Genomic DNA, 52,931 nt, shown 5'->3' on the forward strand with positions numbered 1-52,931 from the left:
GTGCCCTTGGGCGCGCACGTGTGGCTTCTGACCTGGGCGGTGGGTGGGAACGCCCTGGCCTCGATCGGTCCGGCGGTGGGCGCCTACGCGCTGGCCTGGACCCTGGGTCTGCTGGTGGTGTTCGCCCCGGCCGGGCTCGGGGTGCGCGAGGTGGTGTTGGTGGTCGCGCTGGCCCCGGTGGTGGACGCGGGCGCGGCCCTGGTGGTGGCGGTGTTGTCCCGCCTGGTGATGACCGTGGCGGATGTGGGCTGGGCGGGTCTGTCGTTGTTGCTGTCCCGCTCCTCGATCCGACCAGCCGCGCACGACCCGGCCTGACCGGGTCGAGTCCCGTCACCGTCGCACACCCTCACCCTCCTTGTGCCAGTTAATGAAGTTCATGCTCTTGTGCCCCACTTACAGGTCGTCGCAGTCGAAGGCCGCTGGAGAAGTCGACCCGGTCGACTCAATGGCATGAGCAGGGCCCATGGCGAGGGGCGGGCCATCCACGTGCCGAGGATGAAGCAGCTGCTCCTTCCGTGCATCAGCGTTCGGGTCCGCAGGCCGGGTCCTCTGAGCCGATCTCGGCCTCCGTCCGGCCCGGTTCCCATGATCGGGGTAGTAGGACTCCACGTGGTTCTCCCTGGTCGATGGCTGCCCGAAGCGTGTCAGGGCAATCCCCTGACGCATCAAGAAAGATGACCTCCCCACCAACGAACTCAGCCCCGGTGAAGTCCACCTCCGCCTCGGTGAAGCGAGCCTGGAAGAAGGACACGTCCGCCCCGGTGAAGCGAGCCTGGAAGAAGCCCACCGCCCCGCCGGCGAACTCAGCAGTGCCGAAGTAGGCCTCCCCGTCGGCGAGTTCGGCTCCAGTGAAACCCACCTCCGCCCCGGTGAAGCGCGCCTGGAAGAAGTTCACCTCCCCGCCGGTGAAGCGAACCTCAGCGAAGTCCACCCGCCCGCCTGCAAGTTCGGCTCCAGCGAAGTCCACCTCCCCACTAGCGAACTCGGCTCCGGCGAAGTCCACCTCCCCACCAGCAAACTCGATGTCCGTGAAGTCCACGTTGCCACCGGTCAGGCGAGCCTGAGAGAAGACAACATGCCCGTCGGTGAAGCGAGCTTTGGTGAAGTCCACCCGCCCGCCGGCGAACTCGGCCTTGGTGAAGTCCACCTGCCCACCGGCAATCTCGGCCTTGGTGAAGTCCACCCGCCCGCCAGTGACGCGGGCCTGGGAGAAGTCCACATGCCCGCCGACGAAGCGAGCCTCGGGGAAGTCCAGACCACCATCGGCGATCTCGGTTTCGCTAAAAAGAACCTGGCTACCTGTGAACTCCGACTCGAAAAAGGACACCATCGTGCCCTTGAACACGCTGTCGAGGAAAAAGACCTTTCCGCCGGTGAATCGGGTCTTCCAGAAGAGCACCTCGCCCCCGGTGAAGTGGACATCCGTGAAGAGCGCATCCCCGCCGGTGAACTCGGCCTCGGTGAAGTCCACGAACCCGCCGGTGAAGTGGGCCCTACGCAGGTCGCAGCCGTCGAAGACGACACCGGTGAAGTCGTAGTCCTTACCGCGCCAGCGGGTGGGGCCGCGCAGTCGCTGGCCGATGATGCGGAGGATGGTGTGGCGCACCTCGCGCGAGGCGGCGAACTCCAGCTCACGCTCGCGGTGCTCCTCCCTCCGTGCCGTGGAGGCGTTCTTGGCCGGTGCCCGAGGGGCCGAGGTATAGGGCATGCGCAGGTAGGCGCACAACACGTCGATGACCATCTGCACCAGATCCTCACGCCCCTCGGGGGCCTCATCGGCCAGCCGGGCCAGGGCGTGCACGCCGGCCAGTCGCACTGCGGCGTGGTCACTGCCGAGCTTGTCGCTGGCGCTGTCGAAGGTGTCGGTGAACAGCTTCGCGACCTCACGTGCGGCTGCCTGTTCGGCGCGTTCGGCATCGGCTTCGGTCGTGCGCTGACGTCGGTAGTGGATCGCCAGCAGCGCGACACCGCCCAGGCCGGCAACGATGGCGAAGGACCGGGTCGCGATCGCGTCCAAGGCGCGCGGGGGCAGAACGGCGGGAACGTCGAGTCCAGGGGTGCCCAGGATGAGCCAGACAAGCAGCACCATCGCTGCCACTGCCCCGATGGCCACCGCCCATGCGGCGAGGATCAGCCACCACAGCCGGACCGAGGCCGACTGTTGGGGGCGGATGAGCACCGCGGCGATCCCCAGTGCGGCCACCAGGCCCGTACCAAGAAGGATGCTCCTGAGGGGCAGGCCTGGAGGAAACAGGCCCAGCAGGAAGGTGAACAGGGGCCAAGAGGTAGCGGCAAGGGCGGGCAGCGCCACGGCGGCCAAGGCGATGCCGACCCACTGTCGGGGGGTGGGTGAACGCATGGCGGTCACGGTAGACCGCCCGGCGCCGGGGCGAGCTCGGGTTGCCGATTCCGGCCAACATCGGGTGCCGACAACGAACGTGGCAACAGGCGCGAACCGCTCAGTGGGCGAAGGCGCCGGGCCTGGCGCGGTCTTGGTCGGACAGTTCCGACCAAGACCGCACTCTTTGACGGTTTGGGGGTGATGATCGGGGGCCGCTCAGGCCATGGCCGGAACGCGGGGGCTGCCGAGGTTCCGGGCCCAGGGCCGTATGGCGGGCCGGTCGGTGTGCGGCCACAGTTTCAGGAGGAGTTCGTCCACGTCGCGGGCTTCGACCAGGCCGGAGGGGGTGGCGATCCAGAACGACTGGGTGGCCTCACCGAAATAGATGAGCAGGTGGCGGTTTCGGGCTTGGGCCTGGGCGGCCTGGGCGTGTTCGCGGGAGAACTCGGAGCGGTGTCCACCCAGGCGGGGCAGGGTGCGGGCGCGCTGGGTCCGGCAGGTGCGATGGTCACAGGACGCACAGACCGGACCGGTGGTGGGGGCCGAACGCGGCGGGGCCGGGGTGAAGGTCGTGCCGCTGGTGTGGGTGGGGCGAGTGTCCACGGGGCGACGCGGCGCGGGGATAGGGTGGTTCATCAGATCCTCGTTTTCCTTACAAATGAACTGGTTTGGTTGTTCGGGGGTTCAGGGCCCGGAAGAGCGTTGGCGCGCTCTCCTGGGCCCGTCTCATGTCATCGACGTGACAGAGCGTGGAGTTCAGTTGAGGGCGGCGGTGTTCCATCCGCTGCGGGTCAGGTCGTAGGCCAGGTACAGCCACACGGTGCGGTACTCGGCGTTGCCGTTGTCGCCCCATGAGGTGGCCAAGGCGTCGATCATCGCCAAACCGCGCCCGGACTCGGCTCCCAGGTTCAGCCCGTCCGGGGCCGGGACGAGGCGGGTGTTGCGGGTGTGTAGTCCGCCCCGGTCGTGGCAGCTCAGGTGGAGTCCTTCCTTGTCGCGGTGCACCCGCAGGGTGTAGTTGCCACCCGGGAGTCCGGAGAGACTGTGCCGGAGCGCGTTATTGGCCAGCTCGCTGCCCAGCAGGGTGAACAGGTAGCGGTAGTCGCCCGTTTCGGTGGCCGCGCACGTGTCCAGGAACGCGCGGACCAGGGGCATCAGGGCGGGGACTCCAGCGAAGTCGTAGCTGCGCGCTCGGTAGTTGGGGCGCTCGGGCAGGCCGGAGAAGTAGTGGCGTTGGAAGGGCCGGATGAAGCTGGCCAACGGCACCGTGGCCTCGCCCTGAACCGGGACGGGGACAGGGCCAGGGGCGGGCGCGAAGGCGTTTTCGGGCATGACGAACACACTCCTTGACATGGGTCACCGGACTTCAAAGCGTCGGCTCTACGGACACGAAACCTCCGCACCATCCGCCCTGTGTTGCTCAGCGGACAACCGGCGCCTCAGACTCTTGAGAGTCATGATTGATTTTCAATATAGAATCTCAAACAGCTTCCCGCCAGCGATTCACCAACCTGGCCATCCAGGTTTCTCGAAGCTTCCACACCGGGCAGCCGACCCAACTAACGTTCGAACGGCTGACTTCAGACAGACAGGGTGGTGCAAATGGGATCAAGTCCGACAGTGTGGCGACGTTGGCTTGCCCACGAGCTAAAACGTCTCAGGGTGGAGGCCGGACTCAGCCGCAAAGACGTCGCCGCGGAGCTTCGCTGCACCCAAGGGAAGCTGCACTACATCGAGACCGCAATGGTCCCACCACGCGCCCGGGACCTGGAAGAAATCCTCTTCGACCTCTACCAGATTCCCGAGGAACGCCGTGATCACTACCTTCAAGCAGCTCGCAACGCGCGCAAACGAGGCTGGTGGGAGAAGCAGGACGACAGCGTCACCCTGCCGAAATGGTTCTCTTTGTACCTCGGTCTTGAGCAAGGTGCCTCAGAGATCTATACCTGGGAGACTCAGCTGATCCCGGGCCTACTTCAGACCAGGGAGTACGCATACACCGTTATCAACGGGGCGATCGCGGAACAGGGATCTGACGAAGTCGAGAAGTTGGTCGACGTGCGCATAGCCAGGCAGAACATCCTGTCTGGGGAAGAGGCCATCCGGCTCTGGGCTGTCATCGACGAGACAACTCTTCTCCGCGAGGTCGGAGGTCGATCAGTCATGCATGATCAGATTGACCACATCCTCAACCTGAGTTCCCATCCACGCATCACCATCCAGCTCTTGCCACAACCAAGTGGAACTCACGCTGGCATGCTGGGAAGCTTCTCCATCCTAGGGTTCCCAGCTTCCACGGATCCTGGTCTCATCTACCTCGAATACCGCACTGGAGCGATGTACCTTGAGCAACCCTCAGAGATCAAGAACCATCAGATAGCTTTCGAACACCTTCGGATGGCCGCGCTCAAACCTGAACCCTCACGTTCAAGGATGAAGGAGATCATGGAGAACCTGCGATGAATCAAGAATCGCTGGAGTTGAACTGGCATAAAAGCAGCTATAGCGGTGAGACAGGTGGAAACTGCGTGGAGGTAGCGCACATCCCCACCAGCTTCCGGAAGAGCAGCCACAGCGGTGCCGGCGAAGACTGCGTCGAGGTCGCCGAACTCCCCAGAGGCGCGGCCATCCGTGACTCGAAGCACCCCGATGCCGGACACTTCCCCTTCCCCGTCTCCGAGTGGACCGGCTTCCTCAGAAGCGCTCTCCGCTAACCGACCCCGGCCAGAACCCCGCCTGCGGTGGGCCCTCACCCACCGCAGGCGTCTCCCACACGACTGACTCTTGAGGACTTCCAACTCGGGCCCCGGGCCGCTGTCCGCTCCCGGGCTCCAACTGAGAGCGCCGAACGCGGGACGGGGAGGCAACGGCCTCCCCTCCGTGGTCAGGCTCCTAGGAGACGGTCGGTGTAGTCCTTCCAGAACGGGGCGGCCTCCACCGGGCGCACGCCCGCGCGCAGACGCTCGGGAACCCCCGGGCGGTAGAAGTCGGCCAAAGCCCGAGCCAGGTCGGTGACGTCGCCGGGTTCGCACAGCATCCCGTCCACCCCCTCGCGCACGTGGTCGGCGAGGGCGCCCGCACGGGTGGCGATCACCGGTAGACCGTGCTCGTGGGCCAGCCACACGTTCTGACTGGCGGTGGCGGAACGGTACGGCAACACCATGGCGTCGGCGGCGGCGAACAACTCGGGGAGTTCCTCGGCGGGCACGTAGCCCTCGCGGAAGCGCACCCGATCGGCCACCCCGAGACGACGGGCCAACGCGGTCAGGTCGGCGGATCCTCCCCAGAACTCTCCGGCCACGGTCAGGGTGACGTCGCCCGGCGCACCCTCGGCCAGCGCCCGCAGCAACACGTCCACGCCCTTGTAGGGGCGCACGATCCCGAGGAAGAGCAGGTGGCGCCGCTCCCCCGGCTCCGGCGCGGAACGCGCGCCGGTGTCGGGCAGGTGCGGGGGCATCGGCGCGACCACCGGCCGACGACGCTCGGAACCGAGCAGCCCTTCGGCCAGGCGGGCCTGTTCGGTCGAGTGGGTGAGCACCCCATCGGCGCGGCGCAGCAGGGCGCGGACCAGGGAGACGTCCACGGCCCGGCGTTCGTGCGGCAGGACGTTGTGGCACAGGACCACCACACGGGTTCGCTCGCGCCCTCGGCTCGGGCGCGACGACCGCAGTCCGGCCAGGATCCCCAGGTAGGCGGGGACCTGGACCGGTGAGAACAGGGTGAGCACCACCAGGTCCTCGGTGCGGGCCAGCCGCCGACCCGTCGCGAACCAACCGTCGGGCCGGTACCAGGCCAGGTCGTGCCGGGTGTCGGGGAAGGGCTCGCCCTCGGGGTCGGCGACGGTCTGTTCACCCGGGTACAGGGCGGCCGGATACTGGGCCAGCCAGGACTCGATCCGGACCCGGTGCCCTTGGGCGGCCAGGCGGTGGGCGAGTTCGGTGGTGTGCCGGGCGCCACCGCCCTTGTACGGGTGGGCGGGCCCCACGAGCGCGATCCGTCTCACGAGTGCTCCCTGGAGCGCACGATGAGGTCGGCCAGCAGCGCGATGGCCGTGAGGAGCAGCCCCGTCATGAGGATGAAGACCGTGTTGCTCGGCAGGTAGAACAGGTTCCGCACCTGGTCGAAGACCAGCTTGGCGGCGCCGATGCCGAGCAGCCACAGGGCGGGCGGCATCAGGACCTTGAGCGGGTTGAAGTACATGACCATGCGCAGCACCTGGAGGATGTACCGGTAGGCGTCGCTCACGAAGTGGAACTTGGAGGTTCCGGCGCGCTTGGCGTACTCGATGGGCACGTACCTGAGCTGGTGCTGGTTGGACAGGAACGCCAGCGTGATGGTGGTGACGCAGGAGAACCCGGGCGGCAGCAGACGCAGGTAGGGGCGGGCGACGTCCCGGCGGAACACCCGGAGCCCGGAGTTGAGGTCGGGGATGGGGGTGTTGGTGAGGCGTTCGGCGATCTTGCGGATCACCCACTTGGCGGGGACCCGCAGGGCCTTGTGGGTGCCCATCTCCTGGGTGCGCGCGCCGACGACCTGGTCGATCTCGGGGTCGGCTTCGAGCATGGCCACCAGTTCGGGGATGCGCTCGTTGGGGTAGCTCATGTCGGCGTCGGTCCACACCACGAACTCGCCGCGGGCCCGTTGGCTGCCGATCCGTCTGACGGTGCCGGCCCCTCCGTTGTGTCCGAAGGCCACCACCCGCATGTGCGGGAAGAGGTGTTCCACCTCGCGCAGGCGGTCCAGGGTGCCGTCGGCGGAGGCGTCGTCCACGGCGATCAGTTCGTACCCGTACCCGGAGGTGTCCATGGCCGAGCAGATCCGCTTGACCTCGTCGACGACGTGGTCCTCCTCGTTGAAACAGGGCAGGACGATGGTGACCCGGACGGGAGGTTCGTCGGCGCGCTCGCGCGGTTGTTCGGTGTCGGCGTGACTCATCGTGTTCTTCTCGACGGAGCGGGTTTGTCGGAAACGGCGGGCGACGGTTCGGAGCACCGCGGTGGGGGCCGGTCCCGCCTCATTCGGGGGGTTCTGGGACGACCGTCCAGACACTGCCGCGGAAATCCCAGGAACCGGTGGGGGGTTCCATGAGCGTACTCGGGTCCATGTCGGCGACGACGTAGAAGTCGCGTTCGGCCTCGTCGGCGTCGGTGACCTCGTCCAGTTGGTTCCACTCCGGCGCGGCGAGCACGGGGGTGCGGTCCCGTTCGTAGACGGCGCCCACCACCCGGTCCACCGATTCCTCGTCGGGCGCGTCCATGGCCGCGGTGGGCGCCCCGCACACGTTGCGGAGCAACGGCATGTAGGCGCCCGCCATCCCCGAGTCCACCACGATGACCGAGGCGTCCTCCGGTAGTGACGCGCACAGGCGTTCGGTCGCCGCGACCGTTCCGATGTCCTGCCGGTACCCCATGATCCCCGCCGCGGAGGTGACCAGGGTGGGACCGAGCATGGCGACGGCCGCCCCCGCGGCCACCACCGCCGGTAGCGAGCGGGCGAGCGGGCCGCCGCGGCCGTACCGGACGGACCGTTCGCAGTAGCGGGTGAGCCAGGCCAGGAACCACAGCGCGAACAGGATGAAGGCCGGGATGACCAGCACGATCAGTCGGCGGCTGGCCCAGGGGTGGTCCGGTGTGATGGCCGGCCGCAGCAGGGTCGTGGCGACCGTCCACACGAGCAGCATCGCGGGCAACAACCACTGTGTGTCGCGACGGAGCGTGAGTCGGCGCAGCACCAGGGCGACCCCGAGGGCCGCGAACATGACGGTGCCCAGCCCCACGTACCAACCCACCCAGTACAGGCTCATGTCGTAGTAGGTGCGACTGCCCTCGATCGGCAGCCCCTCCGTCTGCTGGACCGCGGCGACCCACTGGTCGGTGAAGTCACTGCCGTGGCCGTAGTCCGGCCACAGCAACGGGCGGATCGCGAAACCCACCATGACGAGGATCGCGAGCACGCCGACCGCGTTCGGCAGCCACCGGACCCGTTCGGTGTGCGGTAGTCCGTACCGCCAGAGCGCGGCGGTGAGGACGACGGTGATGAAGATGACGACCGCGCTGATGAGCAGCAGCGGGTTCATCGAATCCGACAGGTACTCCAGGTAGGGCAGCGAGTAGCCGTACCCCGCGACCAACCCGTAGACCACGCCCACGACGAGCCCGCCGAGCAGGGGCAGGGCCTGACCGCGCCGGGCCACCAGGAAGAGTCCGACGAATCCGATCACCGGCAACAGGTCGCGGATGGCGTCGATGCGCACCAACACCCCGAGACCGAGCACCACCCCGGCGATCGCGGCGAGCGTGTGGCCCGCTCCCCACCCGTCGGTGAGGGCGCGCCTTCGGCTCAGGGCGTCGAACGCGATGATCAGGCCGCCCAGAAGCAGGATCTGGGCGAGCGGCTCGCTGTAGGTGAACCTGCTGACCCACTGTTGGGGCAGGCAGACCGCCAGCACCAGCGCGGCCAGGGGCGCCCAACGCGCCCCGACCAGGCGGGCGGTGAGCCCGGCGAAGGTGAGGACCCCGAGCGCGCCGAGGATGGGGGTGGCGACGAGCATGCCGTCGAGCCCGCCCAGCCAGTAGCCGATCGACAGCACCAGGGGGGCGCCCGCCATGAACTGTGGCCAGATGACGTCGTCGCGCTCGTAATGGGCCAGGCTCCGGTAGTTGAGCGCCGGATCGTCACCGGCTATGAGTTCGCGCTGCTGCGGGATGGGCAGGAACCCGTTCTCCGCGATCCACGACGTGTACATGGCGTAGGAGGCGGGATCACGGCGAATGACCAACGCCTCGGCGTGGTAGGCGATCTGGACCACGGCGAAGGCGACCGTGATGAGCAGCACCGCCACCACCGGCCACCACGAGAGGTGGTCCTCGTCGAGGTCGGGGATCAGGCGGGGCGACAGCGCGCAGGCCACCAACACCGCGGGCGCCCCCAGAAGGAGCCCGAGCAGCGGAGTGAACCAGCCCGCGACCAGCAAGGGGAAGGCTACGAGGAGCCAGGCCGAGAGGGCGATCGCGGGGAGCGCGGTCACACGGGCGAGGAACCGTCCGGGAAGCAAGCGCATGGGGCAACTCTGGCACTTCCGGCACCGGTACGCACACCGGCACCGCCCGCACGCCCTCTTCCCGACGGGGCCGTGGCACCGGCCACGGTCGTCCTCCGCTCCCCCGGGGCTCCTACCATGAGGGCCATGTCCGATTCTCCCGCGCCGCTGTGGCGCGCTCTCGTCTCAGCCGATCCCGCCCGCCCGTTCGTGACCTCCTACGACGATCTCGGGGACCGGGTGGAACTGTCCCGGGCCACCCTGGACAACTGGGTCTCCAAGACCTCGAACATGCTGGTGGACGGCTTCGGCACCCAGCCCGGCGACCGGGTTGCGGTGGCTCTGCCGCCGCACTGGCAGTCGTTGGCGTGGCTGCTGTCCTGCTGGTCGGTGGGCGCGTCCGCGGTACTGGACGGTTCGGGTGACGTGGCCCCGAACACCGAGGTGTCGGTGGCCGGCCCCGACCGGCTGACGGCGGCTCAGGACAGCGGCGCGGAGGAGGTCGTGGGCACCTCCCTCGATTCCTTGGGGATGCCACTCAAGGAGGTGCCCGCGATGGTCACCGACTACACCGTGGAGGTCCGCGGGCACGGCGACCACTTCCAGCCCTATCCCGTCGACGCCGGCGAGACCGCGCTGGAGGTGGGCGAGCGCGCGCTGACCGGCGCCGAGGTGGTTGCCGCCGGCCGGGCCCGCGCCGAGGCCTGGGGGCTGGCCGAGGGCGACCGGCTGGCCGTGGTGGTCGCCTCCGACGCCCCGTTGACGGCCCTGGGCGAGGACCTGTCGGTGCTCACCGCCGCGATCGTCTCCGGTGTTCCGCTGGTGTTGACCCCCGCCCCGGCCGCCGGCGAGGAGGAGCGATTCCTCAAGCGGTTGGGGACCGAACGGGTGAGCGTGGTGTACGGATGGGTTCCCGAGGGCGACGCGCCCTTCCGACGGGTGGACTGAGCGGACGACTCCGAGGGTTCACACCACGAGGTCATGGTCGGGGTCTCGGCCCTTGGCGCGTTCGCGGTCGCCGCGTTCCTTGTCGGCACGGGCGGCCTCACGGGCCGCCCGTTCCTCGCGGGCGATCCGCTCCATCTCGGCGCGGTACTGATCGGCGGCCTGGGCGCTGTGGTCGGGGTGCATGGGGTTCTCCGGGGGTTCACCGGCCGGGGGCCGTTCCCCCGGCTGATCCCAGACTCGGTCTAAGGACCCCCGCGGCACATCGGAAGACCTCATCGAAGCGCGAGGCCGCGGCCCCCTTAGACGGGTCGGCCGCGGCCTCGCGGATGCCTCAGATCGCCCGTTCCCTCCTTAGACGAAGGAGCGCGCGGCGCGGGTGACGCCGGTGCTCAGGGCTCCCGGTAGTAGGGGTCCAGGGCGATGCCCTCGCGACGTTCCCGGTCGTAGGTGTACACCTGGCGACCGCTCACGAACACGCGCAGGGCACGGCTCATGATGTCGAGCGGGTCGCCGGACCAGACCACCACGTCGGCGTCCAGACCGGGCTTGAGGGAACCCACACGGTCGTCCAGGCCCATGATCTCGGCGGGGTTGATGGTCAGGGCGCGGATCGCGGAGTCTCGGTCCATCCCCTCCTTCACGCACAGGATCGCCTGGTAGACGAGGAACTCCACCGGGATGACCGGGGCGTCGGTGGTGAGGGCGACCTTGACGCCGGCGCGGTCCAGGATGCCGGGGTTGGCCAGGGTCCGGTTGCCGACCTCCACCTTGGAACGGGAGGTCATCAGCGGGCCGGTGATGACGGGGATGTCGCGCGCGGCGATCTCGTCGGCCAGCAGGTGGCCCTCGGTGCAGTGGTTGATGATGAGCCGGTAGCCGAACTCGTCCGCCAGACGCATCGCGGTGTGCATGTCGTCGGCGCGGTGCACGTGCTGGCACCAGGGCACCTCGCCGTCCAGCACCTGGACCAGGGTCTCCAACGTGTTGTCGCGGTCGAAGGGCTTGCCCTCCTCGTTGGCGTGGTCGCGCTTGGCCTTGTAGTCCTGGGCCTTGGTGAAGGCGTCGCGGATGACCGCGGCCACGCCCTGCCGGGTGGAGGGGAGTGAGTCCTTGTTGCCGTAGACGCGCTTGGGGTTCTCTCCCAGGGCGCTCTTGACGCTGGCGGGTTCCTTGAGCAGACGGTCCTCGACGCTGCGACCCCACATCTTGATGGCGACGGTGCGGCCGCCGATGGGGTTACCCGAGCCGGGCTTGATCACGGAGCTGGTGACACCGCCCGACAGCGCGTCGACGAACCCCTGGTCGGCGGGGTTGATGGCGTCGATGGCACGCATGCGGGCGCCGTTGGGGTCGGTCATCTCGTTGGTGTCGTCACCGGCCCAGCCGATGGTCTCCTCGTGGATGCCGACGTGCCCGTGCGCCTCGACGAAGCCGGGCAGGACCCACTGGCCCGCGGCGTCGACGACCTCGGCCCCCTCGGGGACGGCGATCTCGTCCGCCGTCCCCACCGCGGTGATGCGACCGTCGGAGATCAGGACCGTCCCGCCCTCGATGGGGTCCCCCGCGACGGGCACGACGTATCCGGAAGTGATAGCGATATCCATGGCCGGCAACCTAGCCCATGCCCGGGTACGCACCCAAGACCATTACCGCACCGATCATCCAACGACCCGCTCGTGGGATCATCCCTCGGGCCGGCGAGCGGTGAGCAGTTCGGAGTCGGGGGTGAGCTCGACGCTCGCCTCCTCGATGGAGTCGCGCACCTTCCGGCAGTGTCCGACGTCCTCACTGTCGCCGGTGAGATCACCGCCCTGGGTGGCGAAGGCGTAGACCATGCTGGGCCGGTCGGCGAACTCCATGATCCGGAACGCGCCACCCAGCCCCGGGTGGTACGGGGTGTCCTCGGGGATGGTCGCGAGGTCGACGATGCCCGCCTCGACCAGGTCGGCGAGGAAGTCGCGTTGACCGTTGAGGACCGCCGCCCCGCCCTGGGGCCGACGCAGCACCGATTCGTTGACGACCACCCGCAACGCCGGACCCTCGGGACCGGTCATCGCCGCGCGGTAGGCCATCTCCTCGTCCACCATGGCCTCGATGTCGTCCGGCTCCAGGTCGGAGTGCCGCGGGCCCAGCACCGCCCGCGAGTATTCACGGGTACGTAGGAACACCGGAACGGTCATGGGCTGGTGTTCCCACAACCGCGCGGCGTGGGTGCCGAGTTCCCTCATGTCGCCGAACTCGTTGGGGAAGGCCTCCGCCTGCAACGCGATGGCCCAGGCGTCGAGTAGTTGGTGCTCGGTGCCCAGGGCGGTGTCGACCCGTTCGACCAGGGAACGGGCCGGTCTGCAATGCGCGTCCTCCACCTCGCGGAGCTTGTCGTCGGTGACCCCGACGCTCCTGGCGAGCTCGCTGCGTGAAAGCCCTCGGGCGGAGCGGGCACGTAGGATCCGAGCCCCGAAGGGGAGCCACATCGCCGACGGCAACGTCGAATTCATGCCCATGACCTCTCCCGATTCTGCCGACACCTCTGGGGGCCTGGAGTGACGTACCCTCGTTGCGACGCCCCAGCCCCCGGGCTTCGACCTTCTCTTGCCCCCGGGTGGCCGGTCAAGCGACTCGACGGGTGCGGCCATCCGTGACAAGTCAACACAAAGTCCGCGATGTCGTTCTTCCCCTGTCGAGTGTTTCCCCCGATTGGAAGGTCTGTTGGTCTACCTCGCCCTCATCGCCACGGTCCTGTCACTGGTGTTCTGGGTCTACGTGCTCTTCGACGTCATCGGTTCCGAAGCGGAAAGGGTCCGCCTCCTGCCCAAGCCCGCTTGGGCGGTGATCGTCCTGTTACTGCCGAAGATCGGCGCCGCGGCGTGGTTCCTCCTGGGCCGCCCTCGCCGTGAACGAACGTCCGTCGAGGGTCCGGTGGGGCCGCCCTCGCCGTTCCCCGAGTACGACCACCCGAGCAGGGCACGCGCCTCCACCACCGAGGAGGACGAGGCGTTCCTGCGGCAGTGCCGCGAGCGGGCCGAGGAGCAGCGCGCTCGGGCCAGGGAGTCGCAGGCCCGCGAGGAACGCGAACGCCTCGAACGGCGGCGGGAGCAGCGGGAGGAAGGCCTTGAACAGGGCGAACGCGACGCCGACGAGGACCCGACGGAGTCCTCGCCCTGAGCGCCACGGGGGGTTCGGACGGATAGGTCCCGAACATCTGGGCCGTCCGAATTCGCAGTACGCTGAAGCCGCCCCGCCGCGAACCTGACCTTCCGGAAGTGAACCCGATGAACCGCTTGACTCTGCCGGTATCGATCCTCGCCTGCACCGCCTTGTTCGCCACCGCGGCCTGCCAGTCCGAGGAACCCGCACCGGAGACCGACTCCCCGTCCCCCGAAGCCTCGGAGGAATCCCCGCTGCCCGCCGAGGTGGACATCACCGGGGTGGAGGGCGCGACCCTGCACACCAGCGAGGGCGACATCGCACTGGAGCTGCTGCCCGACGACGCCCCCATCACCGTCGCCAACTTCGTCGGCCTGGCCGAGGGCGGTCTCGCTACCAACCCGGAGACGGGCGAGGAGCGGTTCTACGACGGGACGATCTTCCACCGGATCATTCCGGACTTCATGCTCCAGGGCGGAGACCCGGAGGGCACCGGCCGCGGCGGACCCGGCTACCAGTTCCCCGACGAGTTCGACTCCGGTCTGACCTTCGACGAACCGGGCATGCTGGCCATGGCCAACTCGGGGCCGGCCACCAACGGCTCCCAGTTCTTCATCACGGTCGAGCCGACCCCGCACCTGAACAACATGCACACGATCTTCGGCAAGGTCGCCGACGAGGAGTCGATGGAGATCGTGGACGCGATCTCCGCCGTGGAGACCGACGCCAACGACAAGCCGAACAGCGACGTCGTGCTGGAGTCGGTCACCATCGACCGCGCCGACGACTGACGCCGCGGCGAACACCCGGTGGCGTCGGACGAAGGTTCGACGAACGTCCAGGGGTGGTGGGACGGGGTCCCGCCACCCCTTTTCGTGTTTCGTGTGCGGCCCGCCTCGCGTATGCGGTCCGTCACGGTCGGGCCGTTCGGGGGTGGGTCAGCGGCGGCGCTTGGCGCGGGCGGCACGAGCGCGCTCGACCGCCGGGCCGATCTCCGCGACCAGCCGTGCCACGTCCTGCGTGGTGGAGGTCCGCCCCAGGGACAGGCGCAGGCTGCTCAGCGCCATCTCGGTGTCGGCCCCGGTGGCCAACAACACGTGACTGGGCTGGGCGACCCCCGCCGAACAGGCCGAACCCGTCGAGCAGGAGACGCCTCGGGCGTCGAGGAGCATCAACAGGGCGTCGCCCTCACAGCCGGGGAAGGACAGGTGGGCGATGCCGGGCAACCGCCGGTCGGTGTCGCCGTTGACCACCACGTCCGGGACGGCCGCGCGGACGCCGGCCTCCAGTTCGTCGCGCAGGGACGCCAGGTGTTTGGCGTGCTCCCTGCGCTCGGAGACCGCCAAGCCCACCGCGGTCGCCAGACCACGGGTGAGCGGTGCGGCCAGGGTGCCGGAACGGATGTCGCGTTCCTGACCGCCACCGTGCAGGACCGGGGTCGGGGTCAGGCCTCGTGCCAGGACCAGGGCACCGGCGCCCACCGGGCCACCGAGCTTGTGGCCGCTCAGGGTCAGCGCGCTCACCCCGCTGCCGGCGAAGTCCACGTCCTCCACGCCCACGGCCTGGACCGCGTCGGTGTGAAAGGGGACACCGAACTCGGCGGCGACCGCGGCCAGTTCCCGAACCGGCTGCAGGGTGCCGATCTCGTTGTTGGCCCACATCACCGACACCACGGCCACCGATCCGGGGTCGCGTTCGATGGCGGCGCGCAGCGTGCTCGGGCTCACCCGGCCGACCGCGTCCACCGGAAGTTCCTCGTACACGGCGCCCTGGTGGTCGGCCATCCACCGGGCCGGATCGAGGGCGGCGTGGTGTTCCACGGCGCTGACCAGGAGCCGGGTGCGTGCGGGGTCCTCGGCGTTACGGGCCCAATACAGGCCCTTGATGGCGATGTTGTTCGACTCGGTACCGCCGGCGGTGAAGACGACCTCGTGCGGGGTCGCGCCGACCGCCGCCGCGATCGACTCGCGCGCCTCCTCCACCGTTCGGCGGGCGGCACGGCCGTGTCCGTGCAGGGAGGACGGGTTACCGAGGGCACCGAGCTGCGCCGAGATCTCGGCGATCACCTCGGGGCGGACGTCGGTCGTGGCTGCGTGATCCAGATACACCATGGCGCGATCAAGGATACGTGGGACGTTCCGGCCTCCCGTCCGTGGTCGGCCCGCCGCCCCGGTCGTCCACAGGCCGGACGAGTGATCCTCCAGGTCGGGCCCCGGACCGATAACCTTGGACCATGCCTGATTCCGCGTCCACGCCGTCCCACCGGAACGACACCCCCATCGGGGAGCACTGGCCCGCGCCCACCGCGGGCGCCCCGCTGCACGCCCGGATCCGCCTGCCCGGATCCAAGTCCATCACCAACCGGGCCCTGGTCATCGCGGCCCTGTCGGAGGAGCCGTGCCTGGTGCGCGCCCCCCTGGTGAGCCGGGACAGCGAACTCATGGTGGGCGCGCTGCGGGCGCTGGGCGTCACCGTGACCGAGGTGCCCTCGAACGATCCGGCCACACCGGACCTGTCCATCACCCCCGCCCCGCTGCGCGGCCCGGCCACGGTGGACGTGGGCAACGCGGGCACGGTCATGCGCTTCGTGCCACCCCTGGCGGCCCTGGCCTCGGGGGACGTACGTTTCGACGGCGATCCACGGGCCCGTGAACGGCCGGTGGGCGAACTCCTCGGCGCCCTGCGCGCGCTGGGGGCCGACGTCGACGACGAGGGGCGCGGCGCGTTCCCGCTGACCATCCACGGCACCGGTTCCGTGCGTGGTGGCGAGGTCGTACTGGACGCCTCGGGTTCCTCCCAGTTCGTGTCCGCGCTGCTGCTCGGCGGCGCCCGCTTCACCGAGGGGATCCACCTGCGCCATCAGGGCCCGCCGATGCCCTCCCAGCCGCACGTGGACATGACGATCGAGATGCTGCGCGCCGCCGGGGCCGAGATCACCACCGGGAAGAACTCCTGGAAGGTGGCCCCCGGCCCGCTGCGCGCCACCGAGATCACCGTCGACCCGGACCTGTCCAACGCCGCTCCCTTCCTCGCCGCGGCCCTGGTCTCCAAGGGCGAGGTGACCGTCGACGGGTGGCCGGAGCACACCACCCAGGCCGGTGACGCCCTGCGCGGGTTGCTCACCAGGATGGGCGGCGAGGTCTCCCGTACCGCCGATGGCGGCTTGACCGTGCGCGGAACCGGGGCGATCCACGGCATCACCGCCGACCTGCACGACGTCGGTGAACTCAGCCCCACCATCGCCGTGCTGGCCGCCCTGGCCGACTCCCCGTCCCGACTGACCGGTATCGCCCACCTGCGCCGGCACGAGACCGACCGCATCGCGGCCCTGGCCACCGAGATCAACCGGCTCGGTGGGGACGCCGAGGAGCTGCCCGACGGGCTGGTGATCCGCCCACGTCCGTTGCACGGCGGGGTGTTCCACTCCTACGACGACCACCGGATGGCCACGTCCGGAGCGGTGATCGGGCTGGCGGTGCCCGGGGTGGAGGTGGAGAACATCGCCACCACCCGCAAGACCATCCCCGATTTCCCGGGACTGTGGTCCGAGGTCCTGTCTTGAGTCGCACACGAGGCGGAGGACGTCACCTCGACGAGGACGACATCCGGGTGCGCGCCCGGGGTGGGTCCAGACCCCGTACCAGCAAGCGGCCCAAGCACGAGAACGCCCGGGAGGGACTGGTCACCGCCGTGGACCGGGGCCGGTACCGCTGTCTGGTGGACCGGGTGCCCGTGGTGGCGATGAAGGCCCGCGAGTTGGGCCGGGGCTCCATCGTGGTCGGCGACAGGGTGGACCTGGTCGGCGACCTGTCCGGCAGGCCCGACACCCTGGCCCGGGTGGTCCGGGTTCGCGAACGTGAGTCCGTGCTCAGGCGCACCGCCGACGACACCGATCCGGTGGAGCGGGTGATCGTGGCCAACGCCGACCAGCTCGCCATCGTGTGCGCGCTGGCCGACCCCGCGCCGCAACCGCGCTTCGTGGACCGGTGCCTGGTGGCCGCCTACGACGCCGGGCTGGAACCCCTGCTGTGCCTGACCAAGGCCGACCTGGCCTCCCCCGACGAGATGCTCGGCGTCTACGAACCCCTCGGGCTGCCCTACGAGGTACTGGGCCCGGACCAGGATCCGAGCGGGCTCCGCGCACGCCTGGCCGGGCGGACCACCGTGTTCGTGGGTTCGTCCGGGGTGGGCAAGTCCACCCTGGTCAACCGGCTGGTCCCGAGCGCCGAACGGGCCGTCGGGCACGTCAACGCGGTCACCGGACGCGGTCGTCACACGTCCACTTCGGCCTCGGCCCTGGAGTTCGAGGGCGGCTGGCTGATCGACACCCCGGGGGTGCGCAGCTTCGGGTTGGCGCACATCGACCCGGACGACATCGTCGCGGGCTTCCACGACCTCGACGAGTTCGCCGTGGACTGCCCACCGGAGTGCACCCACCAAGAGGACGCGCCCGGCTGCGCCATCTCCGCGGCCCTGGAGCGGGGCGAGATCGACACGGACCGGGTGGCCTCGTTGCGTCGGCTGTTGAGCAGCCGCGAGGGCGAGGACGACACCGAACCCGCCGCCCCGGCCGATCCGCGCTCCTGATCGTCCGGCCCGGCCACACCGGTCGGCGCGAAGCGGGTCCGGGTGCCCTGGCCGCCCCTCCTCAGCGTTCCACCGAGAGCATGCCGTGGACGACCATCTCGACACGGCGCGCGGCGCGGTCGGGGTCGATGGGCTGCAGCGAGTAGGAGACGATCAGCCTCAGGGTGACGTCGGCCACCGCCTCGGTGACCGACGGCTCGGCGGTCGGGCAGCGCTCCCGCAGCGTCCGGAAGATCCGTTCCCCGAGGAGGTCCATGAGGGGCTCGGCCCGGGTGGTCAGCACGGGGAGCAGTTCGTCGTCGCCGGTGACCACGGACCGCAACAGCGGGTTGTCCCTGGCCGCCAGCAGGACCATGCGGGTGGTACGGCTGACGGCGTGCGCGGGGTCGTGCCCCTCGGCTTCCAGCACCCGGACGACCTCGTCCAGGAGTGTGTTCACCTCGCGCACCACCACCGTCTGGAGCAGTCCCTCCTTGCTGCCGAACACGTTGTAGAGGGTCTGTCTGGACACACCGGCGGCCGTGGCGATGTCGACCATCCGACGCTCACCCCAGTGGCCGGCGAGCACCTCGGCGTAGGCCGCGTCCAGCAGCCGTTCGCGCGCGCCGGTGCTCACCCCACCGCGTCTGTCTCCGCTCACGGTTTCCATGCCCCCATCCTCGCAGCCGCCCGGATACCGCTTCCGCGATAAGGGTGCTCTCTCCTCGACCCACGTCCCCTAACACTCTGATCACGTGCGGGTGCCGCTTTGGCCATGTTCGTGCCCGGGACGGTAGCGTTACCGGCCATGGTGTCCTTTGACGATGATCTGCGGCTGGCCCACGTGCTCGCCGACTCCGCCGACGACATCGCGATGAAGCATTTCCGCGCGCTGGATCTGGTCGTCGAGACCAAACCGGACCTCACTCCGGTCACCGAGGCCGACCGCACCGTCGAAGAGACACTGCGCAGTGTGCTCTCTCGTGCGCGCCCCCGGGACGCGGTGGTCGGCGAGGAGTACGGCAAGAGCGGGAACAGCAACCGGGTGTGGGTCATCGACCCCATCGACGGCACCAAGAACTACGTTCGGGGCGTCCCGGTGTGGGCGACCCTCATCGCCCTGTTGGAGGGCGACCGGCCGGTGGTCGGCCTGATCTCCGCACCGGCCCTGCACCGCCGTTGGTGGGCCTCCAAGGGAGGTGGCACCTGGTCCGGCCGCAGTCTGTCCAAGGCCTCGCGCTGTCAGGTCTCCAAGGTGAGCGAGCTGTCGGACGCCTCGTTCAGCTACTCGTCGCTGACCGGCTGGGAGGAACAGGGCCGTCTGGAGTCGTTCCTCGGTCTGACCCGTTCGGTCTGGCGGACCCGCGCCTACGGTGACTTCTGGTCGCACGTGATGGTCGCGGAGGGCACCGTGGACATCGCCGCCGAACCCGAACTGTCGCTGTGGGACGCCGCTCCGCTGCCGATCATCCTGGAGGAGGCCGGTGGGCGCGCCACCGACCTGCGCGGTGAGGGCTTCGTCGACGGCGGCCCCCTGGTGTGCAGCAACGGTGTGCTCCACGACCAGGCGCTGACCTGGCTCAACGGCGGACCCACCCCACTGCGCCACCACTGAGGACACGTTCCGCACACAAATGAACACGTTACGTAGTAGCGTGCGCTGTGTGCTGACCACGACAACCCATCCACGGCGCGCGATCGTGCTCTGCGGGGCGGTCCTCCTCCTGGCCACCGCCTGCGGCACCGACGGCCACGGTCACAGCCCCCGGCAGCTCAGCGAGATGATCGCCGAGAGCGTGCGCGACTCCGCCGACACCGGCCTGCCGGGGCTCGGTACGTCCGGTTCCCTCTACGACCCGGACGACTTCGCGTGCGCCCCCGCGGTGGACCCCCGGGTCGCTGGGGACTGGCGCAGCCAGGCCCCTCGCGTCGCCCTCGAAGCCGGAGAGCCCGCCGAGATCGGCCTGTCCGACGCCGCCGGCGGCCCCGCCCGGAGCGTCGTCGCGACCGTGACCACCCCCGACGGCGAGACCGCCTCCGCCGAGATCGACCTCGGTCGGGACGAGTGGGCCTCCCTGGTCTTCCCCAACGACTTCGACGCCGGCCCCACCACGAGCGGTGCGCACACCGTGCTGTGGACCGACGACGCCGGCGACCCCATTACGTGCGACGGTTTCGAGGTCGACTGAGACCCGCCCTCACTCTCGGTGGCCGGATCCGGCCGGCCGAAAAAGCTCTCGATGTGAACCGAGAACCCCCTTCCCCGCGATGAGTCTGTTGACGGCCCGCCCTCTCGGGCCGCCCCGGCGCCACCGATACCACCGCGCCGGGTCCTACATACACACGGGAAGGGGCTCCATGCTGCGTTCCCTCACCGCCGGGATCGTGCTGGCCTTCGCCGGTTCTCGGGCCAACGTCGCCCGAACCATCCTTTCCTGCGCGGGGATCGTCGTCGGTGTCGGCGCGTTGATCATGGTCGTCACCGCCGGCGACCTCGGTCAGCGTTACGCCACCGCCTTCAGCGAGGCCAACGCCGGACGCGCGGCCACCCTCGAAGCCATGGCCTACAACCCCATCAGCGACATGGCCGCCTACGAGGAGGACCTGGCCCGCGCCGGCGCCCAGGACGTCTCGCTGTACCAGGCTCCCCAGAACGAGACCCTCTTTCGTTCGGGCGACGGGGTCATCGAATCCGTGAGCGTCACCGGGGTGGACGCCACCCTCTCCGACATCAGACGGATCAACATCGCCCAGGGCCGCTGGTTCACCGAGGCCGACCAGGAGTCACGCGCCCCGGTCCTGGTGGTCAACCAGTCCCTCGCCGACACCCTCGGCGACGGGACCGAACTCCAGATGGGCACCGATCACTGGATCGACGTGCGGGTGGTCGGCGTCTCCGAGGGTTCCGCCCTGGACGGCGACTGGTACTCCGCTTACCTGTTGCGCTCCCCCGTTTCCGAGGAGATCATCTTCGGCCCCGCCTGGGACCCCGATATCGGGGGTTTCCAGGAGGGAGGTGAGGACCTGGGGATCACACACCTGGCCCGGCTGGATCCCTCCGACAGCGCGGCCGACCAGATGACCGGCGGTACCGAGTTCACCGAACGCATGGAGTCGGCGCGGTGGCGGTGGAGTACCGACGAACATTTCGAGTACTTCGCCTATCGCAGCGACTTCGCCGCGGAGACGGACATCGTCATCACCGCCATGTCGGTGGGGCTGCTCGTCGTCGCCGGCATCACCCTCACCACGGGGCTGCTCGGAGTGCTCAACGTCGGACTGGTCACCGTCCGAGAACGCCGCCGTGAACTGGCCACCTACCGTGCCCTGGGCGCGAGCCGGTTCACGTTGTTCGTGGCGGTGGTCATGGAGTCCGTCGTGGTCTCGGTGGTCGCCGGGATCATCGCCCTGCTGCTGTCGTTCGCCCTGGTCGCGGCGGCGGGGGCGATCATCGGGAACTTCGTCGCGCTGCCGCCGGACATCACCATGGCCGTACCCCCATCGGCTGTGCTGGTCGGTCTGACCAGCGCCGCCTTCGTCGGTCTCTTGGCCGGGATCATCCCCGCGATGCGGGCGCTGCGCGCGTCCGTCGTCGCCGGGCTGCGGGAATAGGAGAAACAGTGAAGAAGTGGATCATCGTCGGCGCGGTCGCGGCCCTGCTGCTGGGACTGGTCGGCTCGGGTTACCTCCTGCTGTCGCGCATGGGCTCGGCGCCCACGGACGAGGACGTCGTCGGCGCCGCCGCGGACGTGAGCGGGGAACCGGTGGAGGTCGCGCTGGGCACGGTCAGTTCGCAGCTGGTCCTGGACGCCACCGTCCAGCAGGAACCGGGTGAACCCGTCGAGGCGCGCCAGGGCGGTACCGTCACCCGCCTGTGGCTGGACGACGGAGCCACCGTGGAGGAGGGCGCCCCGGTCGTCAACGTCTCGCTGCCCGCCGAACCCGCCCCCGACGCCGAGGAAGGCGATTCTTCCTCCGGAACCCGCGAGGTCACCCTGTACGCGCCCGTGAGCGGCACCGTGTCGGGCCTGGAGGACGTCCGGGTGGACGACGTACTGGAGCCCGGCGCCAAGATCGCCTCGGTCACCACCGGGGAGTTCCACGCGGTCGCCCAGGTGCCCGCCAACGACCTGTACCGGTTCTACGAGGACCCCGGCGAGATCATGCTCCAGGTCGACAAGGGACCGCCCGCCGCCGAATGCGAGTTCATCGGGCTGGGAACCGCCGAACAGGAGGACTCCGGTGAGGAAGGCCCCGAGGGCGACGGGGGTGGCGGCGGCTCACAGCTGACCTGCCGGGTCCCCTCCGACCTGACGGTCTTCGACGGGGTCCAGGGCAAGCTCTCGGTGAGCACCGGGGAGGTCGAGAACGTGGTGGTCGTCCCGGTGACCGCGGTGCGCGGCAACGTCGAATCGGGCGAGGTCGTCGTGGTCGACGACGGTGGCTCCGAGGAGGTCCGCGAGGTCTCCCTGGGCATGTCCGATGGACGGTCGATCGAGGTCACCGAGGGGTTGAGCGTGGGCGAGCAGGTCCTCGACCCGGTTCCGCTGGATTCGCGGTTCGACGTGCCCGAGGCCCCGTTGGACGAAGAGCTCGACGACGAGTTCTACGACGAGGGCCTTGAGGAGGAGGGCTAGATGTCGCTCGACACTCCCCTGCCCGTGGCGGTCCGCGCCCCTGGGGCCACGACCCCGCTCCTGCGGATCGAGGGGCTGACCCGACACTTCGTGGTGTCGGGCACTCGCATCGACGTGCTGCGCGACTGCGCCTTCGATGTGGCCCGCGGCGAGGTCGTGGCGATCATCGGTCAGTCGGGCTCGGGCAAGTCCACGTTGCTGAACGTACTGGGGTTGCTCGACACGCCCAGTTCGGGTTCCTACACCTTCGACGGGATCGACACCACGTCCCTGCGCGAGGGTCGCAGATCACGGCTGCGCGGCGACGGGATCGGCTTCGTCTTCCAGCAGTTCCACTTGTTGGAGCGGAGATCGGCCCTGGCCAACGTGGGCGTGCCGTTGGTGCTGGCGGGTGTGCCGGCGCTGCGCCGTCGCGCCCGGGCCAAGGAGTTGTTGGAGTCGGTGGGACTGGGCCACCGACTGAACTCCCAGCCGCACCAGCTGTCCGGCGGTGAGCAGCAGCGTGTGGCCCTGGCTCGCGCGCTCAGCCGCGAACCCGCGTTGCTCCTCGCCGACGAGCCCACGGGCGCCCTGGACGCCGCCAGCAGCACCATGATCATGGACCAGCTCATCGAACAGGCCCGGGGACACGATTCCGCCGTGGTGGTCGTCACGCACGACCCGAAGGTCGCCGAACGGGCCGACCGCGTGGTGGAACTGGTGGAGGGCCGGACCCGCTGAGCCGGTCGACGGTCTCGGGCCCAAGGCCCGTCCCGTTCCGATCGCCCGCCTTCTCACCCGGGCGGTCGGAACGGCGTCGCTTCGCCGTCGAATAAGCCGTATACGAAAAAACACCGGGTGGATTTCTCCACCCGGTGTTTCCTTGGTAGCGGGGACAGGATTTGAACCTGCGACCTCTGGGTTATGAGCCCAGCGAGCTACCGAACTGCTCCACCCCGCGTTGTTGTGTCTCCTACTTTAGGGCCTTGACCCCCGGGTGGCAAATCCGTTCCGACTTCCGCCGAACCGGTGGAGAACCCACCCGACCAGGCCTACCAGCGACCCGGTTCTCATTCACTCTAGCAGGGCGCTGAAGTGGATGAACCCGATTATCAATCCATGGGATCGAAAATCGAGAAAAGTACCGGGCCCGGAATTTCTTCCGGGCCCGAACCTGGTAGCGGGGACAGGATTTGAACCTGCGACCTCTGGGTTATGAGCCCAGCGAGCTACCGAACTGCTCCACCCCGCGTTGTTGTGTCTTCAGATTAGCGTGCTTGTGGGGACAACACCAAATCGGCGCACGGAGACCCGGGACACCCTCCCCCGGAGAAGCCGACGGGGCGGGCCCCGAAGGTACCCGCCCCGCTCGTCAACGCCTCGTCGAGGCCTTACCGCCCTCGACTTCGCGGCTAATCACCCGCGGCGTCCTCAAGGGCCTCAAGGGCCTCACGCAGACGCTCGTTGGCCTCGTCGTTGTTCTCCTGGGCCTCTTCCCACGCGTCGACGGCCTCGTTGAGGGCCTCGGTGAGATCGGAGTCGCCCTCGGAACCGGTGTCGGAGTCGCCCTCGGCCGGATCCTCGTCCTCGGCGCCCTCCTCGTCCGGGTCCGGCAGCGGCCCCTCGCCGCCCTCGAACAGGTTGTTCAGGGCGTCCTGGAGGTTGCTGCCGATCGCGACCTCTTCACCGAAGCCGACCATGACCTGCTGGAGCAACGGGAAGGACGCCGCACCGCCACCACCGGCCTGCACGTAGAGGGGCTCCACGTAGAGCAGACCGCCGGCGAACGGCAGGGTCAACAGGTTGCCTCGCGTCACCTCGGCGTTGGACTGCTCCAGCGGAAGCAGGACCTCACGCACGTCGGCGTCGGAGTCGAACGCGTTCTGCACCTGACCGGGGCCGAAGATCACGGTGCTGCGGGGCAGCTCCAACAGCTTCAGTTGGCCGTAGTCATCGGACTCGGGGTTGCTGTCCACCGCCATGAACGCGGCCAGGTTCTCACGACCACGCGGCACGAACGTGCTGGTCAGCGAGAAGCTCGCCTCTTCCGAGCCGGGGAAGTTGATGGTCTGGCGGTAGGGCGGCTCGGAGACCTCCCCCTCCTGGGTCGGGTCGTTGGGGACCGACCAGAAGTCCTGACCACCGTAGTAGGACGCGGCGTCGGTGACGTGGTACTCGCGCATGATCTCGCGCTGCACCTTGAACAGGTCGTCCGGGTAGCGCAGGTGCTGGACGAGCTCGTCGCTCATCTCGTCCTTGTCGACGATCGTGCCCGGGAAGGCGCCCTCCCAGGTCTTCAGGACGGGGTCCTCCTCGTCCCAGCCGTACAGGGTGACGGTGCCGTCGTAGGCGTCGACGGTGGCCTTCACCGAGTTGCGGATGTAGTTGACCTCGTTACCGGGGAGCGCGCCGACCTGCTGCGCGGAACCATCGGTGAAGGTGTCGGTCACCGCCTGGGTGAAGTCGATCCGATTGGCGTAGGGGTAACCGTCGGAGGTGGTGTACCCGTCGACGATCCACTGGACCCTGCCGTCGACCACGGCCGGGTAGGGGCGGCTGTCCACGGTCAGGAACGGCGCGACCTTCTCGACTCGGTCCAGCGGGTCACGCTCGAACAGGATCCGAGAGTCGCCGGTGATCGCGCTGTTGAGCAGGATGCTCGTTTCCTGGTACTTGATCGCGAACAGGATGCGGTCGAAGAAGTTGTTCAGCGGCACGCCGCCGTCACCTTCGTAGCGGTTGTACTGCTGCGAATCGCCCTCCGACCCCTCCCCGGAGCCTTCCTCGGCGCCTTCCGCGTCCTCGGCCGGGGCCTCTTCCTCGCCACCCTCGTTCTCGGCGGGCGCACGCGCCTCGTCGGCACTCGGGCTCGGGCTGGACTCCACGGCGTCTTCGAGGGTGGGAACGTCCGGTTCCTCGTTCTCGGCATCGAGGGGGTGGTCGTACTCCTCCTCCGCCTGGACGATGACGTATTCGGCGCCCTCGCGTCCGTAGTAGATCCGCGGCTCGTACTCGCCCGTGACCTCGCTCAACTCACCGCGCGGCGGGATGTTGTACTCGGTGAAGACCGGGCGGCCCTCGTCGTCGATCAGGTTGCCGGCGGCGGCGACCATACCGAAGCCGTGCGTGTAGATCAGGTGCCGGTTCAGCCAGTTGTCCTGGTCGTCGGGCGGACCGTCCAGTTCACGGACGGCGACGATCGTGTCGATCAGGTTGCCCTCGGAGTCCGGGTAGCGGTCGACCTCCAACACGTCCGGGAACTGGTAGAAGCCACGGACCTGCTGCATCTGCTGGAAGGTCTGCGAGACCACGGCCGGGTCGGCCAGACGAACGCTGGGGATGGTGTCGGCCTCGGCCGCCAGCTCCTGCGGGGTGAGCTCCGTGGTGGCGTCGTAGTCGATCACCTCGGTGTCGGCGACACCGTACGCCTCACGCGTGCTCTCGATGTTGCGTTCGATGTAGGGGCTCTCCAGGCGCTGCTCGTTGGGGTCGACCTGGAAGCGCTGGACGATCTCCGGGTAGGCCGTGCCGACGACCACCGCCGAGAGGACCAGCAGGCCGAGGGAGGCCACCGGGATCATCGTGTTCTTGAAGGCGATGTTGGCGAAGAACAGGACCGCGCAGATCACCGAGATGACGGTGAGGATGGTGAGGGCCGTCTTGACGGCGTTGACGTCGGTGTAGGAGGCACCGAACGTGTAGCCGCGGTCGGAGAAGACCAGTCCGTAACGGTCCAGCCAGTAGGAACCGGCGCGCAGCAGCACGAAGATGCCGAGCAGCACCGAAAGGTGCACCCGGGCCGCGGGGGTGGCGCGCTGACCGGAGTCGTTCTGCAGACGGACGCCGCCGTACAGGTAGTGCACGATCACCGCGGCGATGAACGCCAGGATGACCGCCGCGTACATGTAGCCCAGCAGGATCCGCAGGAACGGGTAGGTGAACGCGAAGAACGCGATGTCGATGCCGAACTCGGGGTCGGCGACACCGAAGTCCACGCCGTTCACGAACTGCAGGTAGGAACGCCAGTCACCGCTCGCGGCGGCGCCGGACAACAGCGCCAGGGCGCCGATGGCGATCCAGAAGAAGAGCTTGCGGTGCGGGTCGATGGACTGCCGGTAGCGGTCCAGCCCCTGCTGTTCCAGGCTCATCGGCCGGATGCCCGGCCGGGCCCTGTAGGCGAAGAAGATGCTGAGGCCGACGATGACGGCCATCACGAGTGCCGCCACCGCGAACAGTAGGACCCGGGTCCACAGCTCGGTCAGGAAGACATTGGTGTAGCCGACTGAGCTGAACCACTTGAAGTCGGTCCAGAAGTTCGCGGCGAGCATCAGCCCCGCGATGATAACGACCACGGTCGCCGCGACTGGCGCGAGCAACCTTGATCGGCGAGGCATACGCGCAGGTGGTGCGCCGGGCGATCGGAAGCTCACGCCTCCCCCTCGTTCTGGCTTGGTAGGTGCGGTCGGTGCGCGTGTGGCGCTCTATGTTGAGAACTTATTCGGTGGCCGCCAGGTTCCCGAAATCGCCCCTCGGCGGGTGACAAGCCTGCATCGTTGGTGTATCGGAGTCGCAAACGGACGGCACCCCTGCGACCCTACTGGCCGTGAACGGGCGCGGCGAGGCTCCCACATCGGCCACCATGGAAACGTGTCGAACATTCGCGAAGCCGTCATGGACCTGGAACGCCACGCAGCCGAACAGGGTTGGGATCGCCCTCTGGGGCTGTACGCCCTGGTCCCGACCAGTGAGCTGCTGGCAGCGGAACCCGCTCTGGCGAGTCTGTTGGGGATCGACTCCCCCACCGACCCGAACGAGCTGACCCCGGTCGAGCAGGAGGAACTGCCTCCTGACGTCCCATTGGAGGAGGCTCTGGGCAGCATCCTGTGGCCCGAAGGAGTGGCCGGCTGTGCCCTGGTCATGGAACGGCTGGTGGTGAAGGGGTCGGACGAGACCCTGGCCGCCGATGAGGACCCCACCACCTCCGACAAGGAGACCGAGGAGATCCGCATGGTGGCGGGGGTGCTGCGCGACGGTTCCCGGCACTGCGCCATGCGCATGCGCGGGCACGACAGCGAGGACGAGGTGCTCAACGGCCCCGACCTGATCCCGGCGCTGACCTCGGCCCTCGCCCTCACCCTGGACCTCGACGAGAACTGAGGCCCGCGCCCTTTCCGGTCCTTCCCCTCGGTCCTCCTTCGGGACCGGCCGGGCGAATACGCGGGCCCCCGACACCATCCGGTGCCGGGGGCCCTTTCGCATCGTGCGGCCTCGCGCTAGTCGCAGCGGGGGAAATCGTCACCGCCCTCGCGGATGGTCTCCAGGGCGTCCATGGCGTCGGTGAGCGTCTCGACGCGCACCACGTCCAGTTCGCCGTAGGCCGCGGACTGGGCCACCTGGGAACAACTATCGGCGGCCACGAAGAAGTACTCGGCGCCGTCGCGCTGGGCGCTGACCATCTTCTGCGGGATACCGCTGATCCCACCGACCTGGCCGTCGGAGGTGATGGTGCCGGAGCCGGCCACCTGGGCGCCGCCGGTGATGCTCTCCTCGCTGAGGCGGTCGATGATCCCGAGCGAGAACATCATGCCCGCGCTGGGTCCGCCGATCTCTCCGACGCTGATGTCGATGTCGACGGGGAAGTCCATGTCGTCGGCGATGAGGATGCCGACGGCGGCGGAACCGCTCTCGCCCTCGACGGTCTCCAGCTCGACCTCGGTCTCCTCGCCGTCGCGCTCCAGGAGCAGTTCGACCGGCTCGCCCGGCTCACGGTCACCGACGTGTTCGACCACGAAGGCGCTGCCGACGAGCTGTTCCTTGTCGTCACCGGAGGTACTGGTGGGGACGGGCTCGCCGTCCACCGCCAGGACGCGGTCACCGGACTCCACGACGCCCTCCGCCGGCATGTCCTCGACGGCCTCGGCCACCAGCGGGATCGCCTCGTAGTCGATGTTGAGCTGGTTGAGGGCGGCGGCGGTCGCGTCGGTCTGGGAGTCGTTCATCTGAACGGTCTGCCGCTCGGTGACCTCCTCCTGGGAGCGTCCCGCGGGGAACAGCAGTTCCTCGGGCAGGACCGCCTGGCTGGGCGAGAGCCACGCCGTCACGAGGGTGAAGAGGTTGAGCCGGTGGTCGGGCCCGCCGGCGTACTGCACGGTCACCATGGACAGCGAGCCGTCGTGCTCGTAGTCGTCGGCGCCCTCGATGCCGATGATCGGCTCCCCGCCCTCCTGTTCCCCGAGCGTGTTCAGGGTGACGCCCGGCGCCGCGACCAGATAGGGCATGGGCAGCAGGAGACTCCCGTACCCGAGCCCGGCAAGCAGGACGAGTGCGGCGACAAGGGTCATGGCACGACGAAGCATGTGCATACCTTAGAGCCCCTCGGATACCTCCGGTGTTGGTGCCCTGGCGATTCGAGGGCGCCCGGGCACGAGCGTCCCGGAGACCCGAAAAGGGGCTCCGGAGGGGGTCAGGGGCCAGGGTTCAGGGTGAGCCGACCCATTCGGTCTCGCCGTCTTCGAAGGCCTGGTTCTTCCAGATGGGCACCTGTGCCTTGAGGTCGTCGATGAGTCGCCGGCAGGCCGCGAAGGCCTCTTCCCGGTGCTCGGCGGCGGCCGCGACGACGACGGCGAGGTCGCCGATCTCCAGGTCTCCGACCCGGTGGGTGGCGGCCATCCGTACGACGGGACGCCCGGGGACGCTGGTGTCGCTCAGCACCTTCTCCATCACCTCGCGCAGGCGGGCCTCGACGGTGGGGTGCGCGGAGTAGGAGAGGGCGGACACGTCACGACCGTGGTCGTGGTCGCGCACGGTCCCGATGAAGACGGCGGTGCCGCCCGCCCGGGGATGGGTCACCGCCGCGAGGACCTCGTCGACGGACAGGGGTGTTTCGCGAACTGCCGCGAGAGTGATCTCTTCCACAGGTGAACCGTATCAATCGGTGGGGCGCACGCGAGGTTCGCGCGTGCCGTGATCGGTGGAACCGTGGGTCAGCCCTTCCCGCGCTTGCGCAGGTGACGGATGGCGGCGACGGTTCCGATGGTCGCGGCGGCCGCGCCCGCCGCACCGGCGGCGGCGGTGATGGTGGCCTCCTTGCGACCGAGGGTGCGACCGGCGATGGCGTGCTTGCCGCTGTTGGACTCCAGTAGTACCCGCAGGGTCGACTCGCTGTCATGCGTCGGCTTCCAGCCGGCCTCGCGCAACGAGGCGCAGTCCACCACGCACGGGTAGACGAGGAACTTGATCTCACCGGCGGCGGCCGGGGTGATGCGGGCCTGGTGCAGGCGACGCACCGCACCGAAGGCGAGGTTGGCGGCGACCTCGAAGTGCTTCATCTCGGCGATCGCCTCGACCTCCCCCTGTGTCAGGGATCCCTCGGAGGCCACGGCGACCACGCCGTCGCGTCCCGTCACGCCGTTCAGGGCGCAAAAGGCCAGCGCGGAGACCAGGTCGTCCTCGTGGCAGAACTGCCAGTGCTGTTCGTGGCCCTTGACGGTGAGCAGCCGGGGCGCGGCGAAGTGTCTGCTCAGGAGCGTGTCGAGTTCCGGACCGACCAGTGGCGCGGGGCGCACGACGGTCACCGTCAGGCCCGGGTGCGCGCGGCGGGCGCGTTCGGCCAGTTCCTCGACCGCGGCGAAGTCGCCCATCAGGCCCTCGCTGTTGTCCGACACGCGACCGGAGTCCTCGGGCAGGGGGACGGGGTTGTCCGGCGCGGCTCCATAGACCATGCTGCTGGTGACGAGGACGACCCTGGGGACGCCTGAGGCGGCCGCGGCGGTCAATACGGTCTGAGCCGCCAGGATGTTGTGTTCGCGCCGGCGCGCCGGTCTGGTGTCCAGGGAACGGTCGTCGGCGGTGTGCACGAGGACGTCGATGCCCTCCAACCGGGACACCAACCCCGGATCGCAGACATCGGCGATCCGCCAGGTGACATCGCGCAGGTCGGCGAACTCCTGGTCGATCGCGATGATCTCGCGGGCCCGGATGGAACCTTCTGGCGCGGCCAGGCGTTGCACGAGAAGCCGGCCGACCCCGGTGGCGGCACCGGTGACGGCGACTACCGTCCCCGACCGTCCTGGGGAGCTGTGCTCTGGGCGAACCTGGCTGCTTTCGGTATTCACTCCGGGCGACTCCCAGCTAACGTGACAGTGGAGACCAAACCTAATCCTGCCTGAGGTCTGATTGTGAGCGACCTGCCTTTCGGTTTCAGCATGCCGAACGATCCCGATGACGAGTCCGGACGCCGTTCAGGCGACTCCGGCTCGGGTGCCGGCAGCGGCCGCCCGGGCGGGGGGGACTCCGGAACACCGGACGGGTTCCCGTTCGGGAATCCGCAACAGATGGCCGACATGCTCCGCCAATTCGCGGACATGATGTCGTCCCAGCCCTCCCCCGGCCCCGCCGGGGAGTCCGCGACGTCCTCGACGTCCGGAATCAACTGGGACATGGCCAAGAACATCGCGCGGCACAGCGTGTCCCAGATCGGGGACCCGAGTGTGCCGCCCGCCGACTACGCACGGATCGAGGAGGCCCTGCGCCTCGCCGACCTGTGGCTCGACCAGGCTACCGACCTCCCCTCGGGGATCCAGACCGCTCAGGCCTGGAGTCGGTCGGAGTGGATCGAGAAGACGATGGCCACGTGGGCGCAGCTGTGCGACCCGCTGACCGCCAAGACGGTTCAGGCCATGGGCCAGAACCTGCCCGAGGAGATGGCCTCCATGGCCGGTCCTCTGCTCGGCATGATCCAGCAGATGGGCGGCATGATGGTCGGCCAACAGGCCGGTCAGGCCATCGGTGGGCTGGCCCAGGAGGTGATCGGAACCTCCGACATCGGCCTGCCGCTCGCCGGTGAGGGCAACGCCGCACTGCTGCCCTCCGGGGTGGAGAAGTTCAGCGAGGGTCTGGAGATCCCCGCCGACGAGGTCCGCCTGTACCTGGCCGCCCGCGAGGCCGCCGTGCACCGCTTGTACTCGCACGTGCCGTGGCTGCGCTCGCACCTGTCGCGCCTGGTCGAGGAGTACGCCGCGGGGATGTCGTACGACGTCAGCGGCCTGGAGGACAAGCTCGGGGAGATCGATCTCACCAACCCCGAGGCGATCCAGGAGATGATGTCCGGCGGGATGGGCGCCGAGGGGCTGCTCCAGCCCGAGGACACCCCGCAGCAGAAGGCCGCCTTGGGTCGACTGGAGACCACCCTGGCGCTGATCGAGGGCTGGGTGGCGACCGTGGTCGCCAAGGCCGTGGACGAGCGCCTTCCACAGGCCGGTGCGCTCGCCGAGACCACCCGGCGCCGTCGTGCCACCGGTGGCCCCGCCGAGCACACGTTCGCGGCACTGGTCGGCTTGGAACTGCGACCACGTCGGCTGCGCGAGGCCGGGGCGCTCTGGAACGCCTTGGAGGAGGCCCGAGGGATCGAGGGGCGCGACGCCGTGTGGCAGCACCCCGACCTCATGCCTTCCGGCGACGACCTGGACGACCCGAACGGTTTCGTGAACGGTCGCTCCGACGAGGGCGTCGACTTCGACATCTCGTCGCTGACCGACCCGGACGGGGCCGAACGGCCCAAGCCGGGCGACGAGGACCAGGGCGAGAAGGGCGGCGAGTGAGCCTTCACGAGGACGCCCGGGCGGTACTGACCGCCTGGGCCGCCCCCGACGCCGGGCAGGAGGAGCTGCGCACCTCCTACCTGGCGCACCTGGAGTCCCACGACGACGCCATGTGGCGCACGTGCCTGCCCGGGCACCTGACGGCGAGCGCGGCGATCCTCTCCGCCGACGGCTCCCGGGTCGCGTTGGTCCTGCACCGGATCCACCGGATGTGGTTGCAGACCGGCGGTCACTGTGAGGACGCCGACGCCACCCTGGTCGGGGCCGCGCTGCGGGAGGCAACGGAGGAGTCCGGCATCACCGGGATCACCATGTTGCCCGAACCGGTCCGCCTGGACCGGCACTCGGTCCCCTGCGGTGGCGGAAGCCTCCACCTCGACGTGCAGTTCGCCGCGGTGGCCCCCGACGACGCCGTGCTGGTGCGCGACCCCGACGAGTCCGCGGACCTGGGCTGGTTCCCGGTCACGGACCCACCCGAACCCACCGACGACTCGGTGCGCGACCTGGTCGCCGCCGCGGTCGCCGCCGTGACGACACACGGCCCCGTCCACCCCTGAGGCCGGCCTGACCCCCGAGGTCGTGACATGTCCCTGTTCACCATCATCGCCCTGGTCGGCGGGCTCGTGGCCCACCTGTTCTACCGGCGGCTGCGCAAGGCGGCCCGGGAACTGCTCTTCGACGAGCGGAGCGGCCGGGTCGACTCCCGTGAGGCGGCCCGGATCAGGTACGGGCACACGCGTCGTTCGTTCCGTGCCGCGCAGCTCGTCTGCGCGTTCTTGTCCCTGCTCCTGTTCGCGGTGGCCGGCCGTGCGACGGTCTCCGGTTCCTGGGGCGGCACGACGGCCTACGTCGTCCTGGTGTTCGGCGCGTTGCTGCTGGCCGGCGGGTACCTACTGGCGCGGGCGTACCGCGAGATGCGGGTGGCCGGCAAGGCTCTCGAAGGCTGAGGACTCGGTGGCGCTAGTCCTCGAAGGCGACCTCGTCGTCTTCGAGGTCGTCGTCCTCGGCGGCGTGGGCGCACCCCTCGGAACGGCTGCCGGCACTGTAGCCCTCCAGGTAACCCCGGGCCCGTTCGGCCTTGGGGTAGCGGCGGACCAGTTCCCAGAAGTCCCGGCCGTGGTGCGGGATGTGCAGGTGGGCGAGTTCGTGCACGAGCACGTAGTCGACCACCCATGAGGGCATACCGGCGACACGGCGGGAGATGCGGATGGCACGGGTGTCCGGGGTGCACGAGCCCCAGCGGGTGTTCTGGTTGTCGACCCAGCGAACGGTGTCGGGGAGCCGGCTCCCGCCGAGGTAGCGTTCGGCGAGTTCGACGGCGCGTTCGTGGAGTTCGCGGTCGCCGCGGCGGCGCCGCCCCTCCTTCGCGTCGAGTTTCCGCAGCATCTGGTCCACCCAGCGCTTTTCCTCTGCGCGGGAGAACGTCGCGGGCACGAGGACGACAGTGGTGTCCCCGTCCCGGTAGGCCGACACGGTACGTCGGCGACGAGGACTGCGTCGTACCTCGACTTTGGTGTTCGAGGGCACGAAGTTTACGGTAGCCCAGAGGAGCGTTTCCGAACAGGTGTGCCGTGGTCCGATATGTCATTGGGTCGACCTGATGTCCGGGTCGCCGATCCGGATCGAAATGCACCACGGTGTAGCGCGTTCTGCCCTGACCAGGCCCCTTCCGAGGTGGTGAGACAGGCCACACGACCCCGCCACGAGTCGCACCGATCGGCATTTTGGTTATCGAAACGAGACCGGGCGGCCTCCCTGGTTCAGGAGACCGCCCGATCGTGTTCACCGATTCACCGCGTGCGCCGGCGTCAACATAGCCGCGACCACGCGATTTCCATGATCGCTTCCTCCACCCGGCGCTCCTCCCGCTGGCGGGCGCGCAGCTGTCGGGCGCCGATCCTTCTGAGCTGGTGCTCGTGCGGCTCCTGCTCGGTCCGCTCCACCATTCGCATGAGTTCCTGCATCATCGCTCTTCGAGTCCTTCTCGGTCGTACGTTCTTCGTGGGACGAGGTCGTCGTGGCCTCAGGCCGCGACGGGGGCCGGGTTCTTGCGGGGGCGACCACGCGGGCGCTTGCGCGCCACGACCTGGCCGGAGACGAGCAGCTGCCCACCCCAGACGCCCCACGGCTCACCCCGTTCCAGGGCGTCCGTCAGGCACTGCTCCTTGATGGGACAGTCCCCACAGATGGTCTTCGCCGCCTCTACATCGGCGGGAGCCTCCGCGAAGAACAGGTCCGGCTCTCGACGGCAAGGAATGTCGACCTCACCCAGCTGGGGCGTTACCAGGACCGACGCAAGCATCGGTGCCCTCCAAGATCTTTGATCGTTCGTACAACGCGGTCGGTGTTCGGTCACCGGAACCGGTCCGGTGAGGGACCTGGACTCTGCGATGTCGCCGTCTACTCCCCGCCCCTTGGGGACGGAGGGCCTGACGGAGATACAAAGAAAGCCGCGGGCCCCTTTACTGGGGTCCGCGGCCACGGAGTGGAAGGCCGGCTAGGCCGGTGTCCTCCGTGGACACTCCCCCAGTGCGCCATAACGGCGCCGGGTTTCATTCAGGGCGTGGATGCCACCGGTGAACTTGCCGCGATCAAGGGCAAGTCCGGACTCGTCGCGCAGGGCGCCGATGACACCGGGTTCGGACACACTGGTCCCCTCGGACACGGGAATGCCCGCGATGAGCAGGCCCGTGCCAGAGACGGCCACGCCGCCCGGGGTGTTCATACGGTCGCCACCGAAGGTGCGCTCGAAGGCGTCACCGCTCAGGTCGGCACCCAAGCGGAAGGACGGCATGAACGGCTGCCATGTGGCTGCGAGACCGGTGGTCTCCTGGTTCTTCGTCATCATCAGATCGGGCACCTCCTTCAAAGTCGGGTACAGGGTCTTGCACCTGCACCGAGAGCGGTCATTGCGACGTTGTACACACTACGGTCGCCGAGTAGAAGACGGCAACCCATTTTTGACCTGCGAAAACGTCCGGATCCGGCCAGAACTTCCACGGAATACCGAAGGGCCGGAGGTTGCCGACTTGCCCCGCCGACCCTTCACCATGTCGTTCTGCCTGATCAGGTCAGGTTCCGTCTGTGTAGATCAGCTCCAACCCTCCGCGTCGACGACGCGGATCATCCCCTCCTGTACGACCGAGCAGACGAGCTGTCCATCGCGGGTGTACACCAGGCCTCGGGCCAGACCCCTCGCACCCTGGGCGGTCGGGGACTCCTGCGCGTACAAGAGCCACTCGTCGGCGCGGAAGGGGCGGTGGAACCACATGGCGTGGTCCAGGCTGGCCATGGCGATGCCCGCGAACGAACGCCCGTGCCGGAGCAGGACGGTGTCCAGCAGCGTCATGTCGGAGGCGTAGGTCATCAGGCATACCTGGGTGAGCCGGTCGTCGGGCAACCTCCCGTCGACCTTGAACCACACCGGGTTGGTGGCGGTCCGCAGCTCCGGGTCGCGTTCGGCCTCGAAGGACATCGCGCCCACCGGCCGCATCTCGATGGGATGCCACTGGACGAAGTTCGGCACCTTGCCGAAGGCCTCGCGCAGTCGTTCCCGGGTGCTCGACAGCTCCTCGGGCGGCGGCACGTCCGGCATCGGGATCTGGTGGTCCAGCCCGGGTTCCTCCTTGTGGAAGGAGGCCGACAGAGTGAATATCGCCTTGCCGTGCTGGATGGCCACCACCCTGCGAGTGGTGAAGGAACGACCGTCGCGGACCCGATCGACCTCGTAGACGATGGGCACCGACGGATCACCCGGTCGGATGAAGTAGGCGTGCAGGGAGTGCACGTACCGCTCGGCGGGTACCGTCCGGCCCGCCGCCACCAAGGCCTGACCCGCGACCAGACCACCGAAGACCCGTTGGGGCCCCTCCTCCGGGCTGATCCCCCGGAAGATGTTGTCCTCGATCCGCTCCAGGTCCAGGACCCTCAGCAGCTGGGCCAGGGACTGCCCGCCGTCGCCGACGTCGAAGCCTTCACTCATCCTCTTCCTCCCCGTCACCGGAACCCGGCCCCTCCGGTTCGTCACCCGCCACGAGCGCGAGCACCGCCTCACCGTAGCGATCCAGCTTCACCGCGCCGACCCCGGAGACCGAGGAGAGTTGGGACACGCTGCCCGGTTCCTGTTCCGCGATGGCCTGCAAGGTGGCGTCGGTGAAGATCACGTAGGCGGGAACCTTCTGCTCCTGCGCGGTTCGGCGCCGCCAGTCGCGCATCCGTTCCAGCAACGCCTCGTCGTAGGTGGAGGGACAGTCCACACAACGTCCGAGTTTGCGCTCGGTGACGTCGGTGAGCGTGTTGGAACACACCCGGCAGCGCGTCACCCCGCCCTTGCGCCGGTCCCGGCGCCCGCTCGTGGAGGGCGAGGCGGGTCGCAACCCGTCGAGGAACCGCGAGGGCTTACGGGTCTTGCGGCCTCCGGGCGAGCGCGCCAGGGACCAGGACATCGCCAGGTGTTCACGGGCACGGGTGACGCCCACGTAGAACAGCCGGCGTTCCTCCTCGACCTCGTCGTCACTCTCGGCGTAGATGATGGGCATCATGCCCTCGGTCAGTCCGGCCAGGAACACCGCGTCCCACTCCAGGCCCTTCGCGGCGTGCAGGGAGGCGATGGTGACCCCCTCGAAGCCGGGCGCGTGCTCGGTGGCCATGCGCGTCTCAAGCTCGTCGACGAAGTCGGCCATGGTCGCGGACCGCCCACCGGGTCCGGACTTGGCCGCCATGTCCTCGGCCAGCTGGACCAGTGCCGAGAGCGACTCCCAGCGTTCCCGGGCCTGACGGCCCTCGGGCGCGGTGTCGGTGAGCCCCATCTGGGACAGCAGGTGGCGCACCGTTCGCACCAAGGGTTCGTCCTGCTCGTCGGCCACGCCCTGCCTGGCCCCGCGCAGGGTGTGGACGGCCTGCCGGATCTCGGGACGCTCGAAGAAGCGGGTGCTGCCGCGCACCGTGAAGGGCACGTTCTGGTCGCTCAGCGCCTGTTCGTAGGCGGCGGACTGGGAGTTGATGCGCACCAGGACCGCGATCTCACTCGCGGGCGTCCCCTCCTCCAGCAGGACGCTGATCTTGCGGGCGACGCCGGTGGCCTCGGCGAGCTCGTCGTCGTACTCCTGATAGATCGGGTCCGGCCCGTCGGGACGCTGTGCCCGCAGGGTGAGGTGCTCGGCCGCGGCCGAACCCTTGGCCTGGCCGATCACGTGGTTGGCCACGCGGACGACCTGGGGGGTGGACCGGTAGTCGCGGACCAGTCGCACCACGGTGGCGTGCGGGAAGCGGTCACCGAACCCGGTGAGATAGCCGGGGGTGGCGCCGGCGAAGGAGTAGATGGTCTGGCTGGGGTCGCCGACCACGCACAGGTCGTCGCGGTCACCGAGCCAGGCGTCCAGGAGGAGTTTCTGCAGCGGGTTGACGTCCTGGAACTCGTCGACGACGAAGTATCGATACTGGTCACGGACCCGTTGGGCGATGGCGGGGTACTCGTTGATCATCCCCGCGGTGAGTTCGAGCATGGACTCGAAGTCGAGCAGGTTGCGCTCGCGGCACAGCTCCTCGTACGCCTCGAAGACCCGGGCGACCTCGACCGCCGGCATGGGCGCCTGACGACCGGCCTTGACGATGGCCTTGTCGTAGTCGCCGGCGCGCACCTGCGTGACCTTGGCCCACTCGATCTCACTGGCGAGGTCGCGCAGCCCGGTCCGGTCCGGTTGCAGTCCCACGGCGTTGGCGGCGCGCGCCACGACCTTGATCTTGCTGTCAATCAGGGTGGGCTTCTCGCCACCGACCACCTGTGGCCAGAAAAAGGAGAGCTGGCGCAGGGCGGCCGCGTGGAAGGTACGGGCCTGGACCCTGGGCGCGCCCAGGGCACGGAGCCGGCCGCGCATCTCACCGGCGGCGCGCGCGGTGAAGGTGACCGCGAGGACCTGCTGTTCGGCGACGACCCCACCGGCCACCGCGTACGCGATCCGGTGCGTGATGGCCCGGGTCTTGCCCGTGCCGGCACCCGCCAGGATGCACACGGGGCCGCGCAGCGCGCGTGCCGCCTCGGTCTGTTCCGGGTCCAGTCCCTCCAGGACGCGGTCGGGGTCCATGGTGCTCCTGAATCTGGTCGGACGGGTGGGTCTGGGCGGACAGTCTCTCAAGTATCGGCGCCCGCCGGAGCCGATCGTCCACGGCCCCGACCTGAACAGGCCGAACGAACCGAGTGACACATTCCAGAACCAGTCGCGCCTGTGAGGCGTCCCACGTTGTGTCGAACCACCATGGGAAGCGGCTCGGGTCGCCCGGTGTTGGAACCATCGGGATCCTCCCGAACCATGGCAGTCGACGCGGAAAAGACGTGAGCGAGATGACGAGTACCGGTACCGAGCGATTCACGATGTACACCACCCCCTGGTGCGGCTACTGCAAGCGGCTCAAGAGCCAGCTCTCCCGAGAGGGCATCACCGGCCGAGAGGTGAACATCGAGGAGCACCCGGAGGCCGCGGAACTCGTCTCGAAGGTCAACGGTGGGAACCAGACAGTCCCCACCCTGGTCTTCAGTGACGACTCGGCGATGACCAACCCGTCGCTCGCTCAGGTGAAGAAGAAGTTGGCCGAGCTGTCCTAGGACCGACGGCGCGGGCCGCCCCACGCGGCCCGCGCGACGGGAAGCCCTCCCTCAGGGCGAACGCACCCCGGTCCAGGGTGGCCCGGTCGACACCGGCAAACCTGTACATGACGGGGAGTGTGGAGTTGGGGGACGACGTGAGGCCTCATGACATCGCGACCACCGACACGGTGGACGCCGAAGTGGTGCGACGCACCCCGCACGGGTGGCGCGTGGGCGGTGGGCATAACCGCCATGACGCCCCGGACCTGATCAGCGCGATGGTGCTGGCGGACCTGATCACCTCCGAGGCCGGGGGGCCACGCCCCCGCGCCCAGGCGCCGGGTCGGGCGCCGGAGGGGGCCTCGGAGGTGGACCGCCTGAAGCACACCATCGCGCAGTTGGAGCACGCGCTGCACTCTCGTGTGGTGGTGGAGCAGGCGATCGGCGTCCTGGCGGAGCGGCACACGATGCCGCCGCGCGAGGCGTTCGAGCGGCTGCGTTCCTCGGCGCGTTCGCGTGGACGCAAGGTGGCGGACCTGGCCCGAGACGTGGTGGAGAGCAGCACCAGCCCACTGACCGTCCTTCCGGACGAGCTCGGCCAGATCTGATCGGGCGCCGGTCCGATCGGACCGGCCCACCGGGGTGGCGTGCCGCGGACCGTCCGATGCGGGGGATGGACGGTCCGCGGCGCTCTATCCCTGAGCGCCTCCGCCGGCGCTTCGTCCCACCCGTCGCCCACCACCACCCTCAACGGACGCCTACGGCGCAGCCTCATCGGGTGTTCGGGGCTACCAGCCGCCGGACAGACGTCCCCCGTACCAGTGCTCGATGAGGGTGCGGGCTATGGAGACGTGTCCGGGCAGGATCACCTCGCCGGCCTCCGCGGCCGCGGCGAGTTCGGGGCGGGTGAACCAGCGGACCTCGGAGATCTCGTCGTCGGTGGCCGTGGCCTCCCCCACCGCGCGCGCGGTGTAGCCCACCATGAGACTGCGCGGGAACGGCCAGGGCTGTGAGGACAGGTAGCGCGGGTCCCGCACGATCACGCCGGTCTCCTCGGCGACCTCGCGGACGACCGCCTGTTCCAGGGACTCCCCGGCGTCGACGAACCCGGCCAGGACCGAGAAGCGCCGGGCGTCCCAGTTCGGGTTGTGGCCCAGCAGCGCCTCCTCCCGGCCGTCGCGTTCACGGTGCACCAGCATGATCACCGCCGGGTCCATCCGGGGGAACTGCTCGGTGCCCTCCTCCTCGCAGACCCGGACGTGCCCGGCCTTCTCGATCCGGGTGCGGGATCCGCAACGGGGGCAGAAGCCGTGGGTGGCGTTCCAGTTGGCCAGGGCGATGGCCCGGGTGAAGAGGCCGGTGTCGTGGTCGTCGAGGGCCGCGCCGACCTCGCGCAACGAGGCGGGTTCGGCGACGGGGTTCACCGCCAACTCCTGTTCGGAGCGCACCGCGAAGTACGCGCGTTCGCCGTCGCTGCCCAGGAGGTAGCGCTCGCCCTTGGGCGCCTGCTCGGGCGTGATGAGGACGAGTTCGCGGGTCCGGCCGGTGGTGACCAGGGCGCGGGACTGCTTGACCATCAGCGCTTGCCAACCGTGGCTTCCGGGCTCGCCGCCCTCCAGGACCAGCACTCGGGTGTTCGTGTCGGCCCAGGCCTTGGCCAGCCACTCGTCGTCACCTCGACGGTGTCCGGCGGAGTCGACCGAGGCGCGGGAGAGTGCGGGTACGGCGTCGAAGTCCATGGGACCTTCCTGTAATCGTGCGCGACACACCAGGTGTAACGCGTTCGGGGGCGCCGTGCACTCCCGACGGATGAACCCGCGCACTTCCGGGTGAGAAGTGCGCGGGTGCGACCGTTGGGCGGGTCAGGCTCCCTTGCCCAGTTCCTCCCACAGATGGGCGGCGCTCTCGGCGCCCTTGAGCAACAGCGGCATCTCGACCTTCTCGTTGGGGGCGTGGATGCGGTCCTCGTTGAGGCCCACGGCCACGAACACCAGAGGGGTCTGGAGGATGTCGGCGATGTCGGCCTCGGGCCCGCTGCCGCCCTCGCGGGTGAACAGGACCTCCTTGCCGAAGGCGCGGCTCATGGCGGCGCGGGCGGCCTTCAGGGCGGTGGAGTCCAGGTCGGAGGCGCAGGCGCGCACACCGGGGCCACCGAACTCCAGTTCGGCGTGGACGCCGTCGGGGGTGTTGGCCTCCACGTACTCGCGGACGCGGTCCTGGATCGTCAGGGGCTCCTGCCCGGGGACCAGCCGGAAGCTGATCTTGGCGTGCGCGGAGCGCGGGACGATCGTCTTGCCGCCGGCGCCGGTGTGGCCGCCCCACATGCCGTTGATCTCGGCGGTGGGCCGCAACCAGACACGTTCCAGGGTGCTGTAGCCCTTCTCGCCACGGGCCGCGGTGGACGCGGCGGTGGCCAGCCACTCCTTCTCGTCGAAGGGGAGCCGGGCGATGAGCTCGCGTTCCTGCTCACTGGCCTCGACGACACCGTCGTAGAAGCCGGGGATCGCGACGCGGTCGTCGCCGTCGTGCAGCCCGGAGAGCAGGTCGCTCATGATCTTGAGCGGGTTGGGGACGGCACCACCGAAGGAGCCGCTGTGCAGGTCGCGTTCGGGCCCGTACAGGTTGATGTCGACATCGGTGACGCCGCGCATGCCCACGCACATGGAGGGGGTGTCGGGCGCCCACATGGTGGTGTCGGAGATGACGGCGACGTCGCAGGCCAAACGTTCGCGGTTGGTCCTCATCAGCTCGGCGAAGTGCACCGAGCCGGACTCCTCCTCACCTTCGACCAGCAGCTTGACCGTGACCGGTGGGGCGTCCGCGCCGGAGACGGCCAGGGCCGCGCGCACGCCCAGGGCGTGGAAGAGCACCTGGCCCTTGTCGTCGGAGGAGCCGCGCGCGTACAGGGAGGTGCCACGCTCGGTGGGGACGAACGGTTCGGTCTCCCACTCTTGGAGCGGGTCGACCGGCTGGACGTCGTGGTGACCGTAGACCAGCACGGTGGGCGCGTCGGGGTCGGCGGCGGGCCATTCGGCGAACACGGCGGGCAGGCCGGGGGTCTCCCAGACCTCGACCGTGGGGAAGCCGGTCTCGGTGAGGTGGTCGGCGAGCCATCGGGCCGAACGTCGCACGTCGTCGTGGTGCGCGGGGTCGGCGGAGATCGAGGGGATCGCCAGCCACTCCTTGAGCGCTCTGAAGAACTCGTCCTTGTGGTCGTCGATGTAGGCGCGTGCGTCCATATCCCGTCCTTGTCCTGGACATCCTTGTCGAATTCGACCTTAGGACCTGGACGTACACGACATGACACACTAACCTACAACCAAATGGTTGTATTTGTTGTGACCGGTGAGAACGAACACGTGGACCGGCTGTTCCACGCGCTGTCCGACGCCACCCGCCGTGACATCCTTCACCGTTCCGTGGAGGGTCGCCTGTCGGTGTCCAGGTTGGCCGAGGACTACCCGATGAGCTTCGCCGCGGTACAGAAACACGTCGCGGTGCTGGAGCGGGCAGGCCTGGTCGTCAAGGAACGTCGCGGCCGGGAACAGCTCGTTCGCACCGAACCCGAGGCCCTGCACCACGCCCGCGCCGCCCTCGACCGGATCGAGGACCTTTGGCGCGGACGCGTGGATCGCATGGCCCTGCTGATCACCGAGGATCCCCGGGACCCCGACGAGAACGAAGATGGGGACGAGACCGAGGCATCCGGCACCTGAACGCGACCGCGAGAGGAACCGAGCCGATGAGCGTCACCAGCGTCGACAAGGACTTCGAGAACCGTACGATCACCCTGGTCTGCGACTTCCCCGTCGGTGTGGAACGGGTGTGGGAGTTGTGGGCGGACCCGCGCCGGTTGGAGAGGTGGTGGGGACCGCCGACCTACCCCGCGACCATGGAAAGGCACGAGCTCACCCCCGGGGGTGACGTCACCTATTACATGACGGGCCCGACCGGTGATCGGCACTCCGGCTGGTGGCGCGTTCGGTCGGTGGAACCACCGACCACGTTGGAGTTCCTGGACGGGTTCGGCGAGGTGCCGGGCGACGCCGGGGGCATGCCGACGATCACCATGCGCCTGGAGATCGCCGAACACGGCGACGGTACCCGCATGGTCCTGCGCTCGACCTTCGAGTCCATCGAGGCCATGGAACGGATGGTCGAGATGGGCATGGACGAGGGCATGAGCGCGGCGATGGGGCAGATCGACGACCTGCTCGTCACCTGAGTACGGGGAACCACTCGGAGCCCGTGGCACTCTGACGACAGGGGGCGGGAAGGCCCGCCCTCGATCTCGAAGGAGGACCACGTGAGCACCAACCCCCGTATCGCCGCCAGGTTCAGCGACCTGTTCGACGTTCTGGACACCGACGACGACAAGGCCGTGACCTGGGACGACTATCAACGACTCGTGGACCGTTACGTTACCGGTTACGGGTTGGCGGCCGACGAGGAGCGGGCCCGGGCGATCCAGGTCACCTACGAGTCCCTGTGGCGCAAGTTGGTCGATCTCTCCGGGGATCAGACCGGTGGACTGGACCGGGACTCGTTCGTGGGCGCCATGCACGCCGCTTCGGAGGACCGCAGCCGCTCCAACGCGGCCGAGGCCGTGGCGGAAGCCGTCTTCGACCTGCTGGACGCCGACGGGGACGGCCGGATCAGTGAGGCCGAGTTCCTGGTCTACGCGAAGACCCTGGGCGCCGAGGAGGCGGGCGCCCGCACCCGGTTCGCGCACGTGGACACCGACGGGGACGGCGACATCAGCCGCGAGGAGTTCGTGCTCTCCGCCCGTCTGTACCTGTTCGGCGACGACATCGACTCACCCGGCGGATTCGTCTTCGGCGTGGTCTGAACAGACGACGAGAGCGGCGGTGGCCTCTTCCCGGCACCGCCGCTCCGCGTGCTCGCGCACCGCTCGCGCGGCCGACCTTCCACGGGCAGGAGTGATCGGTCGGACACGGAACGCAAGAACACGAACTCGCATCGAAACGCCCAGGTCAGGAACCAGGGCCCTGGTTCTCGGGTCGATTCACATGGCCCATCTCGAAAGAACCAAGGAGGACACGATGCGGCAGTTCAGCAGTGATCGGATCATCGCCGGAGCGGCTCTGGGCGCCTTGCCCCTGCTCTTGGCCGGGTGCTCGTTCAGCTTCGGTGGACCGGGCGCCGTTCCCGCCGACGACGTCGCCGAACAGTCGGCCCGGATGCTCGCCGAGGAGGTCGGCCAGATCCCCGACGAGGTCACGTGCGCCGACGACCTTCCCGCGGAGGTGGGCTCCGAGATCCGCTGTGAGCTCGTGGACGACGGCGTCACCTACGGCGTGACCGTCACCGTCACCTCCGTCGAGGGCAACGACGTCGAGTGGGACATCGTGGTCGACGACGAAACCACCGACGGGTCCGCCCCCGACCCCGGGAACACCGCGGACGAGACGACGGGGGAAGAGGGCGGCACCACCGGGGGCGAGGGCGGTCAGGCGAGCGGTGAAACCGTCCCCGCCGCCGAGGTCGCCGAGCAGTCCTCCGCCGAGCTGGCGGAGGTCGTCGGCCAGACCCCCGACTCCTTCACCTGCTCCGAGGACCTTCCCGCGCAGGTCGGCGCCGAGATCCGCTGTGAACTCGTGGACGGCACCGACACCTACGGCGTGACCATCACGACCTCCTCGGTCGACGGCTCCAACGTCGACTGGGACATCCAGGTCGACCAGGCGCCTCAGTAGGACGGCGACGTCTCGGGCGGACGGCGGTCGCCGCCCGAACCCGACTGACGGGCCGCGCGCGGCCCGTCAGTCGGGTTCGGGCAGGCGGGTGAACAACGCGGCCAGGCCCTCGGCGTCGAGCAGGTCCACGGGGCGCACGGTCTCGTTCGCGCGCACGTAGTGGAAGGCGGCCCGCACCTGGTCGGATCCGGCCCCGACCAGGTCGGCCCAGGCCAGCCGGTAGGCGGCCAACTGCACCCCCGCGGCCCGTCGTTCCTCCGAGTTGCCGGGTGGGCGGCCGGTCTTCCAGTCGACCACGTCGTAGGTACCGGTCTCGGAGTCGTGGAAGACCGCGTCCATACGGCCTCGAATGAGCCGGTCGCCGATGACCGTCTCGAACGGCACCTCCACCTCCAGCGGAACCCGCCGGCCCCACTCGCTCTCCTCGAACATCCGCTGGAGTTCGGCGAGGTCCTCGTCCTCCCCCGCGGTCTCGTCGGCGGCCCCGGGCAGTTCGTCGAGCAGGGTGGCGTTCTGCCCGAAGCGCTGTTCCAGCCAGGAGTGGAAGGCGGTACCGCGCCGGGTGTGCGGGGCCGGCGGCCGGGGCAGCGGCCGGCGGATCTGCCGGGCCAGCGCGGAGGGGTCCCTGGCCAGCCACACCATGGAGGACACCGACAGGTGATCGGGCAGTTCCACCTCGACCGGCCCCTCCCCCGACCCGATGACGGCGCGCTCCCGGTGGGCGAGCAGCAGTTCGGTGTCGCGTTCCCAACCGTGGAGCCGTTTGCGCAGCGCGTCGGGGGTCTTCTTCGGTAGCGCGGACTCCCCGACCCGCAGCCTGGCCCTGGCCTGTTCCACCAGGTCGGCTCCGGCCAGGATCTGTTCACGGCGGCCGTCCGCCCGAGGCTCGGACACGGGTTCGGGCACGGGCGCGGAACCCGGGTCGTGGTCGGCCACGAAAGCGTCGTCGTATTCGGGGTCGTACTCCGGCTCGTACTCGAACTCCGGTTCGGGACCGACGAGGTCGGGTGCGATCCCCTGCGCCACGGTGGGCACCGGGAAGGGTTCGGACTCGATGACCGGCTCCGTCACGGACGGTTCCCGCGGCGGCCACACCGCCGAGGACTCCTCCTCGTCGTGCGGGTTGGTGTCCTCCGGGTCGGGTGGCGGCGCCCAGGCCACCACGGACCCGGCGCCCCCCTCGCAGGCCTCGCGGATCTCCTCCAGGAACATCGACGGCCCGCGCGGGGTGCTTCCGGTCCGCCCCCACCAGTGGCCGGTGCAGACCAACGCGTAGGAGGCACGAGTGACCGCGACGTAGGCCAGCCGCCGTTCCTCCATCAGGTGGCGGGCCTCCTCCGCCGCCTTGAACTCGGCGATGTCCTCCTTCTCCACCCCACGCAGGGCGGGCAGGCTCGCCCTGTCGCCGCGCAGCGGATACGGCAGCAAGTGGTCGGCCTTGACCCAGGCCAGGGAGTCGCGGGCCTTGGCGGGGAACAACGGCGCGCGCTTGCCGGCGCTGACCCCGGGCACGAACACCACCGGCCACTCCAGACCCTTGGCGCCGTGCATGGTCATCAGCTTGACGCTGTCGGAACCACCCACCCGCTCTCCGGGGCTGAGCGCGCTCTCGTTCTCCTCGGCGGCGTTGAGGTAGCCGAGGAAGCCGCCCAGGGTGGGGTCCTCGGTGTTGCCGACGAAGCGCACGGCGTGGTCGACGAAGGCGTCGAGGTCGGCGCGGGCCGACAGGGGGTCGCGGTGGATGCGCGCCCCCACCTCGATGTCCAGCCCGAGCATGCGTTCGATCTCGGTGATGAGGTCGGGCAGGGGCTGGCCGAGGAGCTTGCGCAGTCCGCGCAGTTCCTCGGCCAGTCGGCCCAGGCGTTCGTAGGCGGTCTCGGAGTAGTTCTCGGCCGGTCCGGGATCGTCGACGGCGTCCACGAGGCTGCCGCTCTCGGCGGTCAGGTCCAGGACGGTGCGGCGCAGTAGGTCCTCGTCGGGCTCGTCCTCTTGGTCGGGGCCGGAGGTGGTCAGGTCACGCCTGGTGTGCCGGGCGAGTTCGGCGGCGCGGGAACCCAGGGCGGCCAGGTCACGCGGGCCCAACCGCCAGCGGGGACCGGTGAGCAGGCGTGCGAGTTCGTTACCGGCGGAGGCGTCGTGGACGACCCTCAGGGTGGCGATGATGTCGCGGACCTCGGGCACCATCATGAGTCCGCCCAGGCCGACGACCTCCACCGGGATGTCGTGGGCCTCCAGCGCCTCCCGCAGCGGCGGGAACTGCGAACGTTTGCGGCACAGGATCGCGATGTCACCGGGGCCGACGGCGCCATCGGAGGCCCCACCGGACTCCCCCTCCGGCCAAGCCCGACCGTCCGGGGCGAACACCGGGCCCCCCGAGTCGTCGGCGGTGGCGTGGACCAGGCGGCGCACCTGGTCGGCGATCCACGCCGCCTCCTCGGTCTCCGTGGCGAACAGCGCGGCCATGGCGGTGCCGCGGCCACGTCGGGCGGGTCCCGGATACAGGACGGGCACGTCGGCGGCCTCGGCGCGCAGTTCGTCGGAGACGCGCTCGGCCACGTCCAGTACGCGTTGGCCGTTGCGGAAGCTCACCGACAGGCGTCGCACCGGGGCCGGTCGCCCCGGAGCGACGGGGAAGTCGGTGGGAAAGCCGGTGAGGTTGGCGGCGATCGCGCCCCGCCATCCGTAGATGGACTGGCAGGGGTCGCCGACCGCGGTCACCGGATGGCCCTCGCCGAACAGGGCGCGCAGCAACGCCAACTGGGCGTGGCTGGTGTCCTGGTACTCGTCGAGCAGCACCACACGGTAGCGGCCGCGTTCGATCAGCCCCACCTCGGGGTGGTTGAGGGCGATGCGCGCGGCCAGGGCCATCTGGTCTCCGAAGTCCATCGCCTCCCGACCACGTTTGGCGTCGTTGTAGCGGTCGATCAGCGGAAGCAGCTCCTCGCGGCGCCGCTGGGCGTCCACCAGGTCCTTGGTGGGTTGGGTGGGCTTGCGCCGCATGGCGTCCACGCCCGCCTGGATCCACCGGCCCACCCCGCGCACCTGGTCGGTGCTGGTGAGGTGGTCGGCGATCTGCCCGGACAGGTCCAGGACCCGGCGGGTGACGGTGTCCGCTCCGACGTTGATGTGCCCCATGGGACCGTCGTACTCGCCCACGATCCGGGCCGCCAGTTGCCAGGACTGACCTTCGCTGAGCAGTCGGGAGGTGGGCTCGACCGCCTCGCGCAGGGCGTGGTCGGCCACGATCCGGCCCGCGTAGGAGTTGTAGGTGGAGACCGTGGGTTCGCCGTCCAACGGTTCCTCGGGGAAGAGTTCGGTGGCGCGCAACTGTTCCAGACGCTTGCGCACGCGTTCGGCGAGCTCGGCGGTGGCCTTGCGGGTGAAGGTCAGACCGAGCACCTGTTCGGGTCGCACGTGTCCGTTGGCGACCAGCCAGACCACCCGGGCCGCCATGGTCTCGCTCTTGCCGGATCCGGCGCCGGCGATCACCACCCCCGGTTCCAGGGGCGCGGAGATGACCCGTGCCTGTTCGACGGTGGGTTCGGGACGCTTGAGGAGCCGGGCGAGTTCGGCGGGGTCGAATCTCGGGGTCGGGGGCGGGGTATCGGGGGCGGGGGTCTCGGGGGCGGGTGTGGGTTCAGACATGTCTGCCCTCGTCCTGGACCGGGCAACAGGCGCGCACGGCGCACGAGTTGCATCCGGTGTTTCGGGTGGCGGTGAACCGGGACCCGCCCATGCCGGTGGCGACCTCGCGCACGAGGGTCTGCGCCCACCCGGGGTCGGGGTCCTCGCCCAGGGGAGACTGGGCCTGTTCGCGCGCCTTCTTGCTGAGCGCGGCCTTGCCGACCTGCACGAGCGTGGCGCCCCCCGGCTCGGCCAGGCCGAGCTTGGCGAAGGCTCCCTTGAGCACGGCCATCTGGTACACGCCCAACTGGGGGTGGCGGGCCAGGTCATCGGCCTTGGTACCGCCGGTCTTGATGTCGACGACCACGGCGCGGCCCTGGTCGTCGCGTTCGAGTCGGTCGACACGACCGGTGATCTCGATGCCGCCCACGTCCACCTTGAAGCCCTCCTCGGTGACGACCAGTTCGCGATCGTTGCCGGTGTCCCAGTCGATGAGCTTGCGGACCATCTCGTCGGCGCGCTCACGCTGTTTGTCGGACTGCCATGGTCCGCCGAAGTCCAGGTCGGACCAGATCTCGTCCATGCGTTCGCCGACCTCCTCCGCGCTGCCGCCCTGGGCGACCAGGACGGCCACGGCGTGCACGACGGTGCCGAGCGCGGAGGCGGAATCGCCGGAGGAGGCGCCGGCGGCGCGTTCCAGCAGCCAGCGCAGTTGACAGTTGGTGAAGCTCTCCACCTGAGAGGGCGACACCCGGATGGTGTCCTCCGGCTCGGAGAGGGGTCGGTCGTCGCTGAAGGGGGTGAGGGCGTACCACTCGGCGGGGTCGGCGCCGCGCACACCCTCCTCGGCCAGGCGGGCCAGGTGGGCGGCGGAGGCCTGCCGAAGCGGCCCCGGAGCCTCGGGGTCGGTGACCACCGAACGCAGGTCCGCGACCAGGGCGGGCAGGGACAGCCATCGCCGCCCGGTGCTGATCGGTTCGGGGTCGCCCAGTCCGATCTCGGTCAGGAAGCGCGAGGGACGTTCCTCGGCGTCGTCACCGCCCACACAGGTGACGTAGAGGGTGCGGCGGGCGCGGGTGAGCGCCACGTAGAAGAGTCGGCGTTCCTCGTCCAGGAGTTTGGAGGCCAGGGCGGCCCCGTAGGAGTCCGCCGAGTGGCTCTGGGCGTCGACCAGCTCCTCCACACCGAGGAGGGAACCGCGAAGCCGCAGGTCGGGCCACTCCCCCTCCTGGGCTCCGGCCACCACGACCAGACCCCATTCCAGCCCCTTGGACCGGTGCGCGGTGAGGATGCGCACCGCCTCGCCCTCGGGGGCACGCTCGGCGAGGCTGTCGCCGGGGATCTCCTGGGCGGCCAGGTCCTCCAGGAACCCGTCGGGGGTTCCCGGCGGGAGGCGGTCACAGTAGCGGGCCACGCTCTCGAACAGGGCGACCACGGCGTCCAGGTCGCGGTCGGCGGCGGCGCCGCGGCGGCCTCCGGCCTGGCTGGCTCGCAGCAGTCGGTCGGCGAGCCCGCTGTCGCGCCACAGTTCCCACAGGACCTGTTCGGCGTCGGCGCCCTTGGCGTTCAGGTCACGCACGGTGCGCAGCGCCTTGGCGACCCGGGTGGCGGGCGCGGCGATCTCGGGGTCGACCAGGGTGAGTTCCCGTGGATCGCGCAGGGCTTCGACCAGCAGCCGGGCGGAGGAGCGGTACCCGATGTCCTGGTCGTCCCTCCCCTCGCCCTCACCGGCGGCGTCCTCGGTGACGCCGTCTGTGGTCGCGTTCTCCCGGGCGGACCGGACCCGGTCCAGGTCGAGTCGGCGCAGGGCCCGCACCAGCCGGCGCAACCGGACGGAGTCGGCCTCACCGAAGGCGCTCATCAGGAGTTCGCGGGCGGCCTCGTCATCCAGTTCCTCCGGGCGCAGCCCGTACCGGATGAGGCCGAGCAGGGGACGGACCAGGGGTTCGGCCGCCACCGGAAGTTCGTCCGAGCCCACCACGACCGGCACCGAGGCGGCGGTGAGGGCACGGCGGAGCACCGGCAGTTGTCGACTGGAGGAGCGCACCAGCACCGCCATGTCCGACCACGGGACCCCGTCGATCAGGTGGGCCCGGCGCAGGGTGTCGGCGATGACCGCGGCCTCCTGGGTGGCGCTGTCCGCCATCAGCAGGTGCACCTCGCCGTCGGGGATCCCCTCCGCGGGGGTGAGGTCGCGGTGGGCGTTGACCTGCCCGCGCGCGGAGGCCACGGCGGGCAGCCTCCGGGTCAACCCGCGGGAGGCCGCCAGCAGGGCGGCCCCGCTGCGGCGACAGGTCCGCAGCGCCACGACCGGGGCGTCCTCACGTTGCAACGTGGGGAAGCGGCTCGGGAACTCCAGGATGTTGTGCACCTCGGCGCCGCGGAACCCGTAGATGGACTGGTCGGGGTCGCCGACCGCGATCAGGTCTCGCCCGTCCCCGGCCAGGGCGCGCAACAGCTCCTCCTGGGCCGGGTCGGTGTCCTGGTACTCGTCGACGAAGACCACCTCGTGAGCGGAACGTTCCCGCTCCTGCACCTCGGGGTCGGAGAGCATGTTCGCGGCGACGCGCACCAGCTCGGCGTAGTTGAGCGTGGGCACGGGGGCGATGTCGAAGCGGCCGTTCATACGGGACAGGAACCCTGCGGCCGAGGCCCAGTCGTCGCGGTCGCGGTCGGTGGCCATCGCCGTCAGCGACTCGGGGCCCAGCCCACGTTCCTGCGCGCGCATCAGGAAGTCGCGCAGCTCCTCGGCGAAACCGCGCGTCTCCAGGGCGGGCCGGAGCCGTTCCGGCCAGGCCTCCCCACCGTCGGCGAGTTCCCACCGCAGGAGTTCACGGACCTCCATGAGCTGTTCGGGCCCGGACAGGAGCCGGGGCGCGAGGTCGCCCATGCGCTGGAACTCGCGGCGGATCAGCGAGTAGGCGTAGCTGTGGAAGGTGAGTGCCAGGGGCTCGCGAGTGGTGCGGCGCAGCCGACCGGTGATGCGTTCGCGTAGTTCCTGGGCGGCCTTACGGCTGAAGGTGAGCACCAAGATCCGGGAGGGATCCACGCCACGGTGGTCGATGCGGTCGACGACGGCCTCGACGATGGTGGTGGTCTTTCCGGTCCCCGGGCCCGCGAGCACGAGGAGGGGACCACCGGGGTGGTCGACCACGCTCTGCTGGTTCTCGTCCAGCACCGGCGGCGGCGTCGCCTGATGGGCGCGCCGCACGAGACGGTACGGGGATGTGTTCACCTCACCAGTTCACCAGAGGGAAACGACCATCCCGGACGCCCCGGGAAGAGTCGGGTACGTCCTCAGCCCCTGGTCCGCCCGTCCCAACGGGCTTGAACCATGTCCACCCGGTCGCTTCCGGGGCGCATCGGGGTGCCCTCCCCGGCGTAGTGGGACAGGGCACGCACCTCGTGCCCCGAGGCGGGCCGTCCGTCCGAGCGCACCACCCGCCACCAGGGCACTCCCCCTCCCCATCGGGACATGACCGCCCCCACCTGCCGGGGTCCGCCCCGGCCCACGTACTCGGCGATGTCGCCGTAGCTCATCACCTGTCCCGTGGGAATCCGTTCCACCACCGACAGGACGTCCTCGGTGTACTCGTCGGGTCCATCCTCTTCGGGCAACGCTTCGGTCATGGACGTGAGCCTAACCACCCCCACCGACAGGCTCACCGGTACCCGCACCCCTCCACTTCGGCGTGCGCCGAAACGTCGTCGGGGCATCCTGAAGACATGCTCGAAACCGACGGCCCCCATCTGGCGGCGCTGGCCGCCCTGCTCGCCGATCCCACCCGGGCGACGATGTGCCTGGCGCTCCTGGACGATCGGGCGTGGACATCCGGCGAACTCGCCCGGCACGCCGGGGTGTCCGCCTCCACCGCGAGCGAACACCTGAACCGGCTGGTCGAGGGCGGCCTGCTCACGGAGGTCCGGCAGGGTCGGCACAGGTACGTACGGCTGTCCGGTCCGGAGACCGCCCACCTGGTGGAGACCATGGCGGGCCACATCGCCCCGGAACGTCGGCCGGTGCGTTCGTTGGCGCAGAGCGCCCGACGACGGGCGCTGTCCCGTGCCCGCACCTGTTACGACCACCTCGCCGGGGCCCTCGGTGTGGACGTCACCCGAGCGATGTCCGAGCGCGGCCTCCTCGACCAGGAGACCGGGTTCGCGCTCACCGACGCCGGATCGGCCTGGTTCTCCGACCTCGGAATCGACCTGCGAAACGGGGGACGCCGCCCCTTGGCCCGTCCCTGCCTGGACTGGACGGAACGCCGACCACACCTGGCCGGGGTGGCGGGCGCGGCCCTGCTCTCACACGTCTTGGCCGCCGGTTGGTGCGTGCGGATCGGGGGCGGCCGAGCGTTGCGGGTGACCGACCAGGGCGTACGCGACCTGGCCGACCTGTTGGGGTTGGATGTTTCAGCCGGCGCCGAAGCGTCCGCGTCCTAGGGTTCGGCGCATGACCGTTGACTTCCTCCCCACACCTAAAGCCGGGGGATTCCAACCAGCGATAACGCCGGTCGGTGCGCCTGCCCTCGCGGGGGCGCTGGTTCCTGCTTCACGGACCGGGTAACCCCGAGGTCTCCGCAGGCTGACACCGCATGCCCTGCGGCGCTGAGGATGTTCTTGGCCGCGTTCACATCGGCGTGATCGGTGTGGCCACAAGAGGTGCACACGAACTCGGCTTGGCTCTTGCGCGAGTGGGCGTCCACCACCTTGCACCGATAACACGTCTGCGAGGTGTAAGCGGGGTCGACCAG

Annotated in this window: 51 protein-coding genes and 2 tRNA genes (1 of these 53 cut by a window edge); 24 read left to right on the top strand and 29 right to left on the bottom strand. The window is 69.5% G+C overall.

The genetic code is table 11. The features are described 5' to 3' along the window. On the top strand, window positions 1–315 hold the 3' end of the coding sequence (locus ABZ717_RS00705) for a lysylphosphatidylglycerol synthase domain-containing protein (RefSeq protein WP_358503372.1). 633 nt of this gene lie to the left of the window's left edge; the window shows 315 of its 948 coding nt (coding positions 634–948); its start codon lies off the left edge, out of view; its stop codon occupies window positions 313–315. 205 nt (window positions 316–520) lie between these two features. Here ABZ717_RS00705 and ABZ717_RS00710 read toward each other — a convergent pair whose 3' ends face one another. The 3 genes from ABZ717_RS00710 to ABZ717_RS00720 form a co-directional block, all read right to left on the bottom strand. After that, window positions 521–2,359 (bottom strand): pentapeptide repeat-containing protein, encoded by a 1,839-nt coding sequence (locus ABZ717_RS00710; protein ID WP_358503375.1) that lies wholly within the window; start codon window positions 2,357–2,359, stop codon window positions 521–523. Between the two features lie 198 nt (window positions 2,360–2,557). Then, the gene (locus tag ABZ717_RS00715; RefSeq protein WP_358503378.1) at window positions 2,558–2,977 is read right to left on the bottom strand and encodes a hypothetical protein; all 420 of its coding nucleotides are present in this window, start codon (window positions 2,975–2,977) and stop codon (window positions 2,558–2,560) included. Window positions 2,978–3,097: 120 nt separating this feature from the next. Continuing rightward, window positions 3,098–3,673: an ATP-binding protein gene (locus tag ABZ717_RS00720; RefSeq protein ID WP_358503381.1), complete on the bottom strand. Its 576-nt coding sequence runs from the start codon at window positions 3,671–3,673 to the stop codon at window positions 3,098–3,100. 270 nt (window positions 3,674–3,943) lie between these two features. On the opposite strand from ABZ717_RS00720, the gene ABZ717_RS00725 reads away from it, so the two are divergent. Both ABZ717_RS00725 and ABZ717_RS00730 read left to right on the top strand, forming a co-directional pair. Further along, window positions 3,944–4,804 (top strand): helix-turn-helix transcriptional regulator, encoded by an 861-nt coding sequence (locus tag ABZ717_RS00725; RefSeq protein WP_358503383.1) that lies wholly within the window; start codon window positions 3,944–3,946, stop codon window positions 4,802–4,804. Then, window positions 4,801–5,055, top strand: coding sequence for a DUF397 domain-containing protein (locus tag ABZ717_RS00730; RefSeq protein ID WP_358503386.1), 255 nt, complete (start codon window positions 4,801–4,803; stop codon window positions 5,053–5,055). The genes ABZ717_RS00725 and ABZ717_RS00730 overlap by 4 nt, the downstream gene beginning before the upstream one ends. A 170-nt stretch (window positions 5,056–5,225) precedes the next feature. Here the strand turns inward: ABZ717_RS00730 and ABZ717_RS00735 are convergent, their stop codons facing one another. The 3 genes from ABZ717_RS00735 to ABZ717_RS00745 all read right to left on the bottom strand — a co-directional run bounded on the left by ABZ717_RS00735 (window position 5,226) and on the right by ABZ717_RS00745 (window position 9,401). After that, entirely contained in the window at window positions 5,226–6,344 is a 1,119-nt protein-coding gene (locus ABZ717_RS00735; protein WP_358503389.1) for a glycosyltransferase family 4 protein, read from the bottom strand. After that, entirely contained in the window at window positions 6,341–7,276 is a 936-nt protein-coding gene (locus ABZ717_RS00740) for a glycosyltransferase family 2 protein (protein ID WP_358503391.1), read from the bottom strand. Before ABZ717_RS00740 ends, ABZ717_RS00735 begins: the two co-directional genes overlap by 4 nt. A 79-nt stretch (window positions 7,277–7,355) precedes the next feature. Beyond that, window positions 7,356–9,401 carry a hypothetical protein gene (locus ABZ717_RS00745; RefSeq protein ID WP_358503394.1) on the bottom strand — a complete coding sequence of 682 codons (2,046 nt, stop codon included), beginning with the start codon at window positions 9,399–9,401 and terminating at the stop codon, window positions 7,356–7,358. 126 nt (window positions 9,402–9,527) lie between these two features. Between ABZ717_RS00745 and ABZ717_RS00750 the strand changes: the two genes are divergently transcribed. Further along, window positions 9,528–10,328, top strand: a complete 801-nt coding sequence (locus ABZ717_RS00750; protein WP_358503397.1) for a TIGR03089 family protein — start codon at window positions 9,528–9,530, stop codon at window positions 10,326–10,328. 18 nt (window positions 10,329–10,346) lie between these two features. Here ABZ717_RS00750 and ABZ717_RS00755 read toward each other — a convergent pair whose 3' ends face one another. From ABZ717_RS00755 to ABZ717_RS00765, 3 genes are all read right to left on the bottom strand, one after another. After that, window positions 10,347–10,511: a hypothetical protein gene (locus ABZ717_RS00755; RefSeq protein WP_358503400.1), complete on the bottom strand. Its 165-nt coding sequence runs from the start codon at window positions 10,509–10,511 to the stop codon at window positions 10,347–10,349. 206 nt (window positions 10,512–10,717) lie between these two features. After that, complete coding sequence (locus ABZ717_RS00760) at window positions 10,718–11,932, bottom strand: amidohydrolase (RefSeq protein WP_358503403.1); 1,215 nt, start codon at window positions 11,930–11,932, stop codon at window positions 10,718–10,720. Window positions 11,933–12,010: 78 nt separating this feature from the next. Beyond that, window positions 12,011–12,823, bottom strand: a complete 813-nt coding sequence (locus ABZ717_RS00765) for a helix-turn-helix transcriptional regulator (protein WP_358503406.1) — start codon at window positions 12,821–12,823, stop codon at window positions 12,011–12,013. Window positions 12,824–13,034: 211 nt separating this feature from the next. Here ABZ717_RS00765 and ABZ717_RS00770 point away from each other — a divergent pair, with 211 nt between their 5' ends. Both ABZ717_RS00770 and ABZ717_RS00775 read left to right on the top strand, forming a co-directional pair. Then, a complete protein-coding gene (locus ABZ717_RS00770; protein WP_358503409.1) occupies window positions 13,035–13,490 on the top strand; it encodes a PLD nuclease N-terminal domain-containing protein in 456 nt (151 codons plus the stop codon). A 107-nt stretch (window positions 13,491–13,597) separates the two neighbouring features. Continuing rightward, window positions 13,598–14,263 (top strand): peptidylprolyl isomerase, encoded by a 666-nt coding sequence (locus ABZ717_RS00775; RefSeq protein WP_358503412.1) that lies wholly within the window; start codon window positions 13,598–13,600, stop codon window positions 14,261–14,263. A gap of 147 nt (window positions 14,264–14,410) precedes the next feature. Here the strand turns inward: ABZ717_RS00775 and ABZ717_RS00780 are convergent, their stop codons facing one another. Continuing rightward, entirely contained in the window at window positions 14,411–15,583 is a 1,173-nt protein-coding gene (locus tag ABZ717_RS00780; protein ID WP_358503415.1) for a cysteine desulfurase family protein, read from the bottom strand. 122 nt (window positions 15,584–15,705) lie between these two features. Here ABZ717_RS00780 and aroA point away from each other — a divergent pair, with 122 nt between their 5' ends. Together aroA and rsgA are read left to right on the top strand one after the other, a co-directional pair. Beyond that, window positions 15,706–17,034 (top strand): 3-phosphoshikimate 1-carboxyvinyltransferase, encoded by a 1,329-nt coding sequence (gene aroA / locus ABZ717_RS00785; RefSeq protein ID WP_358503418.1) that lies wholly within the window; start codon window positions 15,706–15,708, stop codon window positions 17,032–17,034. Continuing rightward, on the top strand, window positions 17,031–18,059 hold the full coding sequence (gene rsgA, locus ABZ717_RS00790) for a ribosome small subunit-dependent GTPase A (RefSeq protein WP_358503421.1): 1,029 nt from the start codon (window positions 17,031–17,033) through the stop codon (window positions 18,057–18,059). The genes aroA and rsgA overlap by 4 nt, the downstream gene beginning before the upstream one ends. A 61-nt stretch (window positions 18,060–18,120) precedes the next feature. Here the strand turns inward: rsgA and ABZ717_RS00795 are convergent, their stop codons facing one another. Continuing rightward, window positions 18,121–18,708 carry a TetR family transcriptional regulator gene (locus ABZ717_RS00795; RefSeq protein WP_358503424.1) on the bottom strand — a complete coding sequence of 196 codons (588 nt, stop codon included), beginning with the start codon at window positions 18,706–18,708 and terminating at the stop codon, window positions 18,121–18,123. Between the two features lie 138 nt (window positions 18,709–18,846). On the opposite strand from ABZ717_RS00795, the gene hisN reads away from it, so the two are divergent. From hisN to ABZ717_RS00820, 5 genes are all read left to right on the top strand, one after another. Then, window positions 18,847–19,653 (top strand): histidinol-phosphatase, encoded by an 807-nt coding sequence (hisN, locus tag ABZ717_RS00800; RefSeq protein WP_358503427.1) that lies wholly within the window; start codon window positions 18,847–18,849, stop codon window positions 19,651–19,653. A gap of 49 nt (window positions 19,654–19,702) precedes the next feature. After that, window positions 19,703–20,227, top strand: a complete 525-nt coding sequence (locus ABZ717_RS00805) for a hypothetical protein (protein WP_358503430.1) — start codon at window positions 19,703–19,705, stop codon at window positions 20,225–20,227. Window positions 20,228–20,396: 169 nt separating this feature from the next. Beyond that, window positions 20,397–21,650 carry an ABC transporter permease gene (locus tag ABZ717_RS00810; RefSeq protein WP_358503433.1) on the top strand — a complete coding sequence of 418 codons (1,254 nt, stop codon included), beginning with the start codon at window positions 20,397–20,399 and terminating at the stop codon, window positions 21,648–21,650. Between the two features lie 8 nt (window positions 21,651–21,658). Then, complete coding sequence (locus ABZ717_RS00815) at window positions 21,659–22,675, top strand: peptidase M23 (RefSeq protein WP_358503436.1); 1,017 nt, start codon at window positions 21,659–21,661, stop codon at window positions 22,673–22,675. Next, complete coding sequence (locus tag ABZ717_RS00820) at window positions 22,676–23,395, top strand: ABC transporter ATP-binding protein (RefSeq protein WP_358503439.1); 720 nt, start codon at window positions 22,676–22,678, stop codon at window positions 23,393–23,395. It begins immediately after the preceding gene. A 143-nt stretch (window positions 23,396–23,538) separates the two neighbouring features. Here ABZ717_RS00820 and ABZ717_RS00825 read toward each other — a convergent pair. The 3 genes from ABZ717_RS00825 to ABZ717_RS00835 all read right to left on the bottom strand — a co-directional run bounded on the left by ABZ717_RS00825 (window position 23,539) and on the right by ABZ717_RS00835 (window position 27,048). Beyond that, a tRNA-Met gene (locus ABZ717_RS00825) sits at window positions 23,539–23,615 on the bottom strand. 214 nt (window positions 23,616–23,829) lie between these two features. Continuing rightward, window positions 23,830–23,906: transfer RNA gene (locus ABZ717_RS00830), tRNA-Met, on the bottom strand. Window positions 23,907–24,066: 160 nt separating this feature from the next. Next, a complete protein-coding gene (locus ABZ717_RS00835; RefSeq protein ID WP_358503442.1) occupies window positions 24,067–27,048 on the bottom strand; it encodes a UPF0182 family protein in 2,982 nt (993 codons plus the stop codon). A 253-nt stretch (window positions 27,049–27,301) separates the two neighbouring features. Here ABZ717_RS00835 and ABZ717_RS00840 point away from each other — a divergent pair, with 253 nt between their 5' ends. Next, window positions 27,302–27,811, top strand: coding sequence for a PPA1309 family protein (locus ABZ717_RS00840; RefSeq protein ID WP_263363331.1), 510 nt, complete (start codon window positions 27,302–27,304; stop codon window positions 27,809–27,811). Between the two features lie 116 nt (window positions 27,812–27,927). Here ABZ717_RS00840 and ABZ717_RS00845 read toward each other — a convergent pair whose 3' ends face one another. The 3 genes from ABZ717_RS00845 to ABZ717_RS00855 all read right to left on the bottom strand — a co-directional run bounded on the left by ABZ717_RS00845 (window position 27,928) and on the right by ABZ717_RS00855 (window position 30,768). Continuing rightward, window positions 27,928–28,995, bottom strand: coding sequence for a S16 family serine protease (locus ABZ717_RS00845; RefSeq protein ID WP_358503445.1), 1,068 nt, complete (start codon window positions 28,993–28,995; stop codon window positions 27,928–27,930). Between the two features lie 136 nt (window positions 28,996–29,131). Then, window positions 29,132–29,569: a molybdenum cofactor biosynthesis protein MoaE gene (locus ABZ717_RS00850; protein ID WP_358503448.1), complete on the bottom strand. Its 438-nt coding sequence runs from the start codon at window positions 29,567–29,569 to the stop codon at window positions 29,132–29,134. 68 nt (window positions 29,570–29,637) lie between these two features. Then, complete coding sequence (locus ABZ717_RS00855; protein WP_358503450.1) at window positions 29,638–30,768, bottom strand: NAD-dependent epimerase/dehydratase family protein; 1,131 nt, start codon at window positions 30,766–30,768, stop codon at window positions 29,638–29,640. 63 nt (window positions 30,769–30,831) lie between these two features. On the opposite strand from ABZ717_RS00855, the gene ABZ717_RS00860 reads away from it, so the two are divergent. The 3 genes from ABZ717_RS00860 to ABZ717_RS00870 are packed head-to-tail and all read left to right on the top strand — an operon-like array spanning window position 30,832 to window position 33,200. Next, window positions 30,832–32,253, top strand: a complete 1,422-nt coding sequence (locus ABZ717_RS00860) for a zinc-dependent metalloprotease (protein ID WP_358503453.1) — start codon at window positions 30,832–30,834, stop codon at window positions 32,251–32,253. Beyond that, window positions 32,250–32,810: an NUDIX hydrolase gene (locus tag ABZ717_RS00865; protein WP_358503455.1), complete on the top strand. Its 561-nt coding sequence runs from the start codon at window positions 32,250–32,252 to the stop codon at window positions 32,808–32,810. Before ABZ717_RS00860 ends, ABZ717_RS00865 begins: the two co-directional genes overlap by 4 nt. A gap of 27 nt (window positions 32,811–32,837) precedes the next feature. Next, complete coding sequence (locus ABZ717_RS00870; RefSeq protein ID WP_358503458.1) at window positions 32,838–33,200, top strand: hypothetical protein; 363 nt, start codon at window positions 32,838–32,840, stop codon at window positions 33,198–33,200. A 13-nt stretch (window positions 33,201–33,213) separates the two neighbouring features. On the opposite strand, the gene ABZ717_RS00875 is transcribed toward ABZ717_RS00870, so the two are convergent. From ABZ717_RS00875 to ABZ717_RS00900, 6 genes are all read right to left on the bottom strand, one after another. Continuing rightward, window positions 33,214–33,780, bottom strand: a complete 567-nt coding sequence (locus tag ABZ717_RS00875; RefSeq protein ID WP_358503461.1) for a M48 family metallopeptidase — start codon at window positions 33,778–33,780, stop codon at window positions 33,214–33,216. A gap of 281 nt (window positions 33,781–34,061) precedes the next feature. Then, window positions 34,062–34,220: a hypothetical protein gene (locus ABZ717_RS00880; protein WP_190318501.1), complete on the bottom strand. Its 159-nt coding sequence runs from the start codon at window positions 34,218–34,220 to the stop codon at window positions 34,062–34,064. A 56-nt stretch (window positions 34,221–34,276) separates the two neighbouring features. After that, window positions 34,277–34,555 carry a WhiB family transcriptional regulator gene (locus tag ABZ717_RS00885; RefSeq protein WP_358503464.1) on the bottom strand — a complete coding sequence of 93 codons (279 nt, stop codon included), beginning with the start codon at window positions 34,553–34,555 and terminating at the stop codon, window positions 34,277–34,279. Between the two features lie 195 nt (window positions 34,556–34,750). Continuing rightward, window positions 34,751–35,101, bottom strand: a complete 351-nt coding sequence (locus ABZ717_RS00890) for a hypothetical protein (RefSeq protein WP_358503467.1) — start codon at window positions 35,099–35,101, stop codon at window positions 34,751–34,753. 243 nt (window positions 35,102–35,344) lie between these two features. Then, window positions 35,345–36,235, bottom strand: a complete 891-nt coding sequence (gene tesB, locus ABZ717_RS00895; RefSeq protein WP_358503470.1) for an acyl-CoA thioesterase II — start codon at window positions 36,233–36,235, stop codon at window positions 35,345–35,347. Next, window positions 36,228–38,336 (bottom strand): ATP-dependent DNA helicase UvrD2, encoded by a 2,109-nt coding sequence (locus tag ABZ717_RS00900; protein ID WP_358503473.1) that lies wholly within the window; start codon window positions 38,334–38,336, stop codon window positions 36,228–36,230. The genes tesB and ABZ717_RS00900 overlap by 8 nt, the downstream gene beginning before the upstream one ends. 257 nt (window positions 38,337–38,593) lie before the next feature. On the opposite strand from ABZ717_RS00900, the gene ABZ717_RS00905 reads away from it, so the two are divergent. Together ABZ717_RS00905 and ABZ717_RS00910 are read left to right on the top strand one after the other, a co-directional pair. Then, window positions 38,594–38,854, top strand: a complete 261-nt coding sequence (locus ABZ717_RS00905; protein ID WP_358503516.1) for a mycoredoxin — start codon at window positions 38,594–38,596, stop codon at window positions 38,852–38,854. A 170-nt stretch (window positions 38,855–39,024) separates the two neighbouring features. Further along, entirely contained in the window at window positions 39,025–39,444 is a 420-nt protein-coding gene (locus ABZ717_RS00910) for an ANTAR domain-containing protein (RefSeq protein WP_358503518.1), read from the top strand. Window positions 39,445–39,624: 180 nt separating this feature from the next. On the opposite strand, the gene nudC is transcribed toward ABZ717_RS00910, so the two are convergent. Next, entirely contained in the window at window positions 39,625–40,575 is a 951-nt protein-coding gene (nudC, locus tag ABZ717_RS00915; RefSeq protein WP_358503476.1) for an NAD(+) diphosphatase, read from the bottom strand. Window positions 40,576–40,698: 123 nt separating this feature from the next. Continuing rightward, on the bottom strand, window positions 40,699–42,075 hold the full coding sequence (locus ABZ717_RS00920) for a dipeptidase (RefSeq protein ID WP_358503479.1): 1,377 nt from the start codon (window positions 42,073–42,075) through the stop codon (window positions 40,699–40,701). Window positions 42,076–42,159: 84 nt separating this feature from the next. Between ABZ717_RS00920 and ABZ717_RS00925 the strand changes: the two genes are divergently transcribed. The 4 genes from ABZ717_RS00925 to ABZ717_RS00940 all read left to right on the top strand — a co-directional run bounded on the left by ABZ717_RS00925 (window position 42,160) and on the right by ABZ717_RS00940 (window position 44,553). Further along, complete coding sequence (locus tag ABZ717_RS00925; protein ID WP_358503482.1) at window positions 42,160–42,552, top strand: metalloregulator ArsR/SmtB family transcription factor; 393 nt, start codon at window positions 42,160–42,162, stop codon at window positions 42,550–42,552. Window positions 42,553–42,578: 26 nt separating this feature from the next. Then, a complete protein-coding gene (locus ABZ717_RS00930) occupies window positions 42,579–43,061 on the top strand; it encodes an SRPBCC domain-containing protein (protein WP_358503485.1) in 483 nt (160 codons plus the stop codon). Between the two features lie 81 nt (window positions 43,062–43,142). After that, window positions 43,143–43,685, top strand: a complete 543-nt coding sequence (locus tag ABZ717_RS00935; protein ID WP_358503488.1) for an EF-hand domain-containing protein — start codon at window positions 43,143–43,145, stop codon at window positions 43,683–43,685. Window positions 43,686–43,899: 214 nt separating this feature from the next. Beyond that, window positions 43,900–44,553, top strand: a complete 654-nt coding sequence (locus ABZ717_RS00940) for a DUF4333 domain-containing protein (protein ID WP_358503491.1) — start codon at window positions 43,900–43,902, stop codon at window positions 44,551–44,553. Between the two features lie 66 nt (window positions 44,554–44,619). Here the strand turns inward: ABZ717_RS00940 and ABZ717_RS00945 are convergent, their stop codons facing one another. The 3 genes from ABZ717_RS00945 to ABZ717_RS00955 form a co-directional block, all read right to left on the bottom strand. After that, entirely contained in the window at window positions 44,620–48,198 is a 3,579-nt protein-coding gene (locus ABZ717_RS00945) for an ATP-dependent DNA helicase (protein WP_358503494.1), read from the bottom strand. Further along, window positions 48,191–51,388, bottom strand: a complete 3,198-nt coding sequence (locus ABZ717_RS00950; protein WP_358503521.1) for an ATP-dependent DNA helicase — start codon at window positions 51,386–51,388, stop codon at window positions 48,191–48,193. Before ABZ717_RS00950 ends, ABZ717_RS00945 begins: the two co-directional genes overlap by 8 nt. An 86-nt stretch (window positions 51,389–51,474) precedes the next feature. Next, window positions 51,475–51,807 carry an MGMT family protein gene (locus tag ABZ717_RS00955; protein WP_358503497.1) on the bottom strand — a complete coding sequence of 111 codons (333 nt, stop codon included), beginning with the start codon at window positions 51,805–51,807 and terminating at the stop codon, window positions 51,475–51,477. 96 nt (window positions 51,808–51,903) lie between these two features. Here ABZ717_RS00955 and ABZ717_RS00960 point away from each other — a divergent pair, with 96 nt between their 5' ends. Further along, the gene (locus ABZ717_RS00960; protein WP_358503501.1) at window positions 51,904–52,620 is read left to right on the top strand and encodes a winged helix-turn-helix domain-containing protein; all 717 of its coding nucleotides are present in this window, start codon (window positions 51,904–51,906) and stop codon (window positions 52,618–52,620) included. A gap of 35 nt (window positions 52,621–52,655) precedes the next feature. Here ABZ717_RS00960 and ABZ717_RS00965 read toward each other — a convergent pair whose 3' ends face one another. Further along, window positions 52,656–52,886 (bottom strand): zinc ribbon domain-containing protein, encoded by a 231-nt coding sequence (locus ABZ717_RS00965; RefSeq protein ID WP_358503524.1) that lies wholly within the window; start codon window positions 52,884–52,886, stop codon window positions 52,656–52,658. Window positions 52,887–52,931: the final 45 nt, after the last annotated feature.

This window comes from Nocardiopsis sp. NPDC006832, from assembly GCF_040635885.1.
Classification (GTDB): Bacteria; Actinomycetota; Actinomycetes; order Streptosporangiales; family Streptosporangiaceae; genus Nocardiopsis.

What these genes read in the sequence shown, in the direction of transcription:
- ABZ717_RS00715 (WP_358503378.1), bottom strand. Translation starts at nt 2,977, where the DNA reads ATGAACCACCCTATCCCCGCGCCGCGTCGCCCCGTGGACACTCGCCCC.
- ABZ717_RS00760 (WP_358503403.1), bottom strand. Translation starts at nt 11,932, where the DNA reads ATGGATATCGCTATCACTTCCGGATACGTCGTGCCCGTCGCGGGGGAC.
- ABZ717_RS00900 (WP_358503473.1), bottom strand. Translation starts at nt 38,336, where the DNA reads ATGGACCCCGACCGCGTCCTGGAGGGACTGGACCCGGAACAGACCGAG.
- ABZ717_RS00890 (WP_358503467.1), bottom strand. Translation starts at nt 35,101, where the DNA reads ATGATGACGAAGAACCAGGAGACCACCGGTCTCGCAGCCACATGGCAG.
- ABZ717_RS00955 (WP_358503497.1), bottom strand. Translation starts at nt 51,807, where the DNA reads ATGACCGAAGCGTTGCCCGAAGAGGATGGACCCGACGAGTACACCGAG.
- aroA (WP_358503418.1), top strand. Translation starts at nt 15,706, where the DNA reads ATGCCTGATTCCGCGTCCACGCCGTCCCACCGGAACGACACCCCCATC.
- ABZ717_RS00885 (WP_358503464.1), bottom strand. Translation starts at nt 34,555, where the DNA reads ATGCTTGCGTCGGTCCTGGTAACGCCCCAGCTGGGTGAGGTCGACATT.
- ABZ717_RS00925 (WP_358503482.1), top strand. Translation starts at nt 42,160, where the DNA reads ATGGTTGTATTTGTTGTGACCGGTGAGAACGAACACGTGGACCGGCTG.
- ABZ717_RS00780 (WP_358503415.1), bottom strand. Translation starts at nt 15,583, where the DNA reads ATGGTGTATCTGGATCACGCAGCCACGACCGACGTCCGCCCCGAGGTG.
- ABZ717_RS00820 (WP_358503439.1), top strand. Translation starts at nt 22,676, where the DNA reads ATGTCGCTCGACACTCCCCTGCCCGTGGCGGTCCGCGCCCCTGGGGCC.
- ABZ717_RS00920 (WP_358503479.1), bottom strand. Translation starts at nt 42,075, where the DNA reads ATGGACGCACGCGCCTACATCGACGACCACAAGGACGAGTTCTTCAGA.
- ABZ717_RS00835 (WP_358503442.1), bottom strand. Translation starts at nt 27,048, where the DNA reads ATGCCTCGCCGATCAAGGTTGCTCGCGCCAGTCGCGGCGACCGTGGTC.
- ABZ717_RS00810 (WP_358503433.1), top strand. Translation starts at nt 20,397, where the DNA reads ATGCTGCGTTCCCTCACCGCCGGGATCGTGCTGGCCTTCGCCGGTTCT.
- ABZ717_RS00960 (WP_358503501.1), top strand. Translation starts at nt 51,904, where the DNA reads ATGCTCGAAACCGACGGCCCCCATCTGGCGGCGCTGGCCGCCCTGCTC.
- ABZ717_RS00740 (WP_358503391.1), bottom strand. Translation starts at nt 7,276, where the DNA reads ATGAGTCACGCCGACACCGAACAACCGCGCGAGCGCGCCGACGAACCT.
- ABZ717_RS00720 (WP_358503381.1), bottom strand. Translation starts at nt 3,673, where the DNA reads ATGCCCGAAAACGCCTTCGCGCCCGCCCCTGGCCCTGTCCCCGTCCCG.
- ABZ717_RS00755 (WP_358503400.1), bottom strand. Translation starts at nt 10,511, where the DNA reads ATGCACCCCGACCACAGCGCCCAGGCCGCCGATCAGTACCGCGCCGAG.
- ABZ717_RS00775 (WP_358503412.1), top strand. Translation starts at nt 13,598, where the DNA reads ATGAACCGCTTGACTCTGCCGGTATCGATCCTCGCCTGCACCGCCTTG.
- ABZ717_RS00710 (WP_358503375.1), bottom strand. Translation starts at nt 2,359, where the DNA reads ATGCGTTCACCCACCCCCCGACAGTGGGTCGGCATCGCCTTGGCCGCC.
- ABZ717_RS00880 (WP_190318501.1), bottom strand. Translation starts at nt 34,220, where the DNA reads ATGATGCAGGAACTCATGCGAATGGTGGAGCGGACCGAGCAGGAGCCG.
- ABZ717_RS00725 (WP_358503383.1), top strand. Translation starts at nt 3,944, where the DNA reads ATGGGATCAAGTCCGACAGTGTGGCGACGTTGGCTTGCCCACGAGCTA.
- ABZ717_RS00845 (WP_358503445.1), bottom strand. Translation starts at nt 28,995, where the DNA reads ATGACCCTTGTCGCCGCACTCGTCCTGCTTGCCGGGCTCGGGTACGGG.
- ABZ717_RS00940 (WP_358503491.1), top strand. Translation starts at nt 43,900, where the DNA reads ATGCGGCAGTTCAGCAGTGATCGGATCATCGCCGGAGCGGCTCTGGGC.
- ABZ717_RS00930 (WP_358503485.1), top strand. Translation starts at nt 42,579, where the DNA reads ATGAGCGTCACCAGCGTCGACAAGGACTTCGAGAACCGTACGATCACC.
- ABZ717_RS00905 (WP_358503516.1), top strand. Translation starts at nt 38,594, where the DNA reads ATGACGAGTACCGGTACCGAGCGATTCACGATGTACACCACCCCCTGG.
- tesB (WP_358503470.1), bottom strand. Translation starts at nt 36,235, where the DNA reads ATGAGTGAAGGCTTCGACGTCGGCGACGGCGGGCAGTCCCTGGCCCAG.
- ABZ717_RS00945 (WP_358503494.1), bottom strand. Translation starts at nt 48,198, where the DNA reads ATGTCTGAACCCACACCCGCCCCCGAGACCCCCGCCCCCGATACCCCG.
- ABZ717_RS00870 (WP_358503458.1), top strand. Translation starts at nt 32,838, where the DNA reads ATGTCCCTGTTCACCATCATCGCCCTGGTCGGCGGGCTCGTGGCCCAC.
- ABZ717_RS00730 (WP_358503386.1), top strand. Translation starts at nt 4,801, where the DNA reads ATGAATCAAGAATCGCTGGAGTTGAACTGGCATAAAAGCAGCTATAGC.
- ABZ717_RS00745 (WP_358503394.1), bottom strand. Translation starts at nt 9,401, where the DNA reads ATGCGCTTGCTTCCCGGACGGTTCCTCGCCCGTGTGACCGCGCTCCCC.
- hisN (WP_358503427.1), top strand. Translation starts at nt 18,847, where the DNA reads ATGGTGTCCTTTGACGATGATCTGCGGCTGGCCCACGTGCTCGCCGAC.
- nudC (WP_358503476.1), bottom strand. Translation starts at nt 40,575, where the DNA reads ATGGACTTCGACGCCGTACCCGCACTCTCCCGCGCCTCGGTCGACTCC.
- ABZ717_RS00750 (WP_358503397.1), top strand. Translation starts at nt 9,528, where the DNA reads ATGTCCGATTCTCCCGCGCCGCTGTGGCGCGCTCTCGTCTCAGCCGAT.
- ABZ717_RS00795 (WP_358503424.1), bottom strand. Translation starts at nt 18,708, where the DNA reads ATGGAAACCGTGAGCGGAGACAGACGCGGTGGGGTGAGCACCGGCGCG.
- ABZ717_RS00765 (WP_358503406.1), bottom strand. Translation starts at nt 12,823, where the DNA reads ATGAATTCGACGTTGCCGTCGGCGATGTGGCTCCCCTTCGGGGCTCGG.